The organism is Sphingobacterium sp. MYb388, assembly GCF_037479535.1.
In the GTDB taxonomy this organism is placed as follows: domain Bacteria; phylum Bacteroidota; class Bacteroidia; order Sphingobacteriales; family Sphingobacteriaceae; genus Sphingobacterium; species Sphingobacterium anhuiense.
This window is the reverse complement of record NZ_JBBGYV010000004.1, coordinates 1-57,671: the sequence shown is the minus strand read 5'-3', so window position 1 is coordinate 57,671 and position 57,671 is coordinate 1. Positions and strand designations below refer to the sequence as shown.

Below are 57,671 nucleotides of genomic sequence, written 5' to 3'. Positions count from 1 at the left end.
GCTGTGTGAACGGTTACTGTTAAAAAGGGGAATAAGATCATATCCGCCCCTCATAAAAAGTATGCAAAAACTCACATTAAGAGGTAAAATGCTTTCTTCACACTTCAAACAGCTTGGATATACTATTATAGAAACTTTTCCTGGCGGATGTCAGGATATACTTGGATTGCCACGTAAGCAAAAAGGCTTAGAAGAATTAATAACAGGTATTTCCCTATTGGGGTTGAGAGGTGAATATCTCAAGACCAAAATCAGCCATGACGAGGCAGACGCCATTACCGCAGCTCTAGCCGGAGTCTTTTTCCTTGGCGATCAATATGAGTCCATCGGAGACCCTGAAGAAGGTATAATTGTAATACCTAGATTGAAAAGCGCAATTAGTGTTTCCGACGTTCCGGTATCAACACAAAAATAATGGAAACCAATGCTCTTATAGGTTCAAGATCTCAGTTTTGCATCAAAGAGCAAATGACATACAATATTTGAAAACATAATTTTAAAGTTTAATTACTCTTTATCATGAAAGAACTACTAAAAAACAAAAAATTAAAGATACAACATGAACCAGGAAAAGGTGCCTGGACTTACCACCTGGTCATTCCTGGGACGAAAGATATCAGGGGTAGATGGGGGTTTATTAAAGTATCGGGTACAATTGACGGTTACGAGTTCAAGGACATGAACCTTGCTCCCCTAAAAAATAACGATAAACGTATTTCACTAAACGGCACGATTCGGAAAGCGATCAATAAAAGCGGTGGTGATGAAGTCATTGTAAACATGGTCAAAACATCTGATGATAAACTTACCAGTGAAGATGAGATCAAAGAATGTTTTAAGGACGCAGATGTGTACAAAAATTTTAAGGATTTACCCTCTGACGAACAGAAAGTGGTCATTGATGACATCATTTCACAAAAGACAGAAAATGCACAAGAAAAAAGGATCAATGCACACATTAAAGAACTGTTATCAATAAAATAAAGAGGTCTTTCTGACCATAGTTTTCAGGAGCTATTCTATAATCTAGGGTCACATTTTCTTTAACAATAAGCTGCTTATAACATCTACAGAGTATATGTGTTTTAAATTGATAAAATTTAATAAAATTTTTATACGTTCTACAAAACTTACTATTCTGCATCAATATTTCTGATCATAAAATTACTAACTGTTTATATAAATTGATGTGTTTACTACATGTACTTTACTAAAATTCATTTTTATCAAGCTGCTTACGGTACAGTAATGGTGATTTACCTACCATGTTCTTAAAAAATCTACTGAAAGTTGCGAAATCTGAAAAATTTAGTTTGCCCATCACATCTTTAATAGACAAGCTTGAAACATTTAGTAAAATAACTGCTTCTGAGATTACGATTTCGTCTAATATTGATTTTGGAGTTTTCCCAGTCACTTCCTTAACAATACGACTTAAATGTTTTCTCGAAATAAATAATTGATCTGCATAATATTGAACAGATCTAATAGTTTTAAAATTAATGGATACAAGATTTAAAAATTCCATTACCATCCGGTTTTTGTGTTCAAATCCTGTATTTGTTTTATCCAAACTTCCACTAATTTTTGCACTTATTTCATAAAACAACAACATCAATGTCATTTTAATTATTTCCATTCGGAACATCAGATCTTCCTGGGCAGTATTTTGGTTTTCCAAATTATGGAAATATTCATAAAAACGATTTGACTCTCTTGATGATAATAAAAGTATAGTTTCACACTCACGTCCTAATTTTTCCATTGAATAAGCTTTGTATATCGGTAAACTCATTTTTTGAAAAAAGTCAAAATCTGTAAATAGGGTGTACATTTCAATATCTTCCGAACAATCTAAAATCTGCATCACAATCATAGGAGATAGAAAATAAATACTATCTTGAGAAAGAGTATGCTCAACAAAGTTTAAGGAAAATTTTAAAGTTCCTTTTCTAATTAGACAGACCCCCAAATAGTCAAAACGAACAGGTTGTTGCAGGAGATAGGTATCAATCTCAGTTTTAAAAGATTTTAACATTAAAAGTCCCCCATGAACGCGATTATCCATTGTTTTATGAAACAGGAAATCTTTAAAAGAGAATTGATTTATCTTCGTTACCATTTACTAATCCGTTAGTAATACTATGCTTAAAATATGATATTTCACCCTCAGAAAAGAAGTTTTTTTCTAAAAAATCTTCTAATAATTCATCTTCGTGGCGTTTAATTGTTTTTTTCAATGGATCAAAACGCTTTGGCAAAAGATCCTTCGTCGTGTAATATTGACATAAAATCGGGTTATTTTTATAATACATATTTTTGAACGCAAGCAGCTCTTTCAAAAATTCTTCTCTATTTTTCACATGTATATAGTTCATTCTCATTAGCGCATAACACTGCGATATTTGATGAAATATTGCTAATTCCATTATACCATAAATGTTTCCAAAGTACTTAAAAAACGTTGATCTTGAAACATGGATTGAATCAACAATATCTACAACTTTTGCTTTTTGGAATCCATGAGTAATAAAAACCACTTCTGAATCTTCAATAGCTTGTAAAATAAAATTCTTCTTTTCTCTCATTTCCTTTCACAGGATATATCCATTTAAAATAACTAATTTACCCATTTCCCTAAAAAATTTGAAGCATGTTGCTCATCATCCAAAAGCTTACTTTCACCTTGTATTTGATCACACTTTGCCTGTACTTTACCCCATTAAACATAAAGCCCTTTTAAAATATTACTGTTGCTGTCAAAACCTAATGTTCAGATTTGTTGTTATTGTTTAGGTAACAGGTGTCTTGTCTTAATTCAACAGTTGTCACATACCCGACAGATGCCGACTACATGTTTATCAAAACTTCATCACAGGTTATCACTGCTTGTATAGATATTTCAAGGGCAAGATATATACGAAAGGACTTACTTTTGCTCTGACATACAAAAACTAACGAGTAATCCTGACACCTTTAGTAGTAGTTAGACCGCTTTACTAATTCAAATACTTTTCGTTAATTTTTATGAAAACAAATATAAAACTGTAATTTTCTTTTGAAAAGGCAAGAAGATACATCAAGTTGATAAAAAGACGCATTTAAGAACAATGATTTAAATTTTATAAAACATTTTTTCTGAGAGAATTAGTATAAAGAAAAGAACGACCATGCATATAATGGCCGTCCCTCACTTTTACCTTATAATAACGATGTAAAAATAGTTGGATATAAAATTTTAAAAAATACAGAAAGACGCTATTTGTAGTTTAAAAGTCTACATATCTCACTATCAAAACTAATAATTTTCCTTTTTACTATCGGGAATTGACGTTCATCATTGAAAAAATCCTTCTATTAAAATAACTGTTAAAAATTTTAGTACAGATATAAGTTTCCCTTTTGAAAATTGAATACCATCTTAAATTGTTTTAAGAATGGTGTACCTAAGAGTCCGACCATTGGAAGCTGTTGATCTCCCTTTCCTGCACCTATAGCTTGTTCCGTAATAACTGTTGACATAGGGGTTAAACTCAGTGAGTCGATATGTGCTTCTTCAAGATGCGCCACTTCACTCTTGGTCTGACTATTTCCCACACCTAGCAGACTTGTAGTCTTTCCTTCAAAGCGTAAATAAGGCATGAGTTCATGTACAACTTCGTTTTTAAGTAAATTAGTATTTGCTCCACAATCTATGCCCATGGGGTAGCTTCTCCCTCCAATATTTAGATCGATAATCGGAATATGCCGTCTCATTTTTATAGGAATAGTAGCAAGAGGTTTACCATGTTTGAAAGTTAATCCTGCTAAATGACCAGCCCTATCTACTCGCTCTAAAAGCAGCTCATGTTTATCATAATCTATCGAAAGCTGAAAAGCACTGAAGATACCGAAACCCATTAGTCCAAAAAGAGGGCCAACCACTAACTCTTCCTGATCCATCTCCGCCATTGACACCGCTGGAGCATCCAGAGAGTTAATGACCATTTCACCCCAGATCAAATGATTGCCGGTAGACCAATTCACATCAGACATACTGCCCCCCATACCCGTAAAATCCAAGTTTACATCCTTATTTATAGCATGCTCAGGTACATACTTTTTTCTAAGCATAATCGATGCAGCTCCTGAATCAAACATAAAAAATCCATCGATTCCGTTTAATATTGCTGGAACATAAATTAAATCATTGATTAACTTAAACTTGACACGCATAGTATCCGGCATAATTGTATTAGACAATGCCGCAGCGAGCGCCTGTGTCGGATTGGCCGTTAATTTTACCTTAATAATCCCAAGCTCGACCATTTTGCCATCTTTATTAAATACAAATGTAGGTTTCCCACGACCTCCATTTCTATAATTTATCAATAGCGAAACAAAGTGGTCCCCACTTGCCATTACAGAATCTGTAATCCATTCATATGTATCGACACCTTGGAAATTAGCAAGTATATCTGGGAGAATGCGCTGCTTATCAATAGTCGAAGGTAAATTGCCTATTGTACAGGAGTCTGCCATCATTTTCAATAAACCAATGCTATTTTTATTATTTAACAACACTATGATTTTTTGAATATCTGCCTGTACCGCTTTCTCTTGCGCATGACAAAAACCGATCAGAGCGGCATATAAAATTAAGACGGCGATTATTTTTTTTCTCATATCAAACAGCATAATTGATTATAAAAAAGAAGAGCCGCTTTGAGAGGCGGCTCTTTCCTTTCTAACTAGATATATATTGAGGTTATTATATTATTTTCCAAATATCTCCGCAAGTTTATTATCCAGCTCTTCCCCACGTAAATATTTAGCAATGATCTTTCCATTCGGATCCACCAAAAAATTCATCGGTATTGCCTTCACATCATACATCACACCCGCTTCATTTTCCCATCCTTTAAGATCACCTACCTGCTTCCAAGTCAAGCCATCATCTTGTATCGCTTTTAACCATTTTGCTTTATCTGCAGCTTTATCCATAGACACACCCAATATTTCAAAGCCCTCTTTCTGGTATTTGGCATAAGATTTCACCAGATTAGGGTTTTCACGTCGACAAGGTGCGCACCATGATGCCCAAAAATCAATCAGAACATATTTACCTCTATAATCAGATAATTTAACAGGCTTACCATCAACATCCGGCTGTATAAAATCCTGTGCTTCTACCCCTTCACTTGTTTTTTTCACTAAAGCTATGCGTTTCGCTAGATCCTGACCAAGAATTGAATGCTGTAAACTTGGGTCAAGCTTTAAAAACACTTCTTCGGCCTTGATAGCATCAAATTCAGGAGGTAAAGTAGAATTAAAGGCCATTAGCGCCATATAACTCTTCGGATTTTTGGCTACATAATCCATTTTTGCATCAATCGTAGCTTGTTGAATAGCATCAGCACGCTCCTCAAGAGATTTGATATATTTTGGATCTTGCTGGTCAGCCAATGATTTGGATTTATACTCATTATTCAAAACTTCATATTGATCATAGATCGGTTTTAGAAAAGCATTTACCTTTTCATTTTCAGCATTCAATGGTGAGCCAGCTATTTTAGCATGCTTAATAGAATCCGTAGAAATCAACTTTATCGTAGCTGCTTCAATTAAAAAAGGCAGTATATCCTGTTTCGGTGGTTTTGCTGGATCAAAAGGAGCATCATCATGAACAATACGCACATGCGCTTCCATAGGAGAAGGAATGCTACCTTTAAATTCAAAGTTACCATTCTTTATTTCTGTAGAGTCAATTCGTTCTTTTCCATCATAATTTAAGCGCAGGTATGCCTTTGCTGGTTTGTTTAATTTACCAACTGTTCCTATTACGGTATAATTTTGCTGTGCAAATCCAAAAGCCGGCAAAGCAAAAGCTAGCATCAAAGCCCATTTCATATTTTTCATCATTAATTTATTAAGTATTTTATTTTTTACCTACTGTTCCTGTATTTAATAACTGTTTAAAAAGATTTTCATCTCGTAAGACAAGTAATCCTTGTCTAAAACTTTCGTTTGCCTCATTACGAATTCGTGCCCTGTAGTCTCCGCCGGTGTACAGCAGCGAAGCCACTTGAGCTTTCAATTCCGTGTCAATAGCCTCGTGTGAAGCCTTATATTTTTCTCCTGGTATTTGGATTGAAAGTTTACGACCTGCATTCACCAACTGCCCATGAAGCTCTTTAGCAACTTTAAAGCGCTTATTAAAGCTTTCAAAATCGGGAAACGCTTTTAACAATGCAGCTCGATTTTGCTGTACAAATTCAAATCCTCCTTTAGCGACCACACCTTTATTCATCAATTGCGACATCCATGTGCTGTATTCATTTGTATCAATAGCTACAAATCGATCAGGCATAATTCCACCACCTCCGTAGACAATTCTTTTATTATTAAGTGTTGTAAATTTTAATGAATCGGGAAATTGTACATGTCCTTCTTCCAGCAATTCTTTCGACTCCATACGTCTATTAAAATCCTCGAAATAGTCTTCTTTTCCCTTAGTGTAGGGCTTCTGAATAGAGCGTCCCGAAGGCGTATAATATCTTGCACCAGTCAGCTGCATCTCTGAACCATCCGATAAAGGAACAGGTTTTTGCATCAAACCTTTCCCAAAACTGCGACGTCCGATAACAACTGCTCTATCCCAATCCTGCAATGCGCCAGTCACGATCTCACTTGACGATGCTGTGGATTCATCTATCAAAACCACCAGTTCACCTTCATAAAACTGACCATACCCTCCTGTAAAATAATAATCTTTACCACCCTCGTTTGGCACTGAATAGAAAACAATTTTTTCTTTTGGCACAAATTCATCCACTACACCAATTGCAGATTCCACATATCCGCCGCCATTGCTCTGTAAATCCAAAATGAGTTTTTTCATACCCTGCTCTTTCAGCTTTTTTAATGCTTCATCGATTTCTGGACGTGTAGTACGGTTAAAAATGGACAGCGCTATATATCCGATTTCTTTATCGACCATATAACTTTCACGCACCGATTTTTCCAGAATATTTTCTCTAACGATCCGAATATTTTTGATTTCTGGATTACCTGGAGATACGACCCCTAACGCTACGGGCACATCTTTCTCCCCGCGAAGTTTTTCCATCACCTCTTTATTCCCCCATTCTTTACCCGTAACTGTTTCGCCATCCACTGTCAGAATTTGGTCACCTACACGGATTCCTGCTCGCATGGCCGGACCATCTGGATTTACCATTGTGATAAAAATCTGATCATTGTCTTTCAAAAACTGAATCCCTATCCCCGCAAAGCTTCCACTCATTGCTTCGCGCATAGCCTCCGCCTCTTCTCTACTGGTATAACGAGAATGCGGATCCAGATCAGCAATCATCGCTTTTATTGCTGCGTCTACCAGATGCTCCTCATTAACCTGATCGACGTAATTTTGCTGTATCAGTTTCAAAGCTTCCTCAAATTTATATTTCGGATTCATCTGCGCCTGTAAAGACAGACTTAGACCAACCATCCCAACGAGCAAACCTGTTGCTTTCCTATTCATAATATGTGATTTATAAAACTGTTTATTTTTCATTTTTTAAGATCTCTACCGCCAGCGATAGCTCATCCATCAATTTACTAGGACTACCCGAGTATCCACCAGAACAGTAGCGCACACGACCATCTTTCACTATGATCTTACGTGGAATAGACGAGTCACCAAACAGCGGTACCAACTGTTTAAACACCAAATCCTGCTCATTAGTGGTCGGATTTACCGAATCATGCAATAAGTTGAATCTATATCCCTCTCCACGTACATAATTTACCGACTTGCTTTTATAATCTCCCGTCTGCATGGTGCCCAACATATAGATGCCTACTGCTTTATCATTTGCGTATTTGTCTGCCAAGAGCTGCATCCCCGGAAATGCCATGATACATGGACGACACCAAGTAGCCCAAAAATCTACGACAACAATTTTACCCTTCCAATCTTCAGGAGTTAAAAACAATCCATCTGCAGTTTCAAGACGAAAATCTGGCATTGGATGGTTTACCCAATTATGATCCACATAAGCCTTCATCTCGGCCTTTTCTTCGTCCGATTTTAAACGAGAGAGATAAGCCTCATATTCTTTTCCATCACCATTATGATTTTTTAGATAGATCACTTTCAATTTTTCAAACATGCGCGGTGTCATCGCATTATACCTAGCACTCATCTCCAAAAGAGGCAAGATCTGTTTATCATCGTTAAGACCTTCCAATACCTGAAGATTGATCTCATTCAATTCAGCGTTGTCATATTTCCCTTTTTCAGAAAGTTCCAAGAAATACTTGCGTGCCTCTCCATACTTTTTAAGATCATTTAAAAGAGAGATATGAGTAAACAATCGCTCATCCAAGTTTTTTACGACATTAGAATCTGCCTGTGCTTTAGTATCAAAATCCTCTTTATAAGAGTTATCTCCTTTTCTCGCAATGAGCTTAGGCATAATCGCCTCAGCAATGTTGTACAAACTATCTTTTCCTACCATGTTGAACATATAAGCCCGCATGATATTCCAGCGCATCAACTCATTTCCTGTTCTAAAATCAAGATCATCATAAAGGGAAATAAATTTATCAAATTGCTTAGATTCGAAATACGACGATCCCAATCCACGATACACAGCATAATAGATAAAATTTTGTGCATTCGGTTTTTTACGCCATTGTTCAATTGGAAAACGTTTTAAAAAATCTTCATAAGAACTGATTACCTCCGCTTTGTCTGGACTGGATCCTTTAGTATTCGTAAAAGCGATAAACCGTGCCGTAGGGCCATTTGGAAAATCAGCATTTACCCGTTTCTCTAAGCGTGAGATCAATGCTGCGTCCTTTAACCGACCATTTGCATAATTATAAAACAAGCCCAATGTTTGATCATCAAGTCCTTTATCAGCAAGCGCATCGTTGATCAGTTTTTGTGCATAGATAGGGAATGCATCACCAAGTGCTAACTGTTGCAAATTCATAAAAGACTGAAAATAGTTTAAGTAATCTTTTCCTGACAATGCATACTCTTTAGCACCCAAAGTTTTTAAATACTCAGGTGCAGGTACTGCAGGAGTATTGGCATAATAATATATGATGTCACCACCAGTTATGCTAGGTACCTGAAAAGCAGCTTCAGCTAAGTAACTGCCGGCGATCGCTTTTCCTTTCTCATTTTTCAAAGCAACCGCATAACCCCTATCGTTATTATTATCCGCGGCATCCGGTTGGTTGATATCCCCCTGATAGAATTTTACGCCTATGAAAGCCGTCGTCGAACTAATAGGCACATCAGCCGTCCATACTCCAGTACTGTTCTTCTTTAAAGGAAGCACAGATTTGCTCCAACTAAAATTGTTAAAGACAAACACATTAGCGTTCACCTCATCACTGAATTCCAGATCCTTATCCTTCGCATTGTACACAATCTGCACAACATCATCTATTTTGGAGTTTTTCTGTTTAAAGACACTGCTATCATAGCGAGGCTGTGCATATAGCACAGCCTGCACGAGACACAACAGTAAAAAAATCGTTTGCTTTTTCATCAATATATAATTTGTTATTTATTCTTGATGAAACAATCATGAACAGTATCCATCACTATTTATGAATCCTACCCATGATGTTTCATGTTATTGTTATTATCTAGGGTTCTGACCAATTTCAGGGTTAAGCGTTAGCACCTCCTGATTGATAGGATATACAAAACGTGGGCTATTGGCCTGCAAAGTATAGGTTTGCCCATTCAGAGTTCTAGTGACTGGTTTATAGTAATCTGCATCCAGAGTCAAGCGCCTCATATCGTACCAACGTAAATCTGTCCCGACAAATTCGCGACGACGCTCATCCATGACATATTGCAGCAGATCTGCCTGGACATCAGTTACTGTCAATGCAATATATTTAGTTGTTGAAAATCGTTTTTTCCGTAGTATGTTCAACATTTCAACAGTTTTAGCTGCATTATTTTGGCGTGCATATACTTCAGCTCTATTGAGATAGATTTCAGGCGAATTCAAGCCTACATAAGCATTGTAATAATAAGTTCCGTTAAACTGTGGCTTAATATATACATAACCTTTAACCGTATTCTCTTCTCTACCGATAAACATTTTAAAACGAAGATCATCGGCATTATATAAAGATATCAATTCAGGATTGAGAGGTCCCCTGACAAATCCGGCACTTGTTTTAGATAAGAGCACCTCTTTATCATCGACAAGTCTTGGATAAGTTGCGGTATTAAATTCTTCCAAATTATACACCGTCGGATTCAACGCCAAGGCGAGATCCGCATATCTTCCGCTCTCTTCAAAATTGCGCATGGTCAAGTACACCCTTGAAATCAATGCATAAGCAGCAATCTTTGAAGGATGGTAATTAAATGACGGAAAATTAGGAAGGTCAGCTATTGCTACAGTAAGGTCTTCAATAATCTGTTCATAAACACGAGACAATGGCACCCGATTTAAGCTTTGAAACAAATCTGGAGTTAATAATAACGGCACACCTTGCTGACTCGTTGCTTTTGTAGGATCGTAAATAGGTGCATATTGATTTGCTAAAGAAAAATAAGAAAATGCCCGATGCACACGCGCTTCGGCGGCTATGCTACGTTTCTGTATTTCGCTACCATTTTGACTATCCATTACACCAGTCAAAATCTCATTGGCAATATAGATATGTTTATACAAATTGTTCCATGCTACATCTTGTTGATTATCGAAATAGAAGTAATCATTCCATAAATAAGCACGTTGATAGATATCACCCCATGCGATAGATGCTGACTGTGCAACAGATGGCGCTATATTGTCACTGGTAACAAGGGGCAATACAAAAGAACTTTCAAAATTGCCTTTATTATTGACCAAGTAACGGTAGTCGTCCGTCGTCTTCAAAGTACGTCTATCATTTTGGTCTACCTCCACATACTTTCTGCAGGAGGAAGTTATTAGAACCCCCGAGATAACCAAACTATAGAGTATAATATTTTTGATTTTCATAGCTTTAGTTGTTTAAAAAGACATATTTAACGTTACAAAAAATGTTGGCGATGGTGGCAGGTTAGAATACGTATTCAAAGTTCTATACATAGGATCTATACCTTCTTTATTTTTGCGCCATATAAGACCTAGATTTCGTACACTACCGCTCACATTGACTGTTTTGAAAGGAGTTTTTTCAAGCGTTTTGAAGGGAACATTATAACCAAGATCAATTTGCTGCAAACGGATGTTGCTACCACTAATCACGAGTGCATCCGAATTGGTGTAACGAGAAAGACTATTAAACTGATACCCTTCCTTACTCAATCCCGGTATATTTGTGATGGCCTCATCACCAGGCTTTCTCCATCTTTCTGCAAGATCAGACTGTAAACCGATAGCCCCGCTGTAAGGTGCATAATCAGGATAATTTTGTACTGATAAGCGTCTAAAAACATGTCCCAATTCGTAACTGATCCGTACGCCCAAAGTAAAATCTTTATAAGAAAACGTATTAAAAAATCCGCCAAAATAAGGCGGTGTCGTACGACCGACTTTCACTAGATCATCTGCTGAAATTGCATTAGCAGGTTCATCCGCACTAACGATATCGCCATTTTGTTTATAAATTTGTGATCGGCCTTGATTATCCAGACCTGCCCAGCGGTATGCATACATATAATCTGTCGGGTTTTCTACAATCGGCACACTTCCATTGATGTAGTCTATTACACGCGTTGGGTTGACAAATCGTGAATCGGTAACCTTATTGGTATTATATCCAAAATTAAATAAGGTACTCCACTTCACTTTAGATTGCAGCCACGTTGCCTTAACACCCAGATCTACGCCATGACCCTCCATAGTAGAGCTGTTAAATTTGACTCTAGTCCAACCATAAGTTGGGTTAAACGGAAAATCGTAAATAATATCAGATGATCGTTTGGTGTAATAGTCAAAATTAAACTGCAATCTATTATTCCAGATGCCATAGTCTACACCGATATTAAAAGTCTTAACCTTTTCCCAAGAAATCTGTTTATTAGCGGGTGAGACAATATCTGCTGTCACTTCATTAGAGATCAGATCTGTGCTCGTATTGATAATAATTGTTCGGCCAGCACTATTGGGCAACGTTCCATTGACACCATAAGTCAATCGTATACCTAAGGCATCCGCCCATACAGCATCTTGTAAGAAATTCTCTTTTTTAGCATCCCACTTTCCCCCTACTGACCACAAAGGTTTAGCGCGCTGATCTCGAGATGCACCTACAACCGTAAAATCATCGAAACGGACACTTCCAGAAAACACATATTTTCCTTTAAATGCTGAAAAAGCAGCATTAGAGTAATACGAAAGTGCACGTGATCTATTTTTAGCTACTGAGGCATTAGAACTGAAATAATCAGGCCAACCATAGATATTTGTATATTCACCTCTCGGGTTGATCACTGCAAAAGAATAAGTATCTTCATTAAATCCAAGGTAGACATCAGTTGACGATCGATAACTGTTCTGCTTCCACTCTGCTCCCGCCAAAAAGTTCAACGCATGTTTTTCATCAGCACCGAAAGCTTTATTTATATTTAATTGTGAGCGGAATACATACTGAGAGCCATTATAGTTGCGCACACCGAGTGTTCCTCCCAGCGGATAGCCATATACGAAATTACCATTTTCGTTAAATGTAGTTCCCAAATTGATCTGATTGCGAAGCGAATAGCTATTCACATCATCAATATTCTCCTGGTTATTCAATTCACGTTGCCATTGCCCCATGAAAGAAAGATCTGCCCAACTGTTCAATTTTGTATTGACATCCATATGCATTCGCAAACGATGAGTTTGATCATTGTAACTTCCCGTTTCTAATTCTTCGATAGGATTATAAGCCCAATCAAGGTAACCACGGCTTTCAAAATCCTGAGCAACTTCAGGTCTAAATTGAATATAACGTCTCAAATTATCTCCATTTTCATCTTTTAATAAATTGTAAGGTAACAGACCTCCACCATAAGGATTAGAAGATAGGGCATTGATCGCAGCATTATTAGTAACAGAATTTCCGTAGTTATAATTTATACCCGTACCGATTTTCACCCGGTCATTAAATAACATATTCGTTAAATTAGCCGTTGTGGTAAAGCTTTCTCCTTTATTACCCTTAAAAACTGGTACATCTTTACTGTAATTGGATGACACAAAATAAGTGCTTTTACTTGCACCACCAGATATCGAAAGGTTATACTGTTGTGAAGCCGCATTTTGCAACAAATAGTCTTTAATTTGACTCCTGTTGTCCGTAGCTCCCAATCGGGCCAATGCTACATTACGTTCCTGTTCCGTTGCTGTCCCACGTTTTACACGAAACATCCATTCCAATGATTCGGAGTGCGGTTGATTAGCATTAAAAGGTTCCCAATCATTTTTTAGAAAATTATCACCAATAAAACCTTCATCAAATAATTGTTTCTCCAGATCAATATATTGTGATGATGACATGCGATCCATCTTATTTAGATCTGCTGGTGCTGCGATACTTAGAGATGTACCAAAACTCAATGATGTCGGTACATTACGACCTTTTTTTGTTTCAATAACAATAACACCATTTGCCGCCTTTGCACCCCAAATCGACGAAGCAGCAGCATCTTTAAGTACGGTAATGCTTTCAATATCATTTGGATTAATGCGACTTAAAATTGCTCCTCCTGCACTCTGAGTAGTTCCTTTTCCTGTCAATGAAAATGATGCATCGACTGTTTCAGCCATTGGGAATCCATCGATTACGATCAAAGGATCTTTAGGAGTATCTCCTGTACCAAAGCTATTGATCCCACGTATGCGTATCGAATTGTTTCTTGGATCTACATACATTCCTGGTACTAATCCCTGAATCCGTTCCAATACATTAATCGCCGGAGTCTCTTGTATTTGTTTTGAAGTAACAGTACCAAACGATCCAGTAGCACGTTCCTTTGGTAACTGCGTATAACCCGTCGAAACAACCTCTACATCTTGAAGTACATTAACAACATCATTCATAGTAACGTTGAGTTGCGTATGGCTTCCAATAACACGACGTTCAGGATTCATCCCGACATACGAGAAAATAAGTGCTTCTGCAGGTTCGATTAAACGTAAAGTATACCGACCATCGCTACTGGTCGTTACGCCAGACCTTACGCCATGTCCATCTGTCAAAACAGTTACGCCAACCATTGGCTTTCCTTGATCGTTTTTAACTATTCCGGTTAATACTTTCCAGAAACGGTTATCTCCCTCTCTATTATCTCTACTATCACGGATAATGGTAAAATAATTATTTTGTACATAGAGGAACAAGAAATTACTAGGGTATAAAAGCTCTTTTAATACAGATTCAACTGGTAATTTTCTATTTTTAGGTACCATTTCGGTTTCGACAAAAGCATTTCTTATCAGCCCCTCTTCATAAGAAAATTTTGTCCCATAAATTCGAGAGACCTCATCCAATGCATGGGAAAGAGATACCCTTTTTTGTGCATAGCCACCTGCATAGGTAAACAGGAGGAGAAGTAGCACGAGTAATCGTGGTTTCATAAATGTTGATTAATGTTAATTGTTAAGGTTAGTTTGTTTTCTTTATTCTGTTAGGTTTCCATTTTTGCGGTCACTTTTCTACTTATTTGATTTAATATTAATTTGTTTGTTCTGGACAGTAATATCGACATTCATCGTGTGTTTGATTACGAAAAGGATATCATCAATTCCTTTCACAGGAATCGTTCCTGTAAAGCGCTTATTTAATAAGTCTGGGTCCTCGACATTCACTTGGTAACCATAATTATCTTCGAGGACGCTGATGATGTTTGCAAGATCACTATGTTCTATATTGAGTTCACCACGAGTCCATGAGGATACTTTAGATGGGCTACTACTATGACTGATTTCGTCAACTTTAAGATTTTCATCATATACAAATGTTTCCCCTGGAGTCAATATCCTATCCACGCCATTTTCTCCTTCAACTTTGACACTCCCTTCAAAGAGTGTAACTTCTATACGCCCACGACGATCTTTTACATTAAACTTGGTACCTAGCACAGTCAAGGACAACTCGCCCACATGCACCACAAAAAGATCATTTTCCTGAAGGCGGTTTTTTATAGCGGTATGCTTCACCTCGAACAATCCTTCCCCTTCCAGCCAGACTTCCCGAGGTTTGTCTGTTTTCCAGTTTCGTACATAAGAAAGTTTTGAGTTACTATTTAAGTTTATGATAGAAGCATCTGGAAGTAATACCTCGGTACGCTGCCCATATGCAGTATTGGTAGATTTGGTTCCAAATTGGCTGATCTCATAAATAGCAAAAAGAAAAATAATAATTGCAGCAGCACGAGCAGTCCATGCGACAATATTTCTAATCAATAGCTGTTGTTTCTGTTTACGAGAATACGTTGGAATAGCCTTTTGAATATTTCCCCAACGTTGATCATTTGTCATCGGACTTTTTGCAACAGGCTGCTCTTTAATCAAAGTCATCCATACTTCTGCTATGCCCATCTGTACGGAAAGATCTGGATCGTAGGAACCCAATCTATACCAAAAATCATTTTCAATTTCTGTCTGATTCAACTTTGATTGCACAAAGTCTTCATCAGCAAAGAAATCTGCTGCTTTGTAATTTTTGTATTTTAAAAATTGAGTGTCCATAACCTTTTTATTATAGATACACCCCTTTTTAAAATTTTACCCCAATAAATTTTATTTTTTTTTAAAAACTAATAAAATAATTAGCAAATAACCAATCGAAACGACCTTTTGTTACGAGCAACGCAGAGCGCGTCACCTGTTTTAATTACATATCACCTTTTTTTTCTAATCTACATTTTGACCTGGTTCAAAAAATGCAGCAACACCAAAACGCCAAACTTTCCAAAGTGTTTCTTCAGATTATCCAGGGCTCGGTAGTACAGTTTGTATGTATCCTTTGTTGACAATCCCATTATATTTGCGATTTCGGCATAGGTCAATTCATCAAAGAAACGAAGATGAATTATTTCTCGTTGCCGGGGAGACATCCGAGACAAGGCTTGATCCAATTTATCTTTGATCTCTAACACACGCTCTTTACGGATCATGCTTACATCATGGGGAAGCTCGATGGTAAAAGGGAGATGTTCAATTGAAGAATTTACTGCATTGTTCCGCTTGACTATTTGCTCTATATTTTTGACCAATGTACGGCGGAATGATTTATATAGATAGTTTTTAACGGAGACATCGTTATTTAGGTTTTCTTTATTACTCCATAGCTTCACAAACAATTCCTGTATACTATCTTCGATAATGGCATTATCCTGCGTAAATTTAAATCCATAATTATACAATGAGTTGTTGTATCGTTCAAAAAGTATCTTGAACGATGCCTCATGTCCTACTTGGAACATCTGCCATATTTGTAAATCGGAATTCATAAGTAAGTGCAAGATTTCTATTTTGAGTTTTAACCGTAAAAATCTCCTTTTCCAAATGTAGAAAAAAAAATGATGTGATGCATTTCATGATCGATAATGCTTTTAAAAGTTCTCGTCACGAGAAAAAAGAACATTACTAGTAATTTTAAAGTTTTTGAACAGATCTAAAAACAACAAGGATAAAAAAATGCGCATTTTATAAAAAAGACCACTTTAAAAAGTGGTCTTAACTATCATTGGTTAATTAGATAACAAAGTAAGCGTAATCATTTTTATCTCTTTAAGAGATGAAATTCATTTAGGTTAAAAAAAGTAACCTATTGTGATGCTATAAGTCTATTTAAAAGCATTCCATATTTTTGTTGGCCTCCCGTTATTATCAAATGCACCTAGTGTATATCCATTCCATCCTCCATAAGCCAAAGGTTCCCAATAAAATATACCCAACACTTTGTTGTCAGGAATCCGGTTTGCAGCCTCAAACAGTTCACGAAGCCACAGCTCGGCAATCTCCTCCTGATCCCAGCTCATGCCCACCTCACAGATCATGACCTCTTTTTGATATCGACTGATCATATCGTTCATGTTGGCGACAATAGACGTGTTGTACTCTTTCCAGTTTTCTGGACTCGGATACAGTGACATCCCCACCACATCCCATTTTCCACCATTATTTTTCAGACCATCAAAAAGCCAACGGAACAGGCTGTTATCCTGACCGTTTTGCAGGTGTACAATTACTTTACTATCTGGAAATACAGTTTTCACCGCATCGTATCCAGCATTATTCAATGCCGCATAATTGGCCATATTAACCGAAGCTTTCCCATCTTCCCAAAGCATACCATTGCCGGTTTCATTTCCTACCTGTACCCATTCCGGACTAATCCCGTTATCTTTTAACAATTGCAATACCGATGTGCTGTGTTCCGCTACAGCCATCTTTAATTCATCGAAAGATAGGTTGACCCACGCTGCGGGTTTTGATTGTTGTCCCGGGTCTGCCCAAGTATCGCTATAATGAAAATCAATCAAAATACGCATTCCCAAGTGCTTTGCACGACGCGCTTTCACTAACACATCATCCTTGTTGGACCATCCCTTTTGAGGATTTACCCATACACGCAACCGTACAGCATCCACACCAAGAGACTGGACCAGCTTCATCCCGTCTACAGAAGTTCCGCCCGTATTATAAAACTGCACACCCGAGGCCTCCATTTCTGTGATCCAGCTCACATCTGCACCTTTAGCCAAATGCCCAGTTTGTTTTGCAGGTTGCGCCACCCCTTCGTCGCTGCAGCTTGATAAGCTAAGTCCTAAACAAAGAAGGTAAAAACGTAAATTTAAAAGTATATTTTTCATATCATTTTTTCTAAAATGGATTTATCATGCTATTTCTCATCAAAAAAATAACAGTTTATTGCACCCAGTATTTAAATGCATTCGGATCGCTCAGATCGAGGACAAGCGTATGCGTTCCGACCTTATCATATGCAAATCCACCGGCATCTGCTGTATATAAACTACATGTTCCAGCTTCCTCTGCAGTACCAAAAAACCAGGACCAGCTCCCGTTGATCAAGACCTTGATTCCCCATTGTTCAGCGGCTGTATTTGTAATCGTTGCTTTCCATAATTTTGTGGTCCGATCATAAGTCATTGGTGTAGCAGTTGCACTCCATCCATTAAAATCACCGCTAACACTCAATGATGTTACCGGAGTTTCTGTCCAAGTCAGCTTATTGATATCGGCACTGATGTATTGATATCCGCCATTGCTGATCCAGCTATTCCAGCGGTCACTACCACTATACAGAATATATTGACTACCCTCAAGTGGGTAAGATCCATAGATAGCTGATGCATTGGCACTTTCTTCATTGGTCAGGTAGAAATTAAACCATTGGTCTAACTGTACAAAGCCGTCATATACACCATCTTCCTTACGAGAGCATATCTTCCACGGAAACTGCGTCAATTCTTTATTAGCCATGTAGAGGTAGTTTGCATCAGAAATAGCTTCATAAGCAGTCACTTCTATTGCGATCACATTACTATATACTATAGCTACATTACGAGCTAATTGTGTTGAAACACGTGCATATAAGGTTTTCTTTTTAGCAGGTTCAAAGCCCATACCCATGACCAAACTATTGAGTTGTTCATGCGTATAACTGAAGGATGCCGCCACCATTTCAATCTTTTTTTCAATCACTTCGAAAGAAGCGTCGGTCGCTAGCTCCAGCGTATGCTGAAGTGTCGACTGTGGAATAGGCTGTGCGCTCGTCAACGGTGACTCATCCCACACAAGCTGCAAAGCAAGACTTTTGCGTTCTGCCGCATTCAGCTGTACATTAACCTTGCTGCTATGCAGTACAGCCGGTTGAAATCCAGTAACAGCAGGTTCGCCCCCCTCCTTTTTACAGGAGAATAAAAGAAAGGCTAACGTACAAATAATAATATGTTTCATAATTGGTATAATTGGTTAATATATACAAACATTTAGTAACCTGTATTTTGTATTAAATTAGGATTCGCGGCCATGTCAGTCGTCGGGATCGGATATAGATTAAACTTTTCATCCACACCTCGCCCATTCACAGTACCACCCTTCCACTGCCATACATAGCTATTTCCGGTAAAGCGTCCAAACCGGATTAAATCAGTTCTTCTCGTACATTCCCAAAAAAGCTCTCTGCCACGTTCATCCAAGATGAAATCCAAAGTCAGTTGCGCCTGTGTAATAGCTCCAGTAGAACCCTGATAAGCTCTTTGGCGAATCTGATTAACCAGATTGAGAGCTTCCTGTATTTGACCGCCGCCACCACGTAGCACCGCTTCGGCATACATCAAATAACTATCAGCTAAACGGATCATGGGAAAATCGGTATTCACCAAACCTTCATCTGTTTTGTAGGTACCATCATCATTCAGATTGGTAAATTTTACGAGTCCATATCCTTGACTAGACGAAGCCGGATCATCTACATCCAGTGATTGTCCCGTACTCCAAAAATCCCCACGTTTATCGTTCGCATTAAAAACAGAAACAAATTCACGCAAGGTCCTAAAACTGTTCCAACCGGAAAGCACACCATAATCAGCAGCTTTCATACTGCCCACAATCGGACCATTTACTAAATAAGTCGTCGCTCCCCAACTAGTCGTGTGCTGCACATCAGCTTGAATTTGAAAAATAATCTCATTTGTCCGTTTATCATTATCCGCGTTAAACAGTTGTTTGTAGTTATTATGCAAAGCGTGTCCACTGTCTATTACTTTTTTACTATACAGCAGGCAGTCTGCATAACGCGCTGTCCCCGTATAAATCTGTGCATTAAGGTAGTTTTTAGCTAACAGGGCCCAAGCAGCTGCACGGCTAACACGTCCGTACTGATTCTGACGGGCCTCGGGCAATAAGCTGGCAACATCGATCAGCTCTTGCTCGATAAAAGCAAAGAGATCTGCCCTTTCGATACGGGGAGGAAAAAATGCAGCAACTGGATCTTTCTCCGTCACAAAAGGAACATGGCCATAGAGATCCATAGCATGACTATAGGTCAAAGCACGTAAAAAACGTGCTTCTGCAGCAAAACGCTCAATCTCCGCACGCTCCGTAGGATCAAAAGCAGCTAATTTTTCCGGTGTTGCATTCCGCAAAAATTCATTGCATAATGCCACTGAATAATAGATCCGATAATACATGGCATTGACCCAGGTATCCGATGCTCCCCAGCTTATGTACTGAATATCTTCCATATTATCACCACCGGCCCAAGTATAGATTACCTCATCGGTAGGGACCTCCTGGAGATTAAAGAATACCCGAAGGTAACCCCAAGAAGCCGTTGCACCTGCCATATCCGGATCAGCATCACCACGGCCATTTCCAGCCACGGCAAAAGAAGCATATAATTTTGCCAGCACCGCACGATAACCATCCACGGAAGTGTATACAGCTTCCGAAGTATTCTGTACTGTAGGATATTGATCCAGATCTTTTGTGCATGAAAGCAGCAACATCAAGATCGATAGGACACTACAGCTATATATTTTAAAGTTTTTCATTGCAATATCATTTATTTTTTAAAAGCTATAAAGCGATCATAAGTATTTTTGGATGTCCCACACTTTTGTAGGTAAATAATCATCACGCATGAATTAAAAGGATTAAAAATCTAAATTCAAGCTCAAAGAGTATGTCCGCGAGCGTGGATAAAAAGAGCTATCGAAGCCACTCGGCACCTCCGGATCATTACCAGTATAGTTACTGATCACAAAAACATTTTGTACCACAGCACCTACCCGTAGATTAGACACCTTTCCGATCTTTCCGAAATTATATCCTAGCGAAAAATTCTCCATCCTTAAGAAAGAAGCATTCTCAACATAATAATCCGAATAATATTGTCTGCTTTGGAATCCCGTATTCAAATAATCCCGATGTAGATTATTGATTGCAGGATCGACATATTGTACAGTCTCCAATGCACTCAGGTTCATCTTGGTATTGTTAAACACATAATTCCCCAGGTTTGCTCTCAAAGTCGTAGCTGCCGTCCATTTTTTATAAGATAGCTGTGTATTAAAGCCAAATAACCATTTGGCAGCTGGAGATTCATAACGGTATAAGTCCTTCTCATCGATAGCACCATCGCCATTCAGGTCGGCATAGATACCTTCTAAAGGTCTTCCTCCATCATCATATAGCTGCTTGTAAACATAAAACATATAGGGTTGGTAACCTGTTGTCAAGATCTGTATACCACGTCCACTGACTACCGGTCCGACATATGTACCTACCGAAGAAGCATCCTGTACCAACGCAATATTCGTTACCTCAGTATGCTGTTTGGTCGCATTAATATTCACTTCCCAACGGAGGTTGTCGGTCTGTACAGGAACTGTATTTAACTGAAACTCCCAGCCTCTGCTTTCCACATTTCCGACATTTATGGTTGCATTTTGATCAAAGTTTGTTCCTGCAGCAACAGGAACATTGGCAATCAGATCATGCGTTTTGCGGGTATAATATTCAATTGCACCAGATACCCGACCTTTCCATAAAGAGAAATCCAAACCATAGTTAAATGCTTTCGTTGTCTCCCAGCGCAAATCTCTGTTATAGACCGATGGACGGTACACCAAGTGGTACTGATCGCCAAAGCGATATTGTGCATAAGGAGTACCTTGCGTATATACTGGTAGATACTCATAATTGCCAATACCCTCTTGCTGCCCCGTGATGCCATAACTTCCACGTAGTTTCAAATCATCTAAAAAAGAAACTTCTTTCAGAAACGATTCTTCCGAAAGTCTCCAAGCCAAAGCGAGCGAAGGAAACGTTCCCCAACGATTTTCAGGACTGAATCTGGAAGTTCCATCTTTTCTGATCGTCGCTGTCAAAAGATAGCGACTATCGTAATTATAATTAAGTCTTCCATACCAAGAAATCAAGGTATGTCTTTCGTCCGAAGCAATGCCTGTAGAACGCAAATCTCCGGCATCGTTAAAATAACTAATGGCAGGTCTTGTAGAACTCCAATACTGATAATCGTGTCCTGCTGTAAACTCTATGGTACTTTTCAGATTGGGAAAGTTTTTATTATAAGTCAGATAACCTGTAAACAACTTATTTTTAAGCGTCTGTTCATATTCGTCATATGCACCCCCAATCATAAAATTATTTGCTGCGCTTGCTGGAATATGGTTTGTCCCATTGCCTTCAGCGTAATCGTAACCCAATGTTACGTGAGCTTTTAATTCAGGTAAAAAATGAAACTTATAATCCATATCAAGGTTTCCGATCGCCCGATTAACGGTGCTACGGTGTTTCTCTTGTTTGATCAGACCCAGAGGATTGAGATTTGCACCGGTAGCAGGAAGACCGGCATTATCCAGGCTTTCATAATAGCCGCCATAAGCATCTACACCCGAATAAACAGGCTGCGTCGGATTAAAAGCTATCGCAGACCATATCGCATCCGTATTCGCAAAGCGATTATTGTTACGAGCACCTTTCAAATTTAGATTAACAGCTAAGTGCTGATCGAAAAATTTTGGTGTCAGCACGATTCCACCTGTCATGCGCTCACTTTTATCGGTTTTTAAAGTCCCTTGCTGATTATAGTAACCTAAAGAGGCCCGAAACGGCAGCGTTTTTGCAATTTTACCTTGCAAACTCAAATTGTTATCTGTGCCCATCGCCTGCTGAAATACTTCGTCCAACCAGTCAGTAGAGGCATTACCCAACAAATTCTTCTGCGCCGGAGTTCCTTTGGTATTGATAAGATCTGCAAATTCTTCTCGCGACATCATATCGGCAACGCCCAAAGCCTTCTGCATGGATACGATAGAAGAAAACGAGAGCTGTAAGGCATCACCTTTACCTTTCTTTGTCGTGATCAACAACACGCCATTGGATGCACGTGAACCATAGATCGCAGTTGCAGACGCATCCTTTAAGACCGTCATGCTCTCGATATCATTTGGATTGATCAAACTTAAAAAATTGCCGCTATTGCCACTAATCCCGCCCGTTTCCAAAGGAACACCATCCAGTACAATCAAGGGATCGTTACTAGCGCTGAGCGATGCTCCACCACGAATGCGGATCGTACTACCTGCAGAAGGCGACCCACTATTGGACATCACCTGTACTCCGGCAGTCTTACCGTTGATCAGTTGCTCTGGAGAACCCACCAACCCTGCATTAAAATCTTTACTACTTACTGTATTAACAGCACCGGTCAAATCTTTCTTAGTGGAACTACCATAACCGATCACCACCAATTCTTCCAAAACCGTACCCGCATCCTTCATCTGCACATCCAATTGCTGTCCCGTCACTGTTAATGTCTGACTAGTATACCCGATTATCGAAAAGACCAATTGAGACTTCCCACTGGGAACAACAATACGATATGATCCATCTGCTGATGTCGATGTACCTATTGTGGTACCTGGTACTAGAACCGTCACACCAATCAAAATCTCCCCTTTTTCATTGCGCACAGTACCCCGTACTTCCTGTTGAAGGGGTTTGATCCATCTGCTATGCGGCAGCATACTCGCATGCAGATCTGTCATCCCGCTCAAACACGAAAGCAAAGACAAGCTCAATACACTTGTTTTAAATGTAAATCCTCTCATATTTTTAGACTTATAATATTTTATAATTTTATTATTCCCTTCAATACGACCCTTGCTTCGATCAGCAAGGTCGATTCTAACCTCCAACACAGTGATCAAGACATCAGCTTGGCTGTATCTCACCTCTTCTCCGTACATTTTTCCCTTTCAAAGACGACCCTTGCTTTGATCCGCAAGGTCGACCTCAATCTACTTTCGTCCGATTAAACCGCAATCTGTTTAAGACACACCTTTCTTATCACTATTTTACTCCAGCCAGCTTGCGCCGATCGATACCGTAGTGCCCTCAGCCACCTCACCACTAGTCGATATAATCAATTTTTCGATTTGATCTTTCATGAATGGCAGGGTTGTCGTCGGATTAAAATAGCGGTTCAGAAAATCCGGATACGGTGCCGGTAATAAAGCCGTAGACACGAGCTGTAGATCAGCTAGCGCAATACGTAATACGCTCCTCGCCTCACTATTTGCAGACACTTGTTTGGCATACGTATATCCTTGGTCATCCACAAAGCCGATATCGAACTTACCCGAGTATCCTTTCACCTGCAACTGCAGACATAGTGTTCGAGCTTGATCTATCCCCTGAGGTCTAGCTACAATAATTTCTTTTATATCTTTAACCCAAAAGTAACGGGCATCCGGAATTTTTCCTTCCAAAGTATATTGCCATTGTGCTGCTTCAGTAGTATCATTAAGCTCCATTTTTGCTTTTACAGAGGCTTTTTCAGGAATTGCATAACTTTCAAATGGCGATTCCGATTCATGTACAGAAATCAAGCGTACTGGTCTTTTAGGCGCTACTAAATCAGTTGTCCAATAGTTATCCACTTTATAATCCCAATCTAGAGGAGCTCCATTTTTATTATCAGGATAAGTAAACGAGTTCCCTCCCATAAATACCGTCACCGTATAGCGAAGCACATCGCCGTCCAACATCGATGCTGGCAAAGTGGCTTCATACGTATAATGATCTTTGGGCAATAACTTGATATATGGATTATGTTCTTTCCAGAAAGAAACCTGATCCGTCTGTAAAATGATAGAATCAGCTTGCTCTGGATGAATAAAACGAAAAGTCAAGCGTAACGCTTTTTCTTTTTCAACAATAGGGTCTTGCTCATGTAGCATTACCGGTTTATCGATTACTGTTGCGGCAGGTGCATAAAAATCACCAATCTTTCCAAGTTTCCACTTGCTATCTGCCGTCCAGTTACTTTTACTCTTCAAATCTTTACGTTTGAGCAAATAAACACCGGGTTTACAGCTAAAACTAGTTTGCACCACCTCTTGATTTTTATGGTCATCGCTACTATTGCCCAGATATTGAATCGAATATCCAATCCCTAGATTGGGCAGTTGTATATCCATAACATGGGCTGTATGTAAAATCTGAGTTACCACCCGAGAAAGAGAAGGTTTGCCAAAAGGATCTGCTATCTGCACAGCATCGGGCATCAACTCTAAACGCCAGACACCATCCTCCAGTTGGTCTAAAAAATAAGCACCAGAACCGCTATACCTCACAATGGGCGAAGAGCGATAGCCCGCAATATGCTGTAACCGGTCCACCTGCTTGGGCACAGTCAGCGTTTCATTGCTGTAATAAAATTTTTCGGCTGTATTCATCTCTGATAGATCCTGCTTATAGCTGACCATAAAATCACCAAAGAGCGTATCCTGCGGATAATTCAGAAACTTTTGATTTCTCGGAACCGTATAGGCAATTTCTGCGGCAATAAGCGTACTGATGGCTTTTGCCGGTGTATAGGCCAAATTGAGATAATGAGTCTGGTATTCGGTATTATAAGCAGCGATATCGATCGGATCATAAGCAAATTGTGTGATCCACTGAAAACCTGCTCCGCGAAAAGTACGCGTCATTGCAGGGTGCATATACCCATAAAGATTATCTGCCGGATCATATTCATATACAGCCTTAACCTTATTATCAAAACCTTTAACCGCCGAAAAAGGAATGTTATAATGATCGATATACGGCAAAAAATTACCGCGTCGCTCTTTTCCTGCAACTAGACCTACCGGATACCATTGGTATGTTGTCCCCTGAATATCCGAATCAAAATACGCCGGCACATGCTCCATATTATGACTTACATTATAGAAAATAGGTTTCTTATTTCCGGCATCTTTCATCGCCGATACCATTTCTTTTATATAAGCAGCCGTAGTGTGCACCTCACCCGTGTGGCATGGTTCATTATTGATCTCAATTCCCACAACGTAAGGATCGTCTTGATAAGAATAACCTGTGTAAGGGTTCTTGTGACGCAGGAGCTGTGTAATGTATTTTTTCTGCGCTGCTATAGCCCGCGGATCAGCATGCACCAGACATTTATCATATAAATAAGTAAAAGCACCAGTATTTTCATTCTTCTCCGGGTATCCATTTCCAAAATTGGTCATTCCGGTAATTAAAATCCGTATACCTTTTTCTTGTAATTTGAAAAATAAATAATCCAGCAGATCCAGGTGTTCATTATTGATGAGGTTTCCCGTAGCATCCGAGATTTCAACATCCCAGATGTGGATGCGATAAGCATTATAACCTAAACGAGCCAGATGGTATACATCGCGATCTATCGCTTCCTTATGATTGATCCCTTTATAGGATAAAGCACGGTAAGCATGGGCAAATGGGACGGTATAATTCGTACCATAAAAGGATGCTTCTTTCTTAGAATCAGACCAGCGCATAACACCCTGCTTGTCAACAAAAATAGTAGGCACATCCTTCTTTACTTGAGAAAAAGATGTTAAAAACGCAAAAAAAGCGCCGATAAATAAAATACTTATACGCATACCGTAATTCAGTTTATAAATTTGGTTTCAATTGATAACACAAACTTATAAAGCCCGAACAATATCAGCGAACGCATATCGGACAAAATGCAACACAAATTGGACATTTGAGAAAACACGCCTTTACAACGACGTAAACAACAAACTCAACAACAATTAGTTAAGAAATCTTTTCCATATAAGCCTTTGGTGTCATCCCAAACTCGGCCTGAAAACATTTGGAAAAATAAGAGGCATTGGAGTAGCCGACCATATACATCACTTCTGCCACAGTAAACTTTTTCTGTTGCAGCATTAAAGCCGCTTTTTTGATCCGGATGGAACGGATATATTCTACCGGAGTGTAACCCGTCATCTGTTTAATTTTACGGTATAGTTGCTTTGCGGCAGTACCTGTTTCTTCAGCAAGTCGCTGTACAGAAAAGTCAGAATCATCGATATTATTTTCGATAATTTCGGTCACTTTACTCAGTAACTTTTCATCTGGTGATATCTGATCATTGGCCACACTAGGCTGACTGATCCCTTGCAGGCGTAACTGTGCGGTAAGGTTGTCTTTTTTAGCCAGTAGCTGTAGCAACTGCATCTTGAGCACTTCTAGATCAAAAGGCTTAGCCATATAAGCATCTACTCCTACTGCAACCCATTCGCGCTGGATCAGCTCATCATTTTTAGCAGTCAATAAGATAATAGGAATCGTGGAGGTCACTGTATTTTGACGCAGTTTTCTCACCATTTCAAGACCACCCATGATAGGCATCATCGCGTCCGAAATGATGATATCTGGTAAAAACGCATTCGTGCTGATTAAGTGAAGGCCTTCCTGGCCATCTTTTGCTATCCGACAAGTATAAGTGGATTCGAGCGCTAATTTGAGAAAAGAAGAAAGTTCTTCATTATCCTCCACGATCAGTAATTTACGTTTATCTGACGGTACACGGTCTTCGCCATCCTCATGCAGATCCCAACCATCCATGAAAATCTTGAGCGATACAGCAGTACCGACCTGATAAGTCGATACCAGATTTATTTCCCAACCCAATTGATCACAATAACTTTTCACCAAATACAAACCAACCCCTGTTCCTTCCAGTTTATTGATCTCCTCGGATGACGAGCGGTAAAATTTACTAAACACATATGGCAGATCTTCAGAAAGAATCCCTATGCCGGTATCGACAACCGAAAGCAGTAATGCCGCGTCCTGTTTTTTGATCTCCACTTTGATCACACCCTTTTCTTGCCTGCTATATTTACAAGCATTAGAAAGCAGGTTATTGATGATCGATCCCAATTTTGACACATCCGTATGGACAAACACACTATCAATATCCGAATCAAAATAAAACTCTAGATGTGCATAAGTAACATTGTTTTGCCATTCTTCAGTTATCTGTTTCGCATAGGCGACAAGGTCAATTTGCGAAGTGAGTAAATTAGTGGACGATAAATTTTGACTTTCGTCTTTATCAAATGCCATCACTTCCTGAATCAAATTATTTATTTTAAGCGCATTCCGATGTACGCCTTCTAGGCTTTTCTTATTTTCAATATTTTTTGTTTTTCGCATCAATTGGCTTACAGGAGCCAGGATTAAACTGAGTGGTGTTTTCAACTCATGGGATATGGCAGTTAAAAAATCCATTTTCATACGGGTCAATTCCAACACCTTATACCGTTCGCGCCTTTCCCATTTTAAGGTATTCCGCACACGGAAAAAATTCATCACCCAAATGAGCAGACCTAAACCAGCCAGGACATAGATTATTTTGGCCCATATCGAAGCATACCAGATATATTTGACACGGATATTGTAAACGTAGATATCTGCAACTACGTTTCCAGATAGGTCAACCTTGGTCACCTGCAAGTGATAATCACCTGACCGTAAATTTGAAAGCAGCACTTTATTGTCCCCACGTTCCAATGGAATCCAATTTTCATTCTTATCCTTAAAATTATAGGCCAGTCTATGCCCAAGATGATTGCCATAATGAAGATCCGAAAATTCTAGCCTCAAGTTATTTTGATCATAATCGAGCGTAATTTCATTTCTATAGCGCAAACTATAATTGTAATTACCAAAAGGTTCATTGTTTACATACATTGCTGTCAGCACAATTTTTTTGTCTGCTGTACTGGCAACATGGCTAAATTGAGCCGGAAGAGCTGTCACTTCATTAATGCCACCTAAAATCACTTCATCCTGGGCTTGATCGTAATACATAGCAGTAACATCATGACCATATCGCAACAATTCGGGTTTCAAATCTTTTTTATGCACGCGCCAAACTCCTATACTGGTCGAAAGCCAGATATAATCATTTACTTCTACCATAGCAGTGACTTCACCTTTCACCACGGGATCAAACACCATAACATCGGTACGACCAGATCTATCCATCCGTCTCAATTGACCATGCTGCCCGATCCATATTGTCCCGCCACTGTCTCTCAACATAAACGTTGCTTGACTCAATGATTTCCCATCTTTGTCTTTTAGCTCTTCCACTTTACCAGTCTTAGGATCAATACTACTGATACCCAGATTATAAAAAAGTGCTAGTATTTTCCCCTGACCATTGTCGACAATCTGATTGGCAAAATCTGCAAGCAAACCGTTCGATTGCAAATAATTTTTCCCGGCTACAAACGAACCGGACGAAGATAAGAGTTGCTCTTTATTTACCCTAAAGATACCGCCCATATAGGTTGCTATCCACAGATTACCCTCTTTATCTTCCAAGATATTATAGGCCCATTTAGCATTACGCGTACCTTTTGAATCGACAATATCAAAACTTCTGAACTGCCGGGTTTGTGCATTGAACACATTAACTCCACCATCTGAAGCAATCCATAGATGACCTGTCCGATCCTGATAGATATCCCGAATCCGATTATGCGGCAACCTGTACTGTGGAGCATCCATCCGATACCAATAGCTTTCAAAATCTTTGCGCCCCAGACCTTTGGTCCGGATCAATCCATTGTCACCACCCAGCCAGTACCATCCTGTCTGATCTTGATAGACCTTATAAAAACGATTGCCATCACTACTTTTTGTAAACTGATATATCGGGATCCTTTTTTCAATTTGTTTACTGGACCATAGGGAGATACCCAGATCGGTACCCAACCAAATATTATTGGCACGATCCCGGTATATGCTCCAAATAATATTATTGGCCAGCGAATATTGATTACGCGAGTCATGCTTAGTCCTTGTGATTACTTGTTGCTCGGGTTGATAAGCGAATAGGCCATCATCAGTTCCGATCAGCAATGTCCGATCATCGTTGGTCGCCATAGATTTGATAGGATGACTTTGAAGTACAGGAGCTTTAGACAACTTTTCAGATTTATGATCATACATGTACAGTCCATACTCTGTCCCCACAAAAGTATTCTTGGTCGATGATAAGGTAAAAATCGAATTTACAAACTGGTTGCTCCCAAATCTATAATCTGGCAGCACCAATTTCTTGATCATCTTCTGGGCAGGATCAAGCTGATACAAACCCTTATAAGTACCCACTAAAATTTTGTCTGCTTGAGCGGATAATGCATAAATGGCCTGGCCGTCCAACTCTTTATGTAGGGTTTTACCATAATTGATCAGTTTCTTCGTTTTCGTATCGTAGCAATATAAGCCCGAGATAGAGCCGATCCATAGTTTGTTTCCCACCAGCATCAGCGATCTGACATCCGAGGGTCCACCCACTGGAAATGCTTCATAGCGATCTTCCCTATAATTGTACAACAAAACCCCTTTTCCGGTTCCAATGGCAAGATGTGTCGCATTCAGGACTGATATACTGTAGATAAATGTTTGGTACTGCACAGCAGCATCTGTGGGCGCATGAAGAGAATAACCATCATAACTATATAATCCGTTATTGCTACCCAACCAGAGTATACCAAGGCTATCTTGCGCAAAACAATGAACAGTGCTCGCTTTTGTTCCTAATCCTATATTCTTGAAAAACTGAAAGTCCAACGCTTGTCCAAAAACAGAAGAATTAAAAAAAGAAAGGAAGACCAATAAAAAGGAATAAACTATCCGCATCATAAAACAAGCTGTTTACAAACATAAATATTTAAAAGTTTAAATACAATGTGTCATGCAACAGGCTGTCAGGTTATATTTCTACACAACAAAAAAATATTTCTTTAAATATCTTTTTTATTCACTGCTGTAGATCCCATTTCAATGTACAGATTTATCCAGTTAATAAACTGATTTAATTTAAAAAGCCGCTCAAGATAATGAAGGTTAAAAAAGGAGAACAGGAGCACTAGCACAGTTTCTAGCACTTAACATACTCTCATCTGTAGGTTGGTCCCTTTCCCGAAGCACAAATAAGACATAAGCAGTAAAATATAAAGTTATACTGCTTATGTAAAAAATCTATCTAGTTTTAATAACCTGTTTATTTGAAAGTTCTAAATATTTGACAGAAAGCTTAATGTCACCAGGTGTATGCGAGCCTTTAACAATAGCAAGTGCTCTGCCCTTCCATACTTTCCTAGACAAACCTTGATAGCGATCGGTATCTTTTAGATTGCCGTTATCTATACCTATAAGCTCTCCAGGTCCTTCAATGTTAAAATTTAATAATCCAGCAGCTTCATCACAAACTGTTCCATGCTCATCAACAATTTCTATGGAAATATATGATAAATCCTGTCCATTAGCGGTCAAATTGACCCGATCGGCGCGCATTCTTATTTCGCTAGGTGCACCAGCAGTTTTCAGTATACGTTCATCAACTTCATGGTTATCTTTATTTAAAGCAACAGCCTTTAATTCACCTTTTTTATAAGAAACTTCAAAAATAGCTTTAAATTTTTCAGCCTCTTCTGTTTTTTTCTCACCTAAAAGTATACCATCTTGATACAACCGTACTTTTGGATAAGACGAATAAATTTCTACCTGCAATTTTTCTCCTTCATAACCTTTCCAGGTCCAGCTTTCCCATGTGGGCCATACGCTCCAGAGTGTTTCGTGAATATGTTTAGGGGCTGGCTCTGGTTCTCTAACAGCTAGATGTAAAGTAGGTTTTTGATTATATAATAAATCTCTATAATAAGAAATAGGTTTTCTCCAGCCTGTCAAATCAATATCTCCACAATAAGCTCCATGCCATGGAAAAAGATTACGATCGTAATGTTCTCCTGTTACTTCACCAGTATAAAACCAACGGCCGATCCCCGATTCGCCAAGGTAATCTATTGCTGTCCACACAAAATCGCCTATAATAAAGTTGTTTTCTTTCACAAGTTTCCAATTCTCATAAGCATCTCGAGGATAAGATTCTGTCTGTAAAATTACCCGTGACGGTACTCTCTTATGATCATCCGGTGCTCTATGTAACTGATAATTATATCCAGCGACATCATGCTCTGCCATTAAAGGATCAAAAATATCCCAATCATTATCCCAAGTAGTCATCGCTGAAACTACAGGACGAGTCTGGTCAATTTCTCTGACCGCATCTCGAAGCATTTTTGCTGTTTTAACAGCTTCGGGATCCTTTCTTTCGATAATCTCATTTCCTATACTCCACATTATTATAGAAGGATGATTACGGTCTCTTTTGACCATTGCTTGGACATCTTTCTTTGCCCATTGATCAAAATAAAGGGCATAATCATATTCAGTCTTTTTCGTTCTCCATCCATCAAAAGATTCATCTATTACTAATAATCCAATACTGTCGCAAGCTTGTAGAAATCTTGTAGAAGGCGGGTTGTGTGATGTTCGTACGGCATTAAATCCCGCTGATTTTAATAGCTCAACTTTACGAACTTCTGCCCTATCGTAAGCCGCTGAACCTAATGAACCGTTGTCATGATGGACATTACCTCCATTTAGTTTTATCTGATTTCCATTCAATAAAAAACCCTTTTCGCTACTAAAGTGAATAGAACGTACGCCAAATTTGGTATCTACCTGATCTAATACTTTGTTTCCATCAAGTATCATAACCTGAGCGGTGTACAAGTTCGGCATATCGGGAGACCAAAGTTTTGGATTCTGTAGATTGAATGTTTGCTTGATTATATTACTATCGGCAGGTTCAATACGGAATTTCTTAGAGTTTCTTAAAATTTCTTTACCCTTTTCATTAAAAACAACAGTTCTTAAAGTTAGATCTTTAGGACTATTGTTGGAATGATCAATTTTAGTATCAATATGGATTGCTGCGTTTTTTTCAGTGATTTTGTCAGAAACAATACCAACCCCCCATTCAGCTACTGAAATATTTTTCTTGGCAATAAGCCATACATTCCTATAAATCCCGGATCCTGTATACCAGCGGCTGCTTTTTTGCTTTGAATTGTCAACTTTTACTGAAATTAGATTGTTTTTACCGTAATTTAAATGAGAGCTCAGGTCATAAGAAAAAGAAGTATAACCATATGGATAAATACCTAAAGATTTTCCATTTATAAAAACCTCCGCATTCATGTAAACACCTTCAAAATAAATAACAGTCTTATTTTCTTTCTGTGAAGAAGGGATGTAAAATGATTTTCGATACCAACCTACTCCTGTCGGAAAATATCCCCCATCATTGCCTGATGTGTTATTTAAATTGACAGCGCCTTCAATACTCCAGTCATGAGGTAAATCCAAAGATCTCCAATTTTCATCATTAAAGTTAATCAAAGAAGCACCTGAAGTATCACCAAGATAAAATTTCCAATCGCCATTAAAAAGATTATTTCGGTCTAACTTTAGTTCCTGTGCAAAACTAAAACTAAAAAAAAGGACGCAATAGGTTATTAAGGTTACTACTCTTCTCATTGTTATTAAATTTATAATTTAGGTACACTAGTTTTCTGTCAACATTTAAATAAAAACAAACTGTTACAGCATGACTACCTTAACTTATGCGTGCATGGTGTTATTAAACAGATTGAGATTCTAAATTCATATTGTCAACGTGCATAAATGTACTAAAATAAATTATATGTCAAAAATACATTTAATAAAATAGGGGCTATTAAATAATACAACTATTAAAAACTATTTTTATTTCTATTTTAAGCTTATCAACAACGTAAAATAGAAGAATACGTACTAAACTCCTTAATATATTAATCATCGAATTTAATTAAAAAAGCCTCTCAAAATAATGAAAGGCTAAAAAACCAAGAACATGTGCACTAATGTTTCCCTATTTTTCTTAAAAACCTACTCGTCATATAACTGACCACTGTACCTAATGCCGCCATTATTACAGTCTGCATGACATCACCAAGAGAAAAGCTTGCCCAGATGGAGCATAGCGTACCGCCTAAAGTACCTACACGGATATCATTCCATTTCATCCTGTACCTCCTTTTCTTGATTAGAAAGCATGTGATCTGGTGGTGGCTCCCCCGCTCCTTTTTTATCTTTATCCTCCAGTACAGTCTCCACCACACCAAGACCCAATGCAATGTATTTAATAATATTCAATGCTTTTCCCGGGAGTTTAATCGGCGCCAACAAGACCACTTGCAACGCCGCACTTATTTTTTGAATTATTTTTTTCATTTCTGTAATGTTAATATTAATAGGCCTGGTATTCCGATTGCGTTTTTGAAGCGATGAAGAGGCGTTAAAAATGAGTTTCTGTCTGAGTGAAACGAGTTTAAATTCATTTAGCCTATTCAAGGTGAAATAGCATTAAGGAATACAGCCTTGAGTTTTTTGTTTACTTTTTGTGTCAAGACAAAAAGTAAAAGCCTGTCGCGGCTCGAGCGGCAACATTTAAATTCATTTAGACTATTCAAGGTGAAATAGCATGAAGGAATGCAGTCTTGATTTATGGATTCGTGTTTGTTTTTCCGGCATCCATGGTCTCCCTACGGTCGGCTTTTGATTACTTTTTTCATCAAGGAAAACCTCGAAGAGAATCTTGAGTGCCAATAAAATCAAATCCTTAACGAAAAAAAGTAATTGCCTGTCACGGCATGAGTGACAAATACTGCGTCACTATTTAATAACCAAATACACCTCTTCCATTTTATCCCACATTCCATACACTAAAGCCTTCAGTTTCGCCAATGCTTTTCCGCTGAAATCACCTTTACCTTCACCAGTTAAAGTTGTGACCGGAGCGATACAACCTAAAAGCTCCTTTAGCGCATCATTTGCAGCATGTATCAGGATCGCTTCTCGTCCTAATACATGCGGAATACCGATCTGCTCCCCATGTCTTGGGTAACGGCGTTTCTCCAGTTTGTACTGACCTATTGGGATACAGCTTATGCGGGGGATATTATTACGATCTGGCAGTTCGATGGTATGGCAGATGAGCTCGCCTTTATAGGTAATAGTTCCATTTGTTCCCTTAGCTCCATAAATCCGTTGGAGCAGCAGGATATGTTTTGTTTTCATTTTGTTGAATAACCTAAATATTGAGAACGGGAATATTTGCTTCCCGAACGGTCACTAGCCATGAGGTACAGGTGTAGACCGTCGTCCTGAAAACCTTTCGGCAGCTGAACGATTATCTTTCCTTCCTGTCGGTGCCAGATCTGCTGATTCACAAAAGCATAACCTTTGTCAACCTGATAAGCACAAAGTGTAAGACAATCATCTCCAGCACTAAAGTCTGAAGGAAACCAATTGTGCAGCACTTCGATACGATCAGTAGAACGTACGATCTGCTCTACCCGAATAGATGCCAGTGCACCCTCGCTTAACATCACCTCTGAGGGATCAACCTGAGGTTGACCATCCTTTATTTTTATTGCGGTATGCAGCACATGCCCGAGCGCCAAAGCTGACGCAACCGATTTTTTACGTCTAGCCTTTTCGGCAAAACCCTTTTTGATCACCCCTTTCAACGGAGTCAAAAAAGCAACAGCCATTTTAAATGCAGTCCTTACGCTCTCCTGCGCAGGACTAACGATTCTTTTTGCCATATTTTAAAATACCTTAGAAAAAGGGTCAGACCGGATAGGCCTGACCCAGGGTTTTAATTAGTTAAGTAATACCTCTCCCAGATATACACTTTTTGATACTCTAGTTTTAGATCTATTGGTTAAAAACATCCAGGTGTGCACGATACCCATCTGAAGATGTTCTGAAATGATAAAGCTGATCTCCCCACTTGCCCGTGTACTCGGTGCCGGTGAAGACATGAACTCATCTTTTTCCGGATGATAAGCCAGCACGAAGACCATATCATCACCAAAAGTCTCAAAAGTATCATTGGCAGTCGGATCCCAGGTAAAAGTAAGCTCACCTGCGGCGTGCGCTACGGACACTGTGCCACCGCCATATAACGTACCATCCGAAATGCTGACCTTGGAGTAATCCAAGGAATAGGCCGGATACGTACCCGTAATGGCCTGCTTCAGATTAAACTGAAAAGCCGCATTGATCGGAGTTAAACGTTCCGTATTTTTACGTCCAAAACCGATTTTCAAAAACATATTGATGGGAAGCAGAAACCGCATCAATGTTCTAAATTTTTCCTGTTGCATCATCTGCAACTCTGAAGCGGGCTTTGATCTCTTTTTATAAAGTCCCTTGATATAGTTGATACTTTTCCAACTGCTTCCTATTACTGAGCCGGCTTTACCTTTAAAACCTCCATTTGCTCCATTTACGATTGTTCCCATATTTTTTTTAAATTAAAATCAACCTTGTTTTATACCGGTACTATCGATTGACATAACAAACATAAAACACTAAAAAACAATAACAAATAAGTGCACAACGAAAGACCGACACGTGACCGAACAGCATCGGATTTTTGACCGATACGTTGCCGACTTGAACAAAACTTTAGGTTAAAACCACTGCAAAATTCACTTAAAAACAGAGACATCAACAGGTAATTAATTCCTGACCAATTCCACCATTTTATCGGCTCGGCCTCGGGTGCGCTTCGGGATTTCATGCATGCCCGCCGATGAAATCCCAAAGCCAGGTCGAAGAAAACTGACGTAAAAGCAGAAGTTGGTTATAAGAAAATAAGAATCAAATCACTCTGAAAGATGAGTACAATTTTCAAAAAATTCGTCCCTCCAAAAGAGAGGGACGAATTGCAAAATGTAGTTAAGAATAGCAAAAGATCGGGCGATCCTTTTCAGCTATCCACGGTAACTATTCCGCAGACGCTCCACATCTATATCACGGAAATACCGTTTGTTTCGGGTGCGTTTGGCAACGCAGATATACCCGTCCCGTTGCAGACGGTAGAGCGTTTCTGTCGAAATACCCACGTAAGATTTGACATAGTCCGCATCCCGCAGCAGTACGTTGTCCTCCTCCATCTGCTCCCGGAGATCAAGATAGCTAGCCAACTTACGCTTGGTAGCTAGGAGCTCCAACAAGATTAATTTTTGGGCATAGGAATACACCGGGCTTATGAGAAAGCCCCTTAAATAGCGATTTTTACGCATAGTTATATAATTAGATTTATAAAAGAATAGACCGTTTATTCCAATTTATCATAGCCGCTGATATTGATTTTGCGACTCTTGCTGATCGGCAGTTCGGTTTCCGGACCCTCAGATAGAATCAGTGTACTTTTTTTCACTTTAACTGCGAATCTAAAATTGACAATAAATCCACGGTGGATCCGTACAAAATACGACTTGGGCATAATTTTTTCGATTCTGCCAATGGTAATACGCGCTGTGATCGTTTCGTCCCGGGTCACGATATCGACGTAATTATCAGCACTGGTAATATAGATGATGTTTTTAAAATGAACAATCTTCGAATAGCCATTTTTCACTTCAAACAGGTAATATTCCAGCTCGTACTGCGTATAGATATTGACCGAAACATTCATGACCTTTAAACAGCGCAGAAAGGAATTGGTGACATCAGCATATTTGGCCGGCTTCAGCAGATAGTCGACCGCAGCCAATTTAAATCCATCCAACGCAAATTCCGTATGAACGCTCACCAAAACAAGTGCAGGCCGCTCCTTTTCCGGCAATAAGGTATACAGCTCCAAACCTGAAATATTCGGCATTTCAATATCCAGAAATAAAACATCCGGTTTATTTTTAAGCAGGTACTTTGCGCCCTGTACACCATCATAAAAGACCTCAATATGACCTACGTCATCAATTTCCTTTAGATGTTGCACTAAGCTGTCGGCATCCGCTTTATTGTCATCAATGACTACAATTGTATATTTAGGCATATGTTATTTCAAAAATGATAATTTGACAATAAAATAGGTGTTATTTTCGATGGTATAATCCAGCGCTATGCGATCGTTTTTACACGATTCGTAGAGCCTATTGACCAATCTCAGGCCATTGCCAGTACCTCTTTTTATACTAGTTGCGTGAATCGTATTCCGTATTTCCAGCACAAGATTATCCGATTGATTGATCCAGGTGAGCATAATCGGATTATCTGTACCATCCATGCTATAGGCTACCGCATTTTCAATCCATGTCAACAGAGACAACGATGGAACAGAGCGGTTCCAGAACTGTTGCGATACATGTTCCTCCCCATGAATTTCAAAATGGCGGTCATAACATAAAGCTATCATGCGTTTTACAAAATACCATTCTTCCTCCAATGCTACTCTTACATTTTGCGCCACCAGCTTGTTGCTTATCGATTGAAAGAAATCCAGAACCTCCACATCTACCTCCTTTTTTCCTTTAGCAGTCAGTTGGTAGAGCCGACGTAAAAAATGATCCGACAGCAAACTACTATCTGCCCGGTCCCTCATCATAAGTTCGAACCGCGTACTTTGAATTTTCGTTTTTAACCACTTAAATAAGATGTAGTCTACACCGATCAACAGCAAAATAATTAACAAGCCCTGACCGATTTTCTGCATTAATACCCAATGGTGATGATCCTCCCAGGACGAATAAAAAACTACACCTATCGCAGGTAATAGGTTATAAAAATAAGATTTGACAACCCAAAAACTTCCCAAAACTAATAGCGAGCAAAGAACCAACCAAGCAAGTTGTCTTATACGAAAGCTCACACTCAAATGAAACAGCGCATAGCATATACAGAAATACAGGAGGTATGGCGTTACAAAAAGCGGAAAAACATACATTGGTTGACCTGTGAATGTACCGATATTGCGTATGTATATCACCATAAAAAAAATGGACATAAATAGCAAACAGCGATAATATAAATTATAAAGATATGTTGTGTTTTTAATACGTGTATACATTACGGGAAAAGGTTTATGATTAACCTAAATTACAAAATATTATTTATTCTTACAAACCACCTCAAAAAACCCTCTAGTAGCTATATCAAATAGGTATGCTTTATGACCCAAAGTAAAAGGCATTAACCAACTACCAGTGCTATTGATACTAGCAGATCGATTTTGCTTTTTGACCACTGTATACCGATGCAACAGTGTCCAATTTTCCCAAGCGGTCCAGTCGCCAGCAATCATCGCTTGAAAAGTTTGCTGCAATACCTCAAACGCTTTTAATAAGGCATCCTGCCGATTTTTATCTCTGGTGCTGAGCACTATTTGAGGTATCCGCATTTGCCATGATTGTTGGTCACCTTGTTGTCTCACTTCCATATGCGTGACATATACCGAGATGCCCAGACGTTGGGCTAACTTCAGCATATTAGTCCGCCAATAGAAATAATGTGCACCAAAGGCGATCCGCAACTTTCCCTCCCGATCCTTATCCGCATTATTTGCCAGGGACTCATGCGCATCTAAAAATACCACGACCATCCGCTTGGCCTCTACAGCTTGACAAAGCTTGCGGAGTACCATTGGATTTTGGGCATCCAAACACTCAAAACAATCTTTAGACAGCCCCATGCTGGCCAGCTCTCGCCGGTAATCAGTTTCTTCACGGAGCAGCACATCTGCCGATACCAAAAGTGTTACTTTGTAACCCATAGCCAGCAGGTATCGTGGCACTAAGCGATACGGACCATAGTGAAAGGTGAGCATGATCCCTGCTTCTAGGTCTACGCGCGGATCTCTCTCCAGATCTTCCTTTAATCGACCAAGATCCATTTTAGTATATAGCTTTTGGAATGCTTGTTTGTGCTCGAGCCACTGGTTATAGCCCTGTTGCAGATCCATTGTAGACCTGTCCGGGAAGAAGCTATGCACATTGCCAAGCCACAGCAGACGCTTCAAATTATTTTTTTCTTGTTCCTTCATATCTTCAGATTAAAAACCGATCCACCTACTGCTGCAGATGGATCGATTAGTGAAAAGTTCAATTCTTTAAATTGATACCGGCCAGCATTTGTCATCATCGATATCCCCTAGTATAGGTTCTTTATCCAGCAGGTCGAAGAAGGTGTAACCTTCCAATAAAATTTCATCACTAGTTTGCATGTCATTTTTCATAATTTTTAAATTTTATAGTAAACATTAATTCATCAGCTGATACCCAAAAATGCAGAAGATTTTGGCAAATATGGATTTGAGGGAAACATAGTTGATTGGCCACTGTGAATGGTTGCAGTCACTATAAAGCGTAAGTGAAGCAATCATTCATCCCTCATATTGAACCATTCACCCCTCATATAGGCTAGTTTTCCCTGAGTAGCCCTTTATAGCAAAGCATTGAATATCTTACAGGTCTTTTTTAGCCAGAAAACCATTATAAAATTAAGCCATGAGGAAAAGTAAAGAAGAGATTTTAGCCAGTTTTTTAAAGGACATCCATGCAGAATGGGTATCTGCCATACCTGAACTAACGGATGCATTTGAGGAGATCCGCTTTGTTAAGGGCGAGTACCTGACCAACAACTGGGGAGAGCTTTATCTCATTGCAGAGGGAATATTTGGAAAGTATGAAAAGAAATGTCCGGTACGGTATGCCGTTAGCGGCGAATCGCTGATGATCCCCAATCATAGACACAATTATCAGTTTATCGCACTGAGTGACTGCAGGACCTTCATGACCACACGGAAACAACTGTATGAGATCAACGCGAAAAACCCGAAGCTTTTCCAGATCTACGCGAGTCTCATGGACAAACAGCAGCAGTATCTCGATTATCGGGCAAATCTGCTTTCATTGCCCAATCCCGATAAATATGACTTTGTGTTTGACAAATATCCCGACATACGCCAATATATCAAGCACAAAGAATTAGCCCGATTTATGGGGATCGGTGAAGAGCTGCTTCGTCTTATGCTACGGGAAAGAGAATAACTTGTTAAATCATAATCAAGGTTTTCAAATTACACCTTAAAGGTCAAAACAGTTTTATTTACCTGTTATGACCCGACGGTGTTCCGTACCCCATGCTGCAAGGCTTTCAATAATAGTTCTCAGCGTATTGCCATAGTCCGTAAGCTGATAAACCACTGTCACAGGATGTGTATTGACAACGGTACGGCTTACGAGCTTGTTCATTTCCAGCTCCTTTAGCTCCTTACTGAGCATCTTGTTGGAAATACCACTGACATCGTTCAAAATATCCGAGAATCTTCTTTTATTGTAATAACAGACCGCAGAGATGATGGATATTTTCCATTTTCCATTCAAAACATCCATGGCATCATGTACAGCCCTGACCTGATTTTTACTAACCTCTTCCGTGCATTTATATTCTTCCATAAGTTACCTAGTTACTCAAATGTTACTGTTACTTTTAGTTACAAAGTTACTAAAATAAATAAAAACACAATACATTTGCTGCAGTAAATAAAACAATTCAAAAATGGATTTTAAAAATAAAAACGTCGTCATTACAGGTGGAACCACAGGAATTGGTTTCGCTACAGCTGCAGCCTTTATCGATGCTGGAGCAAATGTTTGGATAACAGGGAGAAAAGAAAATAATTTACAGGTTGCGGCTCGTCAGATTGATAACCCGAGATTAACAACCGTCCTATCAGACACATCAAATTTTGATGGAATCGCCGCTCTTGAAAAACTAGTCACTGAAAACAATATTAAGATTGACATCCTGTTTCTGAATGCCGGTATAGCAACCTTTGCTCCCATAGAGCAGGTCACTGAAGCCGACTTTGATGCACAGTTCAATACCAATGTCAAGGGACATTTCTTCACCTTACAAAAACTGATTCCCCACCTTCAAACAGGTTCATCCGTTATCTTCACCTCTTCGACCGTTGCAACAGCATCTAATTTAGGATCTTCAGTGTACTCCGCAACAAAAGGTGCATTAAATAAAATAGCACAGATCGCCGCCAATGAGCTAGCATCTAAAAATATCCGGGTCAATGTAGTCAGTCCGGGTCCTATCGAAACCCCTGGGCTGCAAAATGCGGTACCTCAAGAAGCGATGAATCATCTCGCTGCTGCTACTTCACTTCAGCGTATCGGCAAACCAGAAGAAATTGCAAACACGGTGCTTTTTCTAGCTTCCGATAAAGCAAACTTTATCAACGGAACCGAATTTTTAGTAGATGGCGGGTATATTACCTATGCCATGAAATAATAATAAAATTCAAATCTAGAACAAAGCCGCTGTATGTAAAACTACAGCGGCTTTGTTGTGTATAGTCCTAAAAAATATAATCCTGTACCCCACATGTCAGAACGCATTTAAAGCTTTTAAAGCAATAAATATAGAAAAAACCCCATTTATTGGGATTTTACACCCCACATTTTGGGCTACAATTCCCAAAACATAGTGTCTCATTTCCCAAAAAATAACAGAAAATGCTGTTGAAATTTGTAATAGCAGATCGGATGAAAGCATTTATGTCCGTCAAACTTAATCGTATCAGTACCATTTTCTTCCGATCTGCTCACTAAAAAAACAAATTATGAAACAGTACAAGAAAAAATTTGCAACCTTCCCCATTAATTGGATTATTGGGTTTCTAGGAAATCAATGTCCGCATTATTGAAAAGCTTCGTTATGATAAGCTCGAAGCTCACAAAATAATAAGCTTATCAAATAACCAAATTTAAGAATTCAAAGCACTTAAGTGCATTACTAGTTATGATTACATTAAAAAACACGCGACTATTTGTCGCCACTTTATTTGCATTAATTTTAGGAGCATTTTACGTAGTAAATGCAATGGACAAACAAATCGAAACAGAAGAGCCTAAGTTGTCAACCAAGTGGTATTTTCAGGGAAGCTCTCTAGCAGAAGCTGAGGATGCATCGAACTATTCGCAGACTCCTCATCCTAACTGTAACGTGGGTTCAGCATTACCATGTGAACTTCCAGTAGAAAATGCACCTGATGAAGAATCACTGCAAACCTTTTTAGACGGAAAATCGGGTTCCGATATTCGAGATATATATGCTGCCTCAAAGCGTAATTAATAATCTTATATAATTAGGGGCAAAACCCACGAGTTATCGTGGGTTTTGTTGTATTCCAGTCAGTAAAATAATATCTTCTGGAATTGCTAGAGCGTATCTCTTATCATTTGGTTTAAGTATAAACTCGTTACCCCCAATAAAACGCCTCAAACTTATATTCTGTCCCTCTTTATTCAATCTTTTAATATCCATCCATCTAAGTCCACGCATCAAGAGTTCTTTCCGTCTTTCTTTTAAAATTACAGCAAGTGCCTCGTCTGCATTATGTATTTTACCTTCTATCAATGGATCATCAACATAGCCCACTTTCCATCTTTTAACCATTAACTCACGTAATGTAGCTAGAGCCTCTAGGTATTTGCTTTGTCTTGCTAATGATTCGGATTTTATAAGTATGATTTCATTAGTAGAAACTCCACCGAACAAGGTCAAATTTCCACTATAACTGCCTCTGAAATGAACGGTTCCATCATTATTTTTCTTAAAGTAAAGCTCTTTTCGGAGGTCACCTTCTTTATATTGACTATATAACTCATCAGGGATTCTAGCAATATCCGGTTGTAGTATATTCGTTGGCATACCGATTACCGAAAAGATAATACTTTCACCATTAAACTGGCTAAATGGGTATTCAGGTGCATTACTAATTTTATTGTAGTCTAACAAAATATTATAGTACTGCAGGCAAGAACTTGCGGCAACTTCTGCTTGGTCATACTTACGCATCCATAAATAAGTACGAGCTAAAAGTCCGAAAGCCGCGGGCTTGGAAGATCTGATCACATGCTTTGGGGTAATCGGTAATAAAATCGTTGCCTGCTCTAAATCACTTAAAATTACATGGTATGTTTCCTTAACTGAACTACGTGTTGTCGGAATGTTAAAATCTGTTTTCTGCCTTATTGGAAGACCTAGATCGTTCTGGGCCGATTGCTCATCAAAGGCCGGAAGAAACAATGCCGCCAGCTGAAGCATAGATTTAGCTCGCAGATAATATGCTTGCCCTTTGATATCGTCATAGCTATTTCCATTAGCTGAATTCCGCTGAATTTCCTGTATACGTTCCAACACAGTATTTGCCGAGTATACCGAAGCATAGCTGTAAGTCCAACTATTGCTCCGGTCTTCAAAGATATAATCAGCCTCCCAAGTATACATCCGTCTATATTGTTCACTTGTCAATGACATATAATCCTTTTCAGTAAGATAATAGTCGTCACTGCTCACCTCTCCCTCTCCAGGATCTGAAAACACATTTCTTGAAGCATTATCTAAGATAGATTGTAGATCCATGAGCGTCGTAGGAACTACAAGCTTATTATCAGACTTCTCTTCCAGTATTTTGTTGCAAGAATAAAAGCTAACGCATAGCATTAATGCGATTATCATTTTTAAGATATGTTTCATATTATCTTATTTTAGTAATTAGAGATCTAGTTTTAAGCCCAGCGTAAAGCTCGTTGGAGTTGGCATATAATAATCCATGTAATAGGCGTCAGGATCAATTTTCTCCTTATTTGCTCTCCATATCACACCTATATTGTTCACATTGAAAAAAGCCTTGATATTTTTAAGATAAAGACTCGTGGCTATACTTTCAGGAAAGCTATATGTTAAATTGATATATTGAAATCGGACATGATCTCCTTGACGAATCAGGGGCTCACTTCCTCCATAAAATGCATCCCGTTGCGTAGAGGCGGGATATGTCATTGATGGTACATCTGTCGATTGCTCATCTCCAATATGTTGCCATCTATTTGCAAAATCCTCATTTCCAATCCATCTCGAATAAAGATTCTGATAGTTGATTGATCTTTTCCTAAAGTAGTACCCCATTTTATAAGAAATACTCAGACTTAAAGTAAAATCTTTAACCGAAAACGAATTGAGAAAAGAACCAAAATAAGTAGGCAGTGCCGATCCAAAATAAACAAGGTCATCAATCTTGGTACCATTCCCTACCAATGCACGATAGTCTGTACTCACCTCTCCGTTCAAATACCCTCTTGGATCTCCGGTATTCGGATCCAACCCTGCCCATTTGTAAGCAAAGGTAGAGTATACTGGTTTCCCTTCTATTCCAGAAATGGGAACAGCAGAGGAAAGAAAACTACTTGCTGCTTGTGTACCGAGATGATATTCGGTCACTTTATCCTTATAAATACTAAAATTTAAAGTACTCTTCCAGTTTAAATAAGATTTTTTTAGATTAACGGTATTTAGTTGGATATCTAATCCCTTGCCGGTCATTGAAGCAGTATTTTTTACTAAAGTTGAAATCCCTGTTGTATAGTCGAGCTGTGAACTGCCAAAAAGATTACTTCCATACTTTTTGTAAATATCTAAACTACCGCTTATCCTGTCATTTCTATTTGCGAAATCTAGCCCAAAATTTAAGTTTTTAACTGTCTCCCATCTGAGTTCAGGATTGTTATAGTTAACAAAAATTGAGAACGGATCGCCAGTATAGGGTGAATTATTCAAATACTGGATCGTAGTGACCGCACTCATTGCTGGATCAATATTTCCACTTGATCCCATTGTACTACGGATCTTTAGAAGTGAAAGCTCATTCAGTTTGAACCAAGATTCATCGGAGAGTTTCCAGGCAACTCCCACAGACCAAAATGGATTCCATTGGTCATTAGTTCTTAAGCCAAAGAGATTAGAAGCATCTCTTCTTGCACTCAATGTGACGAAATATCGAGATTTAAGATTATAGGCGAAACTTCCGAAAAATGAAAGGAAGTTATTATGAAACTCAGAAATACTGGAATTATCTTTGATAAATTGTCTGCTTCCCGTAATTAGATGCGCATATTGAGTCTTATAGTCTACCGTTCCAAATGTGAGGATATCTTTATTAAAACCATATAATCTATTTGCATTACCCGTGCTGCTTCTTGTCAGTAACTCCGCTCCTATCAGCAAACTGAATTCATGTCGTTTCCACTTATTTAGATAAGACAACTGTCCTCTAAAATTATTGGAAATTGAGTTTGAAAAACTATTATCCAATATTCCACCTACAGGGATGTTATGTTTCAACCCACCATTGCTATTGATCTCAGTAAAACTATTGATCAAATCGTGGGTATAATAGCTATCAATATCATTATTCAGTCTATTTTCACCGGACTGTTTCTCAAATTGATATTTAAATGATAATTTCAGATCTCCAATAGGCTTGTAATCAATGCCTACATTAATCAATAGGTCGTTCACTCCATTCTCAGATCTAGTATGTTTATGATCTTCAAGAGGATAGTAATTCCAGTCCAACAAATTGTATTGATCGACTATATTATCGATAAAAGATTGTCGATAGACTTTTCCTATAGCTATAGGATTACCCATTTCATCTGCAAAAGAAGTATATGGTAGTATGCCGCTAGCGTTTTGTATGATAGCGCCATATCTTGGTCTGCCGCTACGCTGTTGCTTTTTAGTGTATAAAAGTTCTGTACTTAATTCCAGCGACGCTATAGGTTTATAGCTTGAAAAATTTCGGACATTTATTCTTTCAAAATTAGCATCCAAAACATCTTTATTGCGGTCATACCCTATGGATAACAGGTTGGAAATCTTATCAGCCCTTGCACTTAAGGAAAGCATATGTTGCTGATTGACGGAGTTTTGATACATATATTTGGAATAATCATTTCTGACATCACGATCTCTTAATTTATCAATATCTACATATGCCTTAGACCTTTCGCCCTTTTCATTTTGATCATTATATATCAACCTTTCCACTACAGGCGACAAGAGCATTTTATTGCTAGAATTTATCCATGAATTATAATAGCCGTTTTCATACAGCATCAACTCCGCATCAATAAAATCAGTCGTTGAAATATTCGGTATGGAGAACAGATCAGGTTTATTTCCAAAAGTTGTATTGGAGCTAAAGTCTATTCCAAATGTCTGTCCTTTCTTTCCTTTTTTGCTGGTGATCACAATCACGCCATTGGCGGCTTTTGCCCCCCAGATGGATGAAGCTGAAGCATCTTTAAGAACTGTAATACTTTCTATATTGTTCGGGTTTATGTTGTCAAGGTCCCCATTGTACGGAAAGTTATCCAGCACAATCAAAGGTTCTTTTGGTCCACGAATTGAACTGATTCCTCTTACCGTAATTCTACCTCCAGCATTTGTACCTCTATCCACCATGATTCCGTTGGTGACAGCCTCCAGTCGGTCAAGTATATTAGTACTAACCTGCTGTTCCAATAGTTCAGGACCTATTTTTGTGAATGAACCTGTAGTTTTTTCTTTTGACAAAATCTCATATCCTGTATTGACCTGTACCTCATCCAATACCGCTTCATTTTTCGTCAATCTGAACGTGCTATTATCTTTCAGAGCTTGTAATTGAACTCTGAAAGGTATAAATCCAATATAATTTATTGTTAGAATGGTGTCCCTTAAGTTGGTCTGTACTGAAAAAGCACCCGATTTGTCGGTACTTGTCCGCGTTTTACCATCTATTAACACTGTTGCTCCAAATAAGGGTGTCGTATCAAGATCCGAGATTACCTTTCCATTAATTATTCTTTGTCCCAATGCAGTTGTCCAACAAAATACTAAGTATAGGACAACTATGCTGCTGTATTTTTTTAACATGATTCAGTATTTAATAGTCAAGGTCTATGTTGTCCGTTAAAATAAAGGTGTTCAATGATCTAACTGTCTGTTGGAGTCCAAGTCCATACTTAGCTAATTCAATTTGTAGTGCCTCTAAAGATGTTATCTTTTGATCAAATACTATATCGACATTATACTTGATGCCCGTAATATCCCATATTGGCAGCTTTATAAAATCCAGATCTTCGGTCCGAATAATAAAATTTTGAATAGGTTGATTGCTAAGCTCTGATCGATCATGACGAAATAGGGTGTTCTTTCCTTTGCCCCCTTTTGAGATCAGAATACGAGATCGGACAGAATCAGTAACGACCAATGTAAGACAATCTCGTTCTTTAGGTACTATCCTTCCATAATAGCCGGAGTAACTATTCAGTGTCTTCAGCATATCGGAGTACAGAGTGGATGACCTAGCAGGTGGGTTTATAAAATCGAAACTATACTCCCCTTCTTGTATGAGCGACTGATCTTTGACAGATAAAACAATTCTTTTACCCGTATAACGATCGTTCAATTCTTCAAAAAGTGCTCTAGCGATGCCTTCGTACATTAGTAATAAGGAGGTATTGGTAAATGATCTTCCAATGACACTATTATTATCATATCTAAATTTACTTCCCTGCGGGTATCCTCTAAAACTTCCTTTTGTCAATATTGAATAATGCATTAAAGGATTTTGTGTTGGATAGTGCTCCGATAAAAACAAAGGAGACTGAATATCCATATCATATTTATTGGATGCTGGTGTCGTTCCATTCTGAATGAATTCCTTGATGGAGGATAGCGATACAGATTCGCCAGAAGTAATGGCCGCAACCTTCCGATCAGCGGTAATCCATACATAGTGCGGAATCATTTTGTGCGGAAAATAAGAAGCCAGTAGCTTACTATCAAAAGTGGTAAGCAACTTATAATCATTTTCACCCCTTTTTTCGAAAAATTTTTCCACCCTCGTTTTAACATCCTCTGTTGCCCCTATAATAACAACTTCCCCATCATAATCTTGCTGAATTTTTTGCAGTTCACCGAATTTTTCGATACAGCTGCCACACCATGTGGCCCAAAAATCTAACAGTATTAGCTTCTTGTTACTATAATCACTTAACTTAATACTCTTTTTATCTTCAAGCTCATTAATGACTTGTATTGGCATATCCCACAGCTCATCAGGGACAGTATCACCAACTTTAAGTGGAATAATCTTATCAAGCCCATTCACCCCGCTGTCCTTGCGGGGTGTCTGAGCTGATAAACATAAACTATGAAATACTGCGAGGATCATGATACAGGGTATCGCAATTACTTTAACGGCCTTTAATAAGCATAAGAGCAGATTAAAGGCATGGAGTATTGGAGAAAGCAAATAACAAACGGGTACTTGCTTCAACCAATCTATTTCTAAGGGTGTAACTTTATAGGTGCTACTCCCTCCTTCAGAAGAATTATTTCTGTCGTATATTTTTTTGAGTAAAGGACTTTTCAATGTGTTTATATTTTGGTTTGTTTTGGATTGAAGACCAAAAAATAACACTGGATTTAGGACAGTATTTTCCCTTCGGGATAGCGCATAGCTTCCCTTATTGCATTTTTTTTGCATTACCTTAAGGTTTACATTGAAGGAGGATTAGAAGCTAATATTTAGGCAATAAGCATCCTGTTCAACCGCCAATTGGTTAAAAAAATAAGAATGAAAAAAATGCAGTTATACTGTATCATCAAGGTTATAGCGGGTCTTCGTGATTGCATTTTTAATTAAAGAACAAAACCGACTTCTATAATATTAATGTATTACGATAAAATCTTAACGAACATTATTTGCTTTACTAAAGGAAAGGTGTTACATTTAAAGTGTCAAGAATGAATGTAGACCTCCGATCCTCTTTTTGTTGAAGCATATCATGATGCATGAATAAAATAAAAGTCGGAAACATAAAACCATTAAGGGATGGTAAAAAGCTACTATTAACCTATCAAGAGCTCGCTATACTTAGTATCAGCTTGGTCATAACACCATGCTTTCTACTGGTTGAGCACCTTTTGATTTGGAATAAGCTTCCACCTAGCCTATTTGACATTATGTTTAAATTTTAGCGAGCTATTGTGGCGCGCAAATGATGCTCTTTAAAAATTGGTAATGTGAGAACCGAAAACCTTGATCCTGGATTAGGTTTGTGGTGGTTCTTTGATTGGTTTTGATTTGTTTCATCATAATCTTAAAAGGTTATTATGAACAATATTGATCTCGAAGAAAAGTCACCTCAAAAAAACAAGGGGTGATTCACACTTTAGGCCCGAGGGTGACTAGCCCTTTGTCTAAGTCTACTCGAGACTCTTGACTCAACCTCCTAAAGTTAACGTGAACCACCCACATGCTTTAATATAAAGAATTACAAATGTAATAAACTTTTTTGAGCATGGGGCGATTGCACGGTTCTCTCGAAGGAATTAGTCGTTTCGGGTCGAGATACATCGTTCACAAAGGCAAATGCCAATGTTTTTTTAATCGCTTAATCAAAAATACAAATAACTATTTAAAGTACCAAACATATGGTACATAAAAATTTAATATGCGACAATTATTTGAAACTAGTGCTATCTTCAGAATAGAATATGAGCTTATCATAAACATCCAAAATTTCAGAGAAAAAACTGGATGGTCACAAAGGGTTCTTAGTTCGAAAATGGGCTTAGCCGAAACATTTGTAGGAAAATGTGAATCTTTAGATCAACCTGAAAAATATAACTTAAGACATTTAGGAATTCTAAAAAAAGTTTTCGCGTTTAAAAGTTTAGATGACTTTTTTCCAGATGGAATTCCTAAAGATGAACAAATCATCATTAAGTACAAAAAAGTACCTAAAAAGAAGGCTGACGGCAGCGATTCTAAATTAATGGATAATGTAGTCGTAGAAATAGTTGTTGTCGATGGTGAAACAAAAGCAGAGGTCAATAAGGAGAATAAGAGATAAAAATAATTACATAACAAACCCATGATAAGCTAAAAACCTTATCTTATGAAGATATCATCAATATTAACGACGTATATCGTCTGGAGTGGCTGCACTGCAATAGGACTGTATAGAGTAATTAGAAATCCTGATGAAATATTTGTATGATGCGGATCACTTCCAGCTGCTATATGTGAACAAAATAAGCACCTAAGGAATAGTTGCTGTCATCAGAGAGTCTAATGATAACAACGCAGCACCTCCAGAAACGAGATAAAACATTCAGATAAAACTAGGCCCTAAAATATGAATTCTATATTTTTATCAATACATAATTCTAAACTTCATTCTGTTAGTTACATGTGTTATTGGAGCGATTATAATAAAGCGTATTAGAAAAAAAAAGGAAGAGATGAAAAAAAAATATATTGAATTAGCTCTGAACTTGGAAAGATCGAAAAAACTTTATGAAAAGCTAGGAGCTATTTCTGAAGGGCTAAAAAGTTTGGACTCCCCGACTATATCACCAGAAATTATAAAGAAAATAGATAAAATAAATTTCGATGATGTTTAAAATTACCATTGAAAAAAGTTAACAACAACCTGTCCAAGTGTATATAAAATGTGTCGTAGAAATAGTTGTTGTTGACGTTAACAAAGTAAGCGGTTTAAAGCCCTAAGAACCTAACCCTCAACTACATAAAGTACTGAACTTCGTCCGGAAAGGTGATACTTTAACGGTTTGGAGATTGGATCGGCTTGGAAGGAATACAATAGGTTTGATTAAGTTTGTTACTGAACTAAACGAAAAAGGAATAGATTTGAAATCTATTCCTGAAAACATAGATACAAGTTCAGCATCTGGTAAATTAATTTTTCAAATTTTTTGCGTACTCGCTGAGTATGAAAGAAACGTCCTTATTGAACGTACTAATGCAGGTTCAAAATCTGTAAGAGAAAGAGGGAAAAATGGAGGTCGGACAAAAGGAATGACCGCAAAGTATATAAAGATTGCCCGATTAGTAAAGTCTTCATACGAAAGTAAAGAATTCCTAGTTGAGGAAATTATGACGGCTTTTAATATTGGAAATAAAACTAGGTTTCATAAAATTATTAATCTCAAATAACAACTCAATGGAAAAAAACGACATAAATTTATGTGATGCTTGTAAAGCTCTTTTAGGAAAGAAAAGACATACCCCTCCACATAAATATTTAATTCAAACCAATTTTCTGGAAGTCAAATCACAGTTCTGCAATGTAGATGAATATTTTTACACCTGCAGAACATGTTCTAAAACTTGGTTGCTTGAAAAGGGAACTTATGGCCAAGGATGGGTATACAACTAGATAATCTCAGAAAACGATAATTGCCCAGCTGTAGATCTTCTGCAAAACAACAGTGAAGAACATAACAACTAAATCTCAAAAAACGATGGAAATACAAACCGAAGAATTATTACAAGCTGTAATTAAAACCCTAAAAAAAAGAGGAAAAGTCTTGCCTGATGATCTGTTAGTGCATGGATCACTTTTATTCAATTTGAATGGTTATCATATCACACAAAAGGACTTAATAATAGCATTAAAAGACTATATTGAAAATGGTCATTTTCAATACACTGATCACAACAATATCCATATTACTCAATATGGAATAGAAATGTTAAAACTTAATTCTTAATCGCAAAAAACAATAAAATATTAAATTATGGGATTTTTTGATTTTTTTGCAAAAAAAACTAAAACTACTCAGGTTTTAGTTAAAGAATTACCTAAAGATAATCTGTATATTCCAACTGAAAAAGAAAAACTACTTTTTCTAGATATGGTTAAGGGGAAAAGAGTTGATCAAATTTTTTTTGGGAATACATCTTTAATTCAAGAATATAAAAGGAATTCGTTAAAAGATTGGTTGTACAATTCTGTATTAGGACACTTAATCGAGATATCTTCTGGTAATGAATCGATAGCGATTAGTGTTAGCAAAAATGAATTAGTGAATATTTGTAAAGACCTTAATTTCCCTATTTCAGGTAACAAGATAAATCTTGTAAATAGGATAGTTGAAAGGGATTCACATTATTTTGATAATCATCAAATTGATGACTGGTTTGTAATTACTAAAAGTGGTAAAGAAACTTTAGACGATTTTAAACAGAAAGAGAATCATGTCAAAAATGAGATGAAAGAAAAAGTTTTACAATGCTTAATTGCACATCAAGAAATCAAGGCGATTGATCTTGTTGTAGAATATCGAAATCAATATCCTTTTAAAGATTCGGGTTTTTTCCTTGTTTTCTCTAAAGAGAGTTTAATTGAAATAATCAATCAAATTAATAAATCTGATGTTTTTCATAATTTAGGATTTTCACAGCAAGAAGTTGAATCTCTCAAGTTGCTGTACTGTCGTCATTATTTGTTAACAGATGTTTTTATTGAAGATGAAATTGAAAAAATATCTTCCGGAGCATTGGCGTTGATCAAAAAATCAAGGCTGATAAAAAATAAAGATTTCCCATTAATCGACCTCAATAATCTACTTCGAGGATATAAAGTCAAAAAGTATATTGATAGTAAACAGTCAAAACTTTAAATTTAATCAGTTATAATTTCAAAAAATGATATCATGAGCAATAAAAAAGATATATTAAAAGCGGTAATAAAAGCATTAGCAGCAACTACAGCACCTAGAGCTGGAAATATGGTCGTGCTAGGAATAGTTAATTCTTTCTCTACAATCGGTCACATTTCTAATGTAGCATTAAACGAAGGGCTATCTGAATATATCAAGCAAGGTTATTTTGAAATTGTAGGCGAAAAGATAAAAATTACAGCGTTAGGTGTTGAAACATTATTTTAATCTCAAAAAATGATGGGTTAATTCTAAAGCGTTAGTATGGACATATAATATACAATAAAAGAACAAGAGAATAAGTAAAAACAATTATAAACACTTTATGAAACAGACTCCATATCAACGAGGTAAACCACTTAAACCATACAAACCTAGAAATCCGTATGCTGCAGCTAAAAATTCATATTCAAATCGTAGAAGAAATGAAGAAGCTCAAAGAATAAAGCAAGAAATGATTAATAACGGAACTTGGGATGAAAACGATTATCAAAACGCAAAAATAGTCGCATGGATAGTTATATTTATCATAGCAGGAATAATCCTTTATATTAAAATATCAGATGTAAATAGTCGTTATGAATAAACCTTTTTTAAAATCATCTCACAATGAAAGAAGCTATTAGAGAGAAAATAAACGAATTGATAAATAAAGGGATAGAGTCAGAAGCCGAATGTGTTTACCTCCTATCACAACTTAGAAAGTATCGGGAGCAACAATCTATATCTGGTTACCACAATTTATCTATGTGCATGAATTGGGCATTGCATAGCAGTATAGATAGAGGAGCTGTTAAAAACCTTTTGAAAGACATTCATGATTTTTTAGCATATAAAGACGCTAAAAGCGATAATTTGAATTTTGACGGATTCGAAGAATTGCAGAATAAACTATTGTTTGTACAGCCGTTAAGGGTCGAACTGCTTAAATTTTTGGATACGAATGGATTTGATATATCAATATGTATTGATACAGATAAATATGAAATGTTTCTTCAGTTTTTTGCAAGAGTAATTGAGGACACTCCATTGCTGTTTACAACTAAAACACAATCAGTCGAATTTTCCCAAATCTCTGTTTCAAAAATTTCAGATTTCGATGAACCTATAAAATATAATTGGATAATCACTAGTGATAAAGCTACTATAGAATTAAATCCCTTCAGTAATTAGTCTCAAAAAATGATAGTTTAATGGTAAACTTCAAAGTAACAGGTAAAAAAAGGTACTTATTAAAAATGAGCGAAACACTTGCTACCTGATCAGAAATCTTAAGCTTCTCTTAATTCCACAAAAAATTGATAATTAATGCTAACGCTAGAGTATCCGGCCTACGAACTATATATTTGATTGTTGGATGATTTGTTTATAGTTCTGTGGGAATAGGTCTTTTAAGTAAAGGACAGCAGAGGGTAGTTATGTGTTTGAAATAAATGATGAATTCGGAATATTATGAAAAAACATCCTACTCATAAGGAGCTGATTTTCAACATTTAAAGATGAAGATTCAAAGACCAATCTCTTCACCATCAACTATTTTGTAACTTAAACTTTGTCAGTGAAATAATTTAATTAACCTGATATTTAATACTATTAGCGATCTCTTTCTTCCGTTTTTCAATCTCCACTTCACTTTTGTATGGAAGTTTATATCTTGGATCATTTTTGTCTAAATAACTATGATAACGCCAAAAAGCTAAAGGATTTTTCCAAAATAATCGACATAATACAGTATCTTCTGCTATCAATTTCTCAGGATCTATAGATTCTTTAAATCCTTTTTTGATTGCAACAATATTGTTTCCTACTCTATCTATAACATAAAAACTTCCTGAAGCATCAGCATATTTATAATGTGTTTCATCTACAAGCCAATCAAATGTATATCTTAATGGAGGAATATTACAGAGAAAGATAATGACGATTAATGACGTTAAAATATAATATCGTTTTTTCATTTTAATTAAAATTAGTAGAATGTGATGACCTCGCTCAATGACTTTTCATTCCATATATTCAAAATGTATAGAATTCACCAAATAATTCTTCCAGCGCCAAAAACACAATGGATTAATTTTATATAAACGGTATAGCTTCCGGTTTTCTTTAGCAGGAGATGTCTCTTTAATAAATTCATTAAAACCAAAAGTCGAGAATCCAGGGCTTTTAAAAGAGAAATCCTGAGTTATGACATATGAACCATCTAAGTTAGCATAGGTAAAATGCCCCTCATCTAATCGATGAGCAATATACTTATTGATGAAAGGTAAATTAGGAATCAGTAGTATACTGATAATCAAAGCAAGGATTGTTTTCTTTTTCATAGTTATATAATAACATGCAGATGCTCTTTTAGATCTCTTCTCTGAAAAGAGTTTACTATTTAAAGTTGATCCTAAAAATCTTGATATCTATTTTCAGGATTGTAAGGAATCCTGTTAGGTTCTATCTCTTTCCATGATTTATAATCAAAATCTTTGCTTGTTAAGAGATAATGAGACCATCGCCAAAAGCATATTGGATTAATTCTGTAGAGCCGATATATTTTTTGATTCTTTTTTTCTGGATGAGTGTCTGCTATGTATCTATCAATTGCCCTTTGACTAATAGATGGAGATTTAAAACTGAATGTATCATGATTGGTATAGGATGCATCTGCGTTAGAATATTTAAAGAGGTCCCCATCTAAACTATGAAGTAGGTAACCGTTGACAAAAGGTAGATTACTCATGAAGCCTGCGATCAGGTAAACATAGATAAATCTTAATAAGTATTTTTTAGTTTTCATATTAATTAGAGTTTGTTCTAGTAGCTGGTTGGTCAGTGATAAACAACCTTGACTTATTTAGTTATCATTAATCGATCTGATCATGTTATAGTTTATTAAAGAAAATACTGCATATTTTTCATTCAAGAATAACTATCGTTCCTGTAATGCCGAACGTCCTTAAATCTACATTAGAATGAATGACACTAAATTAAGGGTAGTAAAACGATATCCTTTTGACAAAAGGCAAAAAATATAAATAGTTGAAAGAGGGGGAATTTAAGCTTAGATCTTTGCTCGAATCCTGCTTAGGGTAGATTGTGTTATTCCTAAATAGGATGCAATGTATCCTAAAGGTATACGTCTTAAAATTTGTGGTTTTTTAAGTATTAATTCATGGTATCGTTCCTTTGCAGAGAGCATACGGAGAGAGTTAGCTTTACTTTCGCTTCGGATATAATATTGCTCGGTCAGAAATCGACCTATATAATTAAACTCCAAATGACTTTTATAAAGATGTGTCAGTGTTTCGTAGGAGAGTTCTAATGTCACACAGTCTTCCAATGCTTCAATCGCCTCAAAGCTTTTTTTCTGGCTATAGAAGCTATAGACTGAAATAGCCAGCTCTCCTTCTGTCAGCAGCCAAGAAGTATGTTCCTCGCCCTCCTCATTCAAATAATAGGTTCTTATACAGCCCTCAAGTATAAAATATATTGATCTATTTATTTCGTTTAACTCAAGCAAGTGAGCCTTTTTATTAAACCTGGTAATCTTGCTATGTTCACGTATGCTTTTTTCAAGCGCTTCACTCATCGGGTAAATGCTATTAAAGACCTGCATGACTTGTGCGTGCGCCTGGTTAAGATCTATTTTTGTCATATTAAAAATTAAGGTTTATCAATCGTAACTATCAGCTATCGGTATATAACTTAAATATAGTGAAGAAATTGCGAATGACAAAAATTGGGATGTAGCTATTTTTTAACTGATCTTTTAAATTTGTTGAGTAATTGTCCCCTAATAAGCTTTGCACTTCTCTTTGGGTAACAAGACATATTAGTGTAAAGAATAATATTATCTGGCAGCTTAGAAGAGCAGAAAAGCCATATCTAAGCCATTACTAATATGGCGGTTTCCACTGTAAATCACTTATATTATTTTAACACATTTATAATAAAATGATAAGCTATCCATCTTTTTTAAAGTAATTACTGCCCAAAGTAATAAAAGAAGTCTGCTCACAAAATGAATTCTTAGAGAGATTATGGAGTACACTTAATCAACCAATCACCTTTTCAGTAGTTCCAACTCCCCTGCTATAAGATCTTGCCAACGAGCAAAACCTTCTCTGATAATCTCTTCACCATTCGCTATAGTAAATAACTGAGAGATACTAAAGGCAGACTCACGGATCCCTGCAATCTGTCTAAAAGTTAGCTGTGCTCTGCTTTTTGCAGATTTTACTGCTTCAGGATAATGGTACATTCATCGCAATTAGTATTTATCGTTTTTGCCTTATCCCAACAGGGTTGACATTTCGAACTTAAATCCGTTTACCGTAAAGTGACCTTACAGAGCCCTCTCCTGCTTTAATTCAATATTGAACAGGATGAATACGAAAGAATCTCGATCAATCGGTTATCCTATAGTGCGCGCATCCATATTGTTAATAAAAAAGAATTAAAATCAAACCATTTCTAGCTAAGTTTTTCATTATTTGAATTGTCAAATTGATAGATGAGTTAAAATAAAAGGTGTTAAATAACCAGAACCTTAAAGTGTAATTAAAGCGCTCAAAAGTGTAATTTTTATTGATATGCCCATAGCTACATTTGTATCGGTGTAACGATAGCTTAGCCGGCATAAGATATAGCACCTATAACACATAATTTTAACATAATTTTTTTTAAGATGAAATTCATAAAATTTTCTTTACTGACTCTTCCTCTTTTAGTGTGCTCTTTAAACAGTAATGCACAGGAAAG

At 37.6% G+C, this 57,671-nt stretch carries 48 protein-coding genes and 1 pseudogene; 14 read left to right on the top strand and 35 right to left on the bottom strand.

The annotated features are described in order from the left end of the window. Positions 1–61 precede the first annotated feature (61 nt). Positions 62–415: a hypothetical protein gene (locus WH188_RS13935; protein WP_339424155.1), complete on the top strand. Its 354-nt coding sequence runs from the start codon at positions 62–64 to the stop codon at positions 413–415. Positions 416–519: 104 nt separating this feature from the next. Next, positions 520–984 carry a YdeI/OmpD-associated family protein gene (locus tag WH188_RS13930; RefSeq protein ID WP_339424154.1) on the top strand — a complete coding sequence of 155 codons (465 nt, stop codon included), beginning with the start codon at positions 520–522 and terminating at the stop codon, positions 982–984. Between the two features lie 226 nt (positions 985–1,210). On the opposite strand, the gene WH188_RS13925 is transcribed toward WH188_RS13930, so the two are convergent. The 26 genes from WH188_RS13925 to WH188_RS13800 form a co-directional block, all read right to left on the bottom strand. Next, on the bottom strand, positions 1,211–2,038 hold the full coding sequence (locus WH188_RS13925; RefSeq protein WP_339424153.1) for a helix-turn-helix domain-containing protein: 828 nt from the start codon (positions 2,036–2,038) through the stop codon (positions 1,211–1,213). A gap of 52 nt (positions 2,039–2,090) precedes the next feature. Further along, positions 2,091–2,588, bottom strand: a complete 498-nt coding sequence (locus tag WH188_RS13920; protein WP_339424152.1) for a TetR/AcrR family transcriptional regulator — start codon at positions 2,586–2,588, stop codon at positions 2,091–2,093. Positions 2,589–3,378: 790 nt separating this feature from the next. Continuing rightward, positions 3,379–4,665, bottom strand: coding sequence for an aspartyl protease family protein (locus tag WH188_RS13915; RefSeq protein WP_339424151.1), 1,287 nt, complete (start codon positions 4,663–4,665; stop codon positions 3,379–3,381). A gap of 90 nt (positions 4,666–4,755) precedes the next feature. Next, positions 4,756–5,901: a TlpA disulfide reductase family protein gene (locus WH188_RS13910; protein WP_339424150.1), complete on the bottom strand. Its 1,146-nt coding sequence runs from the start codon at positions 5,899–5,901 to the stop codon at positions 4,756–4,758. 16 nt (positions 5,902–5,917) lie between these two features. Further along, a complete protein-coding gene (locus tag WH188_RS13905) occupies positions 5,918–7,555 on the bottom strand; it encodes a S41 family peptidase (RefSeq protein WP_339424149.1) in 1,638 nt (545 codons plus the stop codon). Then, entirely contained in the window at positions 7,545–9,548 is a 2,004-nt protein-coding gene (locus WH188_RS13900) for a TlpA family protein disulfide reductase (protein ID WP_339424148.1), read from the bottom strand. The genes WH188_RS13905 and WH188_RS13900 overlap by 11 nt, the downstream gene beginning before the upstream one ends. A gap of 96 nt (positions 9,549–9,644) precedes the next feature. Then, a complete protein-coding gene (locus WH188_RS13895; protein ID WP_339424147.1) occupies positions 9,645–11,009 on the bottom strand; it encodes a RagB/SusD family nutrient uptake outer membrane protein in 1,365 nt (454 codons plus the stop codon). Between the two features lie 12 nt (positions 11,010–11,021). Beyond that, positions 11,022–14,576 carry a SusC/RagA family TonB-linked outer membrane protein gene (locus WH188_RS13890; RefSeq protein WP_339424146.1) on the bottom strand — a complete coding sequence of 1,185 codons (3,555 nt, stop codon included), beginning with the start codon at positions 14,574–14,576 and terminating at the stop codon, positions 11,022–11,024. Between the two features lie 78 nt (positions 14,577–14,654). Continuing rightward, the gene (locus WH188_RS13885; protein ID WP_339424145.1) at positions 14,655–15,689 is read right to left on the bottom strand and encodes a FecR family protein; all 1,035 of its coding nucleotides are present in this window, start codon (positions 15,687–15,689) and stop codon (positions 14,655–14,657) included. Between the two features lie 170 nt (positions 15,690–15,859). Beyond that, positions 15,860–16,453, bottom strand: a complete 594-nt coding sequence (locus WH188_RS13880; protein ID WP_339424144.1) for an RNA polymerase sigma factor — start codon at positions 16,451–16,453, stop codon at positions 15,860–15,862. A gap of 336 nt (positions 16,454–16,789) precedes the next feature. Continuing rightward, a complete protein-coding gene (locus WH188_RS13875; protein ID WP_339424143.1) occupies positions 16,790–17,818 on the bottom strand; it encodes a glycoside hydrolase family 53 protein in 1,029 nt (342 codons plus the stop codon). 55 nt (positions 17,819–17,873) lie between these two features. After that, positions 17,874–18,926: a DUF5111 domain-containing protein gene (locus tag WH188_RS13870; RefSeq protein WP_339424142.1), complete on the bottom strand. Its 1,053-nt coding sequence runs from the start codon at positions 18,924–18,926 to the stop codon at positions 17,874–17,876. Between the two features lie 32 nt (positions 18,927–18,958). After that, positions 18,959–20,524: a RagB/SusD family nutrient uptake outer membrane protein gene (locus WH188_RS13865; RefSeq protein WP_339424141.1), complete on the bottom strand. Its 1,566-nt coding sequence runs from the start codon at positions 20,522–20,524 to the stop codon at positions 18,959–18,961. A gap of 102 nt (positions 20,525–20,626) precedes the next feature. After that, the gene (locus WH188_RS13860) at positions 20,627–23,746 is read right to left on the bottom strand and encodes a SusC/RagA family TonB-linked outer membrane protein (protein WP_339424140.1); all 3,120 of its coding nucleotides are present in this window, start codon (positions 23,744–23,746) and stop codon (positions 20,627–20,629) included. 108 nt (positions 23,747–23,854) lie between these two features. Then, positions 23,855–26,431, bottom strand: a complete 2,577-nt coding sequence (locus WH188_RS13855; RefSeq protein ID WP_339424139.1) for a hypothetical protein — start codon at positions 26,429–26,431, stop codon at positions 23,855–23,857. Between the two features lie 160 nt (positions 26,432–26,591). Continuing rightward, on the bottom strand, positions 26,592–30,503 hold the full coding sequence (locus WH188_RS13850) for a two-component regulator propeller domain-containing protein (RefSeq protein WP_339424138.1): 3,912 nt from the start codon (positions 30,501–30,503) through the stop codon (positions 26,592–26,594). Between the two features lie 339 nt (positions 30,504–30,842). Continuing rightward, positions 30,843–33,245, bottom strand: coding sequence for a glycoside hydrolase family 2 TIM barrel-domain containing protein (locus WH188_RS13845; protein ID WP_339424137.1), 2,403 nt, complete (start codon positions 33,243–33,245; stop codon positions 30,843–30,845). A 362-nt stretch (positions 33,246–33,607) separates the two neighbouring features. Beyond that, positions 33,608–33,772: a hypothetical protein gene (locus tag WH188_RS13840; protein WP_339424136.1), complete on the bottom strand. Its 165-nt coding sequence runs from the start codon at positions 33,770–33,772 to the stop codon at positions 33,608–33,610. Beyond that, complete coding sequence (locus tag WH188_RS13835) at positions 33,759–33,980, bottom strand: hypothetical protein (RefSeq protein ID WP_339424135.1); 222 nt, start codon at positions 33,978–33,980, stop codon at positions 33,759–33,761. The genes WH188_RS13840 and WH188_RS13835 overlap by 14 nt, the downstream gene beginning before the upstream one ends. Before the next feature lie 441 nt (positions 33,981–34,421). After that, a complete protein-coding gene (locus WH188_RS13830) occupies positions 34,422–34,826 on the bottom strand; it encodes a DUF5675 family protein (RefSeq protein ID WP_339424134.1) in 405 nt (134 codons plus the stop codon). After that, the gene (locus tag WH188_RS13825; protein ID WP_339424133.1) at positions 34,823–35,356 is read right to left on the bottom strand and encodes a DUF6266 family protein; all 534 of its coding nucleotides are present in this window, start codon (positions 35,354–35,356) and stop codon (positions 34,823–34,825) included. Before WH188_RS13825 ends, WH188_RS13830 begins: the two co-directional genes overlap by 4 nt. Positions 35,357–35,413: 57 nt before the next feature. Then, positions 35,414–36,058, bottom strand: a complete 645-nt coding sequence (locus WH188_RS13820) for a DUF6266 family protein (RefSeq protein ID WP_339424132.1) — start codon at positions 36,056–36,058, stop codon at positions 35,414–35,416. An 821-nt stretch (positions 36,059–36,879) separates the two neighbouring features. Then, positions 36,880–37,599, bottom strand: coding sequence for a LytR/AlgR family response regulator transcription factor (locus WH188_RS13815; protein WP_339424131.1), 720 nt, complete (start codon positions 37,597–37,599; stop codon positions 36,880–36,882). Positions 37,600–37,602: 3 nt separating this feature from the next. Then, a complete protein-coding gene (locus WH188_RS13810) occupies positions 37,603–38,532 on the bottom strand; it encodes a hypothetical protein (RefSeq protein WP_339424130.1) in 930 nt (309 codons plus the stop codon). Between the two features lie 117 nt (positions 38,533–38,649). Further along, entirely contained in the window at positions 38,650–39,366 is a 717-nt protein-coding gene (locus WH188_RS13805; RefSeq protein WP_339424129.1) for a hypothetical protein, read from the bottom strand. 282 nt (positions 39,367–39,648) lie between these two features. Then, on the bottom strand, positions 39,649–39,774 hold the full coding sequence (locus WH188_RS13800) for a hypothetical protein (RefSeq protein WP_339424128.1): 126 nt from the start codon (positions 39,772–39,774) through the stop codon (positions 39,649–39,651). A 271-nt stretch (positions 39,775–40,045) separates the two neighbouring features. Between WH188_RS13800 and WH188_RS13795 the strand changes: the two genes are divergently transcribed. After that, the gene (locus WH188_RS13795) at positions 40,046–40,588 is read left to right on the top strand and encodes a hypothetical protein (RefSeq protein WP_339424127.1); all 543 of its coding nucleotides are present in this window, start codon (positions 40,046–40,048) and stop codon (positions 40,586–40,588) included. Between the two features lie 54 nt (positions 40,589–40,642). Here the strand turns inward: WH188_RS13795 and WH188_RS13790 are convergent, their stop codons facing one another. Beyond that, entirely contained in the window at positions 40,643–40,996 is a 354-nt protein-coding gene (locus WH188_RS13790; RefSeq protein WP_339424126.1) for a winged helix-turn-helix transcriptional regulator, read from the bottom strand. A gap of 103 nt (positions 40,997–41,099) precedes the next feature. Here WH188_RS13790 and WH188_RS13785 point away from each other — a divergent pair, with 103 nt between their 5' ends. Next, the gene (locus tag WH188_RS13785) at positions 41,100–41,843 is read left to right on the top strand and encodes an SDR family oxidoreductase (protein ID WP_339424125.1); all 744 of its coding nucleotides are present in this window, start codon (positions 41,100–41,102) and stop codon (positions 41,841–41,843) included. Between the two features lie 591 nt (positions 41,844–42,434). Further along, on the top strand, positions 42,435–42,686 hold the full coding sequence (locus WH188_RS13780; RefSeq protein ID WP_339424124.1) for a hypothetical protein: 252 nt from the start codon (positions 42,435–42,437) through the stop codon (positions 42,684–42,686). Positions 42,687–42,719: 33 nt separating this feature from the next. On the opposite strand, the gene WH188_RS13775 is transcribed toward WH188_RS13780, so the two are convergent. The 3 genes from WH188_RS13775 to WH188_RS13765 are packed head-to-tail and all read right to left on the bottom strand — an operon-like array spanning position 42,720 to position 48,933. After that, a complete protein-coding gene (locus WH188_RS13775; RefSeq protein ID WP_339424123.1) occupies positions 42,720–44,093 on the bottom strand; it encodes a RagB/SusD family nutrient uptake outer membrane protein in 1,374 nt (457 codons plus the stop codon). Between the two features lie 18 nt (positions 44,094–44,111). Beyond that, positions 44,112–47,315 (bottom strand): SusC/RagA family TonB-linked outer membrane protein, encoded by a 3,204-nt coding sequence (locus tag WH188_RS13770; protein WP_339424122.1) that lies wholly within the window; start codon positions 47,313–47,315, stop codon positions 44,112–44,114. Positions 47,316–47,325: 10 nt separating this feature from the next. After that, positions 47,326–48,933, bottom strand: a complete 1,608-nt coding sequence (locus WH188_RS13765) for a TlpA family protein disulfide reductase (RefSeq protein WP_339424121.1) — start codon at positions 48,931–48,933, stop codon at positions 47,326–47,328. Positions 48,934–49,903: 970 nt separating this feature from the next. Between WH188_RS13765 and WH188_RS13760 the strand changes: the two genes are divergently transcribed. From WH188_RS13760 to WH188_RS13720, 9 genes and pseudogenes are all read left to right on the top strand, one after another. Further along, positions 49,904–50,305 (top strand): hypothetical protein, encoded by a 402-nt coding sequence (locus WH188_RS13760; RefSeq protein WP_339424120.1) that lies wholly within the window; start codon positions 49,904–49,906, stop codon positions 50,303–50,305. Between the two features lie 391 nt (positions 50,306–50,696). Then, the gene (locus tag WH188_RS13755) at positions 50,697–50,858 is read left to right on the top strand and encodes a hypothetical protein (RefSeq protein ID WP_339424119.1); all 162 of its coding nucleotides are present in this window, start codon (positions 50,697–50,699) and stop codon (positions 50,856–50,858) included. Between the two features lie 127 nt (positions 50,859–50,985). Then, positions 50,986–51,411 (top strand): annotated as a pseudogene (locus WH188_RS13750) (recombinase family protein); the annotation flags it as partial. 7 nt (positions 51,412–51,418) lie between these two features. Then, positions 51,419–51,634 (top strand): hypothetical protein, encoded by a 216-nt coding sequence (locus WH188_RS13745; protein ID WP_339424118.1) that lies wholly within the window; start codon positions 51,419–51,421, stop codon positions 51,632–51,634. An 85-nt stretch (positions 51,635–51,719) separates the two neighbouring features. Next, complete coding sequence (locus tag WH188_RS13740) at positions 51,720–51,968, top strand: hypothetical protein (RefSeq protein WP_339424117.1); 249 nt, start codon at positions 51,720–51,722, stop codon at positions 51,966–51,968. A 27-nt stretch (positions 51,969–51,995) separates the two neighbouring features. Further along, positions 51,996–52,880: a hypothetical protein gene (locus WH188_RS13735; protein WP_339424116.1), complete on the top strand. Its 885-nt coding sequence runs from the start codon at positions 51,996–51,998 to the stop codon at positions 52,878–52,880. Positions 52,881–52,913: 33 nt separating this feature from the next. Then, entirely contained in the window at positions 52,914–53,147 is a 234-nt protein-coding gene (locus WH188_RS13730; RefSeq protein ID WP_339424115.1) for a hypothetical protein, read from the top strand. Between the two features lie 97 nt (positions 53,148–53,244). Beyond that, entirely contained in the window at positions 53,245–53,505 is a 261-nt protein-coding gene (locus WH188_RS13725; RefSeq protein WP_339424114.1) for a hypothetical protein, read from the top strand. Positions 53,506–53,528: 23 nt separating this feature from the next. Beyond that, positions 53,529–54,092, top strand: a complete 564-nt coding sequence (locus tag WH188_RS13720; protein ID WP_339424113.1) for a hypothetical protein — start codon at positions 53,529–53,531, stop codon at positions 54,090–54,092. Between the two features lie 395 nt (positions 54,093–54,487). On the opposite strand, the gene WH188_RS13715 is transcribed toward WH188_RS13720, so the two are convergent. From WH188_RS13715 to WH188_RS13695, 5 genes are all read right to left on the bottom strand, one after another. Beyond that, complete coding sequence (locus tag WH188_RS13715) at positions 54,488–54,877, bottom strand: hypothetical protein (protein ID WP_339424112.1); 390 nt, start codon at positions 54,875–54,877, stop codon at positions 54,488–54,490. A 45-nt stretch (positions 54,878–54,922) separates the two neighbouring features. Then, positions 54,923–55,243, bottom strand: coding sequence for a hypothetical protein (locus tag WH188_RS13710; protein WP_339424111.1), 321 nt, complete (start codon positions 55,241–55,243; stop codon positions 54,923–54,925). A 71-nt stretch (positions 55,244–55,314) separates the two neighbouring features. After that, positions 55,315–55,707 carry a hypothetical protein gene (locus WH188_RS13705; protein WP_339424110.1) on the bottom strand — a complete coding sequence of 131 codons (393 nt, stop codon included), beginning with the start codon at positions 55,705–55,707 and terminating at the stop codon, positions 55,315–55,317. A 264-nt stretch (positions 55,708–55,971) separates the two neighbouring features. Continuing rightward, positions 55,972–56,565, bottom strand: coding sequence for a Crp/Fnr family transcriptional regulator (locus WH188_RS13700; RefSeq protein WP_339424109.1), 594 nt, complete (start codon positions 56,563–56,565; stop codon positions 55,972–55,974). Positions 56,566–56,973: 408 nt separating this feature from the next. After that, entirely contained in the window at positions 56,974–57,171 is a 198-nt protein-coding gene (locus WH188_RS13695) for a hypothetical protein (protein WP_339424108.1), read from the bottom strand. Between the last annotated feature and the right edge of the window lie 500 nt (positions 57,172–57,671).

What these genes read in the sequence shown, in the direction of transcription:
- WH188_RS13935 (WP_339424155.1), top strand. Translation starts at nt 62, where the DNA reads ATGCAAAAACTCACATTAAGAGGTAAAATGCTTTCTTCACACTTCAAA.
- WH188_RS13930 (WP_339424154.1), top strand. Translation starts at nt 520, where the DNA reads ATGAAAGAACTACTAAAAAACAAAAAATTAAAGATACAACATGAACCA.
- WH188_RS13925 (WP_339424153.1), bottom strand. Translation starts at nt 2,038, where the DNA reads ATGTTAAAATCTTTTAAAACTGAGATTGATACCTATCTCCTGCAACAA.
- WH188_RS13920 (WP_339424152.1), bottom strand. Translation starts at nt 2,588, where the DNA reads ATGAGAGAAAAGAAGAATTTTATTTTACAAGCTATTGAAGATTCAGAA.
- WH188_RS13915 (WP_339424151.1), bottom strand. Translation starts at nt 4,665, where the DNA reads ATGAGAAAAAAAATAATCGCCGTCTTAATTTTATATGCCGCTCTGATC.
- WH188_RS13910 (WP_339424150.1), bottom strand. Translation starts at nt 5,901, where the DNA reads ATGATGAAAAATATGAAATGGGCTTTGATGCTAGCTTTTGCTTTGCCG.
- WH188_RS13905 (WP_339424149.1), bottom strand. Translation starts at nt 7,555, where the DNA reads ATGAAAAATAAACAGTTTTATAAATCACATATTATGAATAGGAAAGCA.
- WH188_RS13900 (WP_339424148.1), bottom strand. Translation starts at nt 9,548, where the DNA reads ATGAAAAAGCAAACGATTTTTTTACTGTTGTGTCTCGTGCAGGCTGTG.
- WH188_RS13895 (WP_339424147.1), bottom strand. Translation starts at nt 11,009, where the DNA reads ATGAAAATCAAAAATATTATACTCTATAGTTTGGTTATCTCGGGGGTT.
- WH188_RS13890 (WP_339424146.1), bottom strand. Translation starts at nt 14,576, where the DNA reads ATGAAACCACGATTACTCGTGCTACTTCTCCTCCTGTTTACCTATGCA.
- WH188_RS13885 (WP_339424145.1), bottom strand. Translation starts at nt 15,689, where the DNA reads ATGGACACTCAATTTTTAAAATACAAAAATTACAAAGCAGCAGATTTC.
- WH188_RS13880 (WP_339424144.1), bottom strand. Translation starts at nt 16,453, where the DNA reads ATGAATTCCGATTTACAAATATGGCAGATGTTCCAAGTAGGACATGAG.
- WH188_RS13875 (WP_339424143.1), bottom strand. Translation starts at nt 17,818, where the DNA reads ATGAAAAATATACTTTTAAATTTACGTTTTTACCTTCTTTGTTTAGGA.
- WH188_RS13870 (WP_339424142.1), bottom strand. Translation starts at nt 18,926, where the DNA reads ATGAAACATATTATTATTTGTACGTTAGCCTTTCTTTTATTCTCCTGT.
- WH188_RS13865 (WP_339424141.1), bottom strand. Translation starts at nt 20,524, where the DNA reads ATGAAAAACTTTAAAATATATAGCTGTAGTGTCCTATCGATCTTGATG.
- WH188_RS13860 (WP_339424140.1), bottom strand. Translation starts at nt 23,746, where the DNA reads ATGTACGGAGAAGAGGTGAGATACAGCCAAGCTGATGTCTTGATCACT.
- WH188_RS13855 (WP_339424139.1), bottom strand. Translation starts at nt 26,431, where the DNA reads ATGCGTATAAGTATTTTATTTATCGGCGCTTTTTTTGCGTTTTTAACA.
- WH188_RS13850 (WP_339424138.1), bottom strand. Translation starts at nt 30,503, where the DNA reads ATGATGCGGATAGTTTATTCCTTTTTATTGGTCTTCCTTTCTTTTTTT.
- WH188_RS13845 (WP_339424137.1), bottom strand. Translation starts at nt 33,245, where the DNA reads ATGAGAAGAGTAGTAACCTTAATAACCTATTGCGTCCTTTTTTTTAGT.
- WH188_RS13840 (WP_339424136.1), bottom strand. Translation starts at nt 33,772, where the DNA reads ATGAAATGGAATGATATCCGTGTAGGTACTTTAGGCGGTACGCTATGC.
- WH188_RS13835 (WP_339424135.1), bottom strand. Translation starts at nt 33,980, where the DNA reads ATGAAAAAAATAATTCAAAAAATAAGTGCGGCGTTGCAAGTGGTCTTG.
- WH188_RS13830 (WP_339424134.1), bottom strand. Translation starts at nt 34,826, where the DNA reads ATGAAAACAAAACATATCCTGCTGCTCCAACGGATTTATGGAGCTAAG.
- WH188_RS13825 (WP_339424133.1), bottom strand. Translation starts at nt 35,356, where the DNA reads ATGGCAAAAAGAATCGTTAGTCCTGCGCAGGAGAGCGTAAGGACTGCA.
- WH188_RS13820 (WP_339424132.1), bottom strand. Translation starts at nt 36,058, where the DNA reads ATGGGAACAATCGTAAATGGAGCAAATGGAGGTTTTAAAGGTAAAGCC.
- WH188_RS13815 (WP_339424131.1), bottom strand. Translation starts at nt 37,599, where the DNA reads ATGCCTAAATATACAATTGTAGTCATTGATGACAATAAAGCGGATGCC.
- WH188_RS13810 (WP_339424130.1), bottom strand. Translation starts at nt 38,532, where the DNA reads ATGGTGATATACATACGCAATATCGGTACATTCACAGGTCAACCAATG.
- WH188_RS13805 (WP_339424129.1), bottom strand. Translation starts at nt 39,366, where the DNA reads ATGCTCACCTTTCACTATGGTCCGTATCGCTTAGTGCCACGATACCTG.
- WH188_RS13800 (WP_339424128.1), bottom strand. Translation starts at nt 39,774, where the DNA reads ATGAAAAATGACATGCAAACTAGTGATGAAATTTTATTGGAAGGTTAC.
- WH188_RS13795 (WP_339424127.1), top strand. Translation starts at nt 40,046, where the DNA reads ATGAGGAAAAGTAAAGAAGAGATTTTAGCCAGTTTTTTAAAGGACATC.
- WH188_RS13790 (WP_339424126.1), bottom strand. Translation starts at nt 40,996, where the DNA reads ATGGAAGAATATAAATGCACGGAAGAGGTTAGTAAAAATCAGGTCAGG.
- WH188_RS13785 (WP_339424125.1), top strand. Translation starts at nt 41,100, where the DNA reads ATGGATTTTAAAAATAAAAACGTCGTCATTACAGGTGGAACCACAGGA.
- WH188_RS13780 (WP_339424124.1), top strand. Translation starts at nt 42,435, where the DNA reads ATGGACAAACAAATCGAAACAGAAGAGCCTAAGTTGTCAACCAAGTGG.
- WH188_RS13775 (WP_339424123.1), bottom strand. Translation starts at nt 44,093, where the DNA reads ATGAAACATATCTTAAAAATGATAATCGCATTAATGCTATGCGTTAGC.
- WH188_RS13770 (WP_339424122.1), bottom strand. Translation starts at nt 47,315, where the DNA reads ATGTTAAAAAAATACAGCAGCATAGTTGTCCTATACTTAGTATTTTGT.
- WH188_RS13765 (WP_339424121.1), bottom strand. Translation starts at nt 48,933, where the DNA reads ATGCAAAAAAAATGCAATAAGGGAAGCTATGCGCTATCCCGAAGGGAA.
- WH188_RS13760 (WP_339424120.1), top strand. Translation starts at nt 49,904, where the DNA reads ATGCGACAATTATTTGAAACTAGTGCTATCTTCAGAATAGAATATGAG.
- WH188_RS13755 (WP_339424119.1), top strand. Translation starts at nt 50,697, where the DNA reads ATGAAAAAAAAATATATTGAATTAGCTCTGAACTTGGAAAGATCGAAA.
- WH188_RS13745 (WP_339424118.1), top strand. Translation starts at nt 51,419, where the DNA reads ATGGAAAAAAACGACATAAATTTATGTGATGCTTGTAAAGCTCTTTTA.
- WH188_RS13740 (WP_339424117.1), top strand. Translation starts at nt 51,720, where the DNA reads ATGGAAATACAAACCGAAGAATTATTACAAGCTGTAATTAAAACCCTA.
- WH188_RS13735 (WP_339424116.1), top strand. Translation starts at nt 51,996, where the DNA reads ATGGGATTTTTTGATTTTTTTGCAAAAAAAACTAAAACTACTCAGGTT.
- WH188_RS13730 (WP_339424115.1), top strand. Translation starts at nt 52,914, where the DNA reads ATGAGCAATAAAAAAGATATATTAAAAGCGGTAATAAAAGCATTAGCA.
- WH188_RS13725 (WP_339424114.1), top strand. Translation starts at nt 53,245, where the DNA reads ATGAAACAGACTCCATATCAACGAGGTAAACCACTTAAACCATACAAA.
- WH188_RS13720 (WP_339424113.1), top strand. Translation starts at nt 53,529, where the DNA reads ATGAAAGAAGCTATTAGAGAGAAAATAAACGAATTGATAAATAAAGGG.
- WH188_RS13715 (WP_339424112.1), bottom strand. Translation starts at nt 54,877, where the DNA reads ATGAAAAAACGATATTATATTTTAACGTCATTAATCGTCATTATCTTT.
- WH188_RS13710 (WP_339424111.1), bottom strand. Translation starts at nt 55,243, where the DNA reads ATGAAAAAGAAAACAATCCTTGCTTTGATTATCAGTATACTACTGATT.
- WH188_RS13705 (WP_339424110.1), bottom strand. Translation starts at nt 55,707, where the DNA reads ATGAAAACTAAAAAATACTTATTAAGATTTATCTATGTTTACCTGATC.
- WH188_RS13700 (WP_339424109.1), bottom strand. Translation starts at nt 56,565, where the DNA reads ATGACAAAAATAGATCTTAACCAGGCGCACGCACAAGTCATGCAGGTC.
- WH188_RS13695 (WP_339424108.1), bottom strand. Translation starts at nt 57,171, where the DNA reads ATGTACCATTATCCTGAAGCAGTAAAATCTGCAAAAAGCAGAGCACAG.